This is a genomic window from Pseudomonas sp. MYb541, from assembly GCF_037479595.1.
Taxonomy (GTDB): domain Bacteria; phylum Pseudomonadota; class Gammaproteobacteria; order Pseudomonadales; family Pseudomonadaceae; genus Aquipseudomonas; species Aquipseudomonas canadensis.
In genome coordinates this window covers 1-57,671 of record NZ_JBBGYS010000008.1, presented here as the reverse complement: position 1 = coordinate 57,671, position 57,671 = coordinate 1, and the positions used below count along the sequence as shown (strand labels likewise).

General features: G+C 59.7%; 47 protein-coding genes, 8 tRNA genes and 1 pseudogene (1 of these 56 running past the window's edge). 36 read left to right on the top strand and 20 right to left on the bottom strand.

Annotation, left to right across the window (positions count from 1 at the left end):
• The 6 genes from WH299_RS07055 to WH299_RS07030 form a co-directional block, all read left to right on the top strand.
• Positions 1-1,144 carry the 3' portion of an AMP-binding protein gene (locus tag WH299_RS07055; protein WP_339549927.1) on the top strand. 506 nt of this gene lie to the left of the window's left edge, so only the last 1,144 of its 1,650 coding nucleotides appear in the window; its start codon lies off the left edge, out of view; its stop codon occupies positions 1,142-1,144.
• 31 nt (positions 1,145-1,175) lie between these two features.
• Positions 1,176-1,619, top strand: coding sequence for a hotdog fold thioesterase (locus WH299_RS07050; protein WP_122725304.1), 444 nt, complete (start codon positions 1,176-1,178; stop codon positions 1,617-1,619).
• A 97-nt stretch (positions 1,620-1,716) separates the two neighbouring features.
• Complete coding sequence (locus WH299_RS07045) at positions 1,717-2,520, top strand: alpha/beta fold hydrolase (RefSeq protein ID WP_068932545.1); 804 nt, start codon at positions 1,717-1,719, stop codon at positions 2,518-2,520.
• A complete protein-coding gene (locus WH299_RS07040) occupies positions 2,517-3,371 on the top strand; it encodes an alpha/beta hydrolase (RefSeq protein ID WP_339549926.1) in 855 nt (284 codons plus the stop codon). The genes WH299_RS07045 and WH299_RS07040 overlap by 4 nt, the downstream gene beginning before the upstream one ends.
• A gap of 102 nt (positions 3,372-3,473) precedes the next feature.
• On the top strand, positions 3,474-4,292 hold the full coding sequence (locus WH299_RS07035) for a DUF4892 domain-containing protein (protein WP_339549925.1): 819 nt from the start codon (positions 3,474-3,476) through the stop codon (positions 4,290-4,292).
• A gap of 72 nt (positions 4,293-4,364) precedes the next feature.
• The gene (locus WH299_RS07030) at positions 4,365-5,426 is read left to right on the top strand and encodes an AI-2E family transporter (RefSeq protein ID WP_016979537.1); all 1,062 of its coding nucleotides are present in this window, start codon (positions 4,365-4,367) and stop codon (positions 5,424-5,426) included.
• Here WH299_RS07030 and WH299_RS07025 read toward each other — a convergent pair.
• Positions 5,423-6,457: a sensor histidine kinase gene (locus WH299_RS07025; RefSeq protein WP_339549923.1), complete on the bottom strand. Its 1,035-nt coding sequence runs from the start codon at positions 6,455-6,457 to the stop codon at positions 5,423-5,425. The two genes, WH299_RS07030 and WH299_RS07025, sit on opposite strands and share 4 nt — an antisense overlap.
• Positions 6,457-7,221 (bottom strand): response regulator, encoded by a 765-nt coding sequence (locus WH299_RS07020; protein WP_122686770.1) that lies wholly within the window; start codon positions 7,219-7,221, stop codon positions 6,457-6,459. Before WH299_RS07020 ends, WH299_RS07025 begins: the two co-directional genes overlap by 1 nt.
• A gap of 260 nt (positions 7,222-7,481) precedes the next feature.
• On the opposite strand from WH299_RS07020, the gene pyrF reads away from it, so the two are divergent.
• Positions 7,482-8,180 carry an orotidine-5'-phosphate decarboxylase gene (gene pyrF / locus WH299_RS07015; protein WP_010211681.1) on the top strand — a complete coding sequence of 233 codons (699 nt, stop codon included), beginning with the start codon at positions 7,482-7,484 and terminating at the stop codon, positions 8,178-8,180.
• 106 nt (positions 8,181-8,286) lie between these two features.
• Here the strand turns inward: pyrF and WH299_RS07010 are convergent, their stop codons facing one another.
• Positions 8,287-9,294, bottom strand: coding sequence for an NADP-dependent oxidoreductase (locus tag WH299_RS07010; protein WP_028615738.1), 1,008 nt, complete (start codon positions 9,292-9,294; stop codon positions 8,287-8,289).
• Positions 9,295-9,523: 229 nt separating this feature from the next.
• Between WH299_RS07010 and WH299_RS07005 the strand changes: the two genes are divergently transcribed.
• From WH299_RS07005 to WH299_RS29625, 4 genes and pseudogenes are all read left to right on the top strand, one after another.
• Positions 9,524-10,285, top strand: a complete 762-nt coding sequence (locus WH299_RS07005) for an SDR family oxidoreductase (protein ID WP_339498783.1) — start codon at positions 9,524-9,526, stop codon at positions 10,283-10,285.
• A gap of 203 nt (positions 10,286-10,488) precedes the next feature.
• The gene (locus tag WH299_RS07000) at positions 10,489-11,901 is read left to right on the top strand and encodes an aminotransferase-like domain-containing protein (RefSeq protein ID WP_126571009.1); all 1,413 of its coding nucleotides are present in this window, start codon (positions 10,489-10,491) and stop codon (positions 11,899-11,901) included.
• A gap of 114 nt (positions 11,902-12,015) precedes the next feature.
• Positions 12,016-13,125, top strand: a pseudogene (locus tag WH299_RS29630) (HAMP domain-containing protein); the annotation flags it as partial.
• Entirely contained in the window at positions 13,102-13,983 is an 882-nt protein-coding gene (locus WH299_RS29625; RefSeq protein ID WP_445262702.1) for a methyl-accepting chemotaxis protein, read from the top strand. The pseudogene WH299_RS29630 and the gene WH299_RS29625, both read left to right, overlap by 24 nt.
• A 36-nt stretch (positions 13,984-14,019) precedes the next feature.
• Here WH299_RS29625 and WH299_RS06990 read toward each other — a convergent pair whose 3' ends face one another.
• The gene (locus tag WH299_RS06990; RefSeq protein WP_122725322.1) at positions 14,020-14,832 is read right to left on the bottom strand and encodes an alpha/beta fold hydrolase; all 813 of its coding nucleotides are present in this window, start codon (positions 14,830-14,832) and stop codon (positions 14,020-14,022) included.
• 274 nt (positions 14,833-15,106) lie between these two features.
• Positions 15,107-15,877 carry a hypothetical protein gene (locus WH299_RS06985; protein ID WP_028615743.1) on the bottom strand — a complete coding sequence of 257 codons (771 nt, stop codon included), beginning with the start codon at positions 15,875-15,877 and terminating at the stop codon, positions 15,107-15,109.
• A gap of 360 nt (positions 15,878-16,237) precedes the next feature.
• Here WH299_RS06985 and WH299_RS06980 point away from each other — a divergent pair.
• The 9 genes from WH299_RS06980 (at position 16,238) to WH299_RS06940 (ending at position 26,042) form a co-directional block, all read left to right on the top strand.
• Positions 16,238-16,313: transfer RNA gene (locus tag WH299_RS06980), tRNA-Glu, on the top strand.
• Positions 16,314-16,317: 4 nt separating this feature from the next.
• Positions 16,318-16,393 (top strand) — tRNA-Gly (locus WH299_RS06975).
• 104 nt (positions 16,394-16,497) lie between these two features.
• Positions 16,498-16,573, top strand: a tRNA-Glu gene (locus WH299_RS06970).
• Between the two features lie 4 nt (positions 16,574-16,577).
• A tRNA-Gly gene (locus WH299_RS06965) sits at positions 16,578-16,653 on the top strand.
• A gap of 103 nt (positions 16,654-16,756) precedes the next feature.
• Positions 16,757-16,832 (top strand) — tRNA-Glu (locus WH299_RS06960).
• Positions 16,833-16,835: 3 nt separating this feature from the next.
• Positions 16,836-16,911, top strand: a tRNA-Gly gene (locus tag WH299_RS06955).
• Between the two features lie 397 nt (positions 16,912-17,308).
• The gene (locus WH299_RS06950; RefSeq protein WP_339549919.1) at positions 17,309-19,303 is read left to right on the top strand and encodes a M3 family metallopeptidase; all 1,995 of its coding nucleotides are present in this window, start codon (positions 17,309-17,311) and stop codon (positions 19,301-19,303) included.
• Between the two features lie 43 nt (positions 19,304-19,346).
• Entirely contained in the window at positions 19,347-20,897 is a 1,551-nt protein-coding gene (locus tag WH299_RS06945) for a trypsin-like serine peptidase (protein WP_339549918.1), read from the top strand.
• A gap of 9 nt (positions 20,898-20,906) precedes the next feature.
• On the top strand, positions 20,907-26,042 hold the full coding sequence (locus WH299_RS06940) for a hypothetical protein (protein ID WP_339549917.1): 5,136 nt from the start codon (positions 20,907-20,909) through the stop codon (positions 26,040-26,042).
• Between the two features lie 68 nt (positions 26,043-26,110).
• On the opposite strand, the gene WH299_RS06935 is transcribed toward WH299_RS06940, so the two are convergent.
• Entirely contained in the window at positions 26,111-26,908 is a 798-nt protein-coding gene (locus WH299_RS06935; protein WP_339549916.1) for a response regulator transcription factor, read from the bottom strand.
• A gap of 138 nt (positions 26,909-27,046) precedes the next feature.
• On the opposite strand from WH299_RS06935, the gene WH299_RS06930 reads away from it, so the two are divergent.
• Both WH299_RS06930 and WH299_RS06925 read left to right on the top strand, forming a co-directional pair.
• Positions 27,047-28,150, top strand: coding sequence for a polyamine ABC transporter substrate-binding protein (locus tag WH299_RS06930; RefSeq protein ID WP_339549915.1), 1,104 nt, complete (start codon positions 27,047-27,049; stop codon positions 28,148-28,150).
• Positions 28,151-28,209: 59 nt separating this feature from the next.
• Positions 28,210-28,461: a hypothetical protein gene (locus WH299_RS06925; protein WP_016979527.1), complete on the top strand. Its 252-nt coding sequence runs from the start codon at positions 28,210-28,212 to the stop codon at positions 28,459-28,461.
• Positions 28,462-28,472: 11 nt separating this feature from the next.
• Here the strand turns inward: WH299_RS06925 and pdxR are convergent, their stop codons facing one another.
• On the bottom strand, positions 28,473-29,978 hold the full coding sequence (pdxR, locus tag WH299_RS06920) for a MocR-like pyridoxine biosynthesis transcription factor PdxR (RefSeq protein ID WP_339549914.1): 1,506 nt from the start codon (positions 29,976-29,978) through the stop codon (positions 28,473-28,475).
• A 77-nt stretch (positions 29,979-30,055) separates the two neighbouring features.
• Here pdxR and WH299_RS06915 point away from each other — a divergent pair, with 77 nt between their 5' ends.
• Positions 30,056-31,717 (top strand): M24 family metallopeptidase, encoded by a 1,662-nt coding sequence (locus WH299_RS06915; RefSeq protein ID WP_323625011.1) that lies wholly within the window; start codon positions 30,056-30,058, stop codon positions 31,715-31,717.
• 31 nt (positions 31,718-31,748) lie between these two features.
• Here WH299_RS06915 and WH299_RS06910 read toward each other — a convergent pair whose 3' ends face one another.
• From WH299_RS06910 to WH299_RS06885, 6 genes are all read right to left on the bottom strand, one after another.
• On the bottom strand, positions 31,749-33,488 hold the full coding sequence (locus WH299_RS06910) for a dipeptidase (RefSeq protein ID WP_126571439.1): 1,740 nt from the start codon (positions 33,486-33,488) through the stop codon (positions 31,749-31,751).
• Positions 33,489-33,583: 95 nt separating this feature from the next.
• Positions 33,584-34,801, bottom strand: coding sequence for a phospholipase D-like domain-containing protein (locus WH299_RS06905; RefSeq protein ID WP_339549912.1), 1,218 nt, complete (start codon positions 34,799-34,801; stop codon positions 33,584-33,586).
• A 52-nt stretch (positions 34,802-34,853) separates the two neighbouring features.
• Positions 34,854-35,501 carry a MotA/TolQ/ExbB proton channel family protein gene (locus WH299_RS06900; protein ID WP_122725351.1) on the bottom strand — a complete coding sequence of 216 codons (648 nt, stop codon included), beginning with the start codon at positions 35,499-35,501 and terminating at the stop codon, positions 34,854-34,856.
• A 17-nt stretch (positions 35,502-35,518) separates the two neighbouring features.
• A complete protein-coding gene (locus WH299_RS06895) occupies positions 35,519-37,801 on the bottom strand; it encodes a TonB-dependent receptor (protein ID WP_028615753.1) in 2,283 nt (760 codons plus the stop codon).
• A gap of 24 nt (positions 37,802-37,825) precedes the next feature.
• Positions 37,826-38,554, bottom strand: coding sequence for an energy transducer TonB family protein (locus tag WH299_RS06890; protein ID WP_028615754.1), 729 nt, complete (start codon positions 38,552-38,554; stop codon positions 37,826-37,828).
• A gap of 2 nt (positions 38,555-38,556) precedes the next feature.
• Positions 38,557-38,964, bottom strand: coding sequence for an ExbD/TolR family protein (locus WH299_RS06885; RefSeq protein ID WP_005786670.1), 408 nt, complete (start codon positions 38,962-38,964; stop codon positions 38,557-38,559).
• Between the two features lie 190 nt (positions 38,965-39,154).
• On the opposite strand from WH299_RS06885, the gene WH299_RS06880 reads away from it, so the two are divergent.
• Together WH299_RS06880 and WH299_RS06875 are read left to right on the top strand one after the other, a co-directional pair.
• Positions 39,155-39,709 (top strand): GNAT family N-acetyltransferase, encoded by a 555-nt coding sequence (locus WH299_RS06880; RefSeq protein ID WP_122725356.1) that lies wholly within the window; start codon positions 39,155-39,157, stop codon positions 39,707-39,709.
• The gene (locus tag WH299_RS06875; RefSeq protein WP_339549910.1) at positions 39,706-41,280 is read left to right on the top strand and encodes an alkaline phosphatase D family protein; all 1,575 of its coding nucleotides are present in this window, start codon (positions 39,706-39,708) and stop codon (positions 41,278-41,280) included. The genes WH299_RS06880 and WH299_RS06875 overlap by 4 nt, the downstream gene beginning before the upstream one ends.
• Here the strand turns inward: WH299_RS06875 and WH299_RS06870 are convergent.
• Positions 41,277-41,903 carry an alanyl-tRNA editing protein gene (locus WH299_RS06870; RefSeq protein WP_122725361.1) on the bottom strand — a complete coding sequence of 209 codons (627 nt, stop codon included), beginning with the start codon at positions 41,901-41,903 and terminating at the stop codon, positions 41,277-41,279. The genes WH299_RS06875 and WH299_RS06870 overlap by 4 nt on opposite strands.
• Before the next feature lie 89 nt (positions 41,904-41,992).
• Here WH299_RS06870 and WH299_RS06865 point away from each other — a divergent pair, with 89 nt between their 5' ends.
• A complete protein-coding gene (locus tag WH299_RS06865; RefSeq protein WP_123477056.1) occupies positions 41,993-42,925 on the top strand; it encodes a LysR family transcriptional regulator in 933 nt (310 codons plus the stop codon).
• Between the two features lie 70 nt (positions 42,926-42,995).
• Here WH299_RS06865 and WH299_RS06860 read toward each other — a convergent pair whose 3' ends face one another.
• Entirely contained in the window at positions 42,996-43,403 is a 408-nt protein-coding gene (locus WH299_RS06860; RefSeq protein WP_122725365.1) for a PA2817 family protein, read from the bottom strand.
• Between the two features lie 75 nt (positions 43,404-43,478).
• Positions 43,479-45,926 carry an acyl-CoA dehydrogenase gene (locus WH299_RS06855; RefSeq protein WP_123476223.1) on the bottom strand — a complete coding sequence of 816 codons (2,448 nt, stop codon included), beginning with the start codon at positions 45,924-45,926 and terminating at the stop codon, positions 43,479-43,481.
• 158 nt (positions 45,927-46,084) lie between these two features.
• Here WH299_RS06855 and WH299_RS06850 point away from each other — a divergent pair, with 158 nt between their 5' ends.
• The 4 genes from WH299_RS06850 to WH299_RS06835 all read left to right on the top strand — a co-directional run bounded on the left by WH299_RS06850 (position 46,085) and on the right by WH299_RS06835 (position 49,261).
• A complete protein-coding gene (locus WH299_RS06850) occupies positions 46,085-46,744 on the top strand; it encodes a transglutaminase-like domain-containing protein (RefSeq protein WP_339549908.1) in 660 nt (219 codons plus the stop codon).
• Between the two features lie 56 nt (positions 46,745-46,800).
• Entirely contained in the window at positions 46,801-47,418 is a 618-nt protein-coding gene (locus tag WH299_RS06845; protein ID WP_123476219.1) for a glutathione S-transferase family protein, read from the top strand.
• A gap of 134 nt (positions 47,419-47,552) precedes the next feature.
• Complete coding sequence (locus tag WH299_RS06840) at positions 47,553-48,485, top strand: ABC transporter ATP-binding protein (protein WP_105698834.1); 933 nt, start codon at positions 47,553-47,555, stop codon at positions 48,483-48,485.
• Positions 48,482-49,261 carry an ABC transporter permease gene (locus WH299_RS06835; RefSeq protein ID WP_012723134.1) on the top strand — a complete coding sequence of 260 codons (780 nt, stop codon included), beginning with the start codon at positions 48,482-48,484 and terminating at the stop codon, positions 49,259-49,261. The genes WH299_RS06840 and WH299_RS06835 overlap by 4 nt, the downstream gene beginning before the upstream one ends.
• A gap of 128 nt (positions 49,262-49,389) precedes the next feature.
• On the opposite strand, the gene WH299_RS06830 is transcribed toward WH299_RS06835, so the two are convergent.
• Positions 49,390-49,935: a TetR/AcrR family transcriptional regulator gene (locus WH299_RS06830; protein WP_123476215.1), complete on the bottom strand. Its 546-nt coding sequence runs from the start codon at positions 49,933-49,935 to the stop codon at positions 49,390-49,392.
• 91 nt (positions 49,936-50,026) lie between these two features.
• Here WH299_RS06830 and WH299_RS06825 point away from each other — a divergent pair, with 91 nt between their 5' ends.
• The 4 genes from WH299_RS06825 to WH299_RS06810 all read left to right on the top strand — a co-directional run bounded on the left by WH299_RS06825 (position 50,027) and on the right by WH299_RS06810 (position 54,769).
• Positions 50,027-51,220 (top strand): MFS transporter, encoded by a 1,194-nt coding sequence (locus WH299_RS06825; RefSeq protein WP_323624991.1) that lies wholly within the window; start codon positions 50,027-50,029, stop codon positions 51,218-51,220.
• A gap of 45 nt (positions 51,221-51,265) precedes the next feature.
• Positions 51,266-51,577: a cupin domain-containing protein gene (locus WH299_RS06820; RefSeq protein WP_016979506.1), complete on the top strand. Its 312-nt coding sequence runs from the start codon at positions 51,266-51,268 to the stop codon at positions 51,575-51,577.
• 107 nt (positions 51,578-51,684) lie between these two features.
• A complete protein-coding gene (locus tag WH299_RS06815; protein ID WP_339498741.1) occupies positions 51,685-52,833 on the top strand; it encodes a TDT family transporter in 1,149 nt (382 codons plus the stop codon).
• Positions 52,834-52,900: 67 nt separating this feature from the next.
• On the top strand, positions 52,901-54,769 hold the full coding sequence (locus WH299_RS06810) for an MFS transporter (RefSeq protein WP_339549907.1): 1,869 nt from the start codon (positions 52,901-52,903) through the stop codon (positions 54,767-54,769).
• 102 nt (positions 54,770-54,871) lie between these two features.
• On the opposite strand, the gene sugE is transcribed toward WH299_RS06810, so the two are convergent.
• From sugE to rdgC, 3 genes are all read right to left on the bottom strand, one after another.
• Positions 54,872-55,186, bottom strand: a complete 315-nt coding sequence (gene sugE / locus WH299_RS06805) for a quaternary ammonium compound efflux SMR transporter SugE (protein ID WP_010211634.1) — start codon at positions 55,184-55,186, stop codon at positions 54,872-54,874.
• 105 nt (positions 55,187-55,291) lie between these two features.
• A complete protein-coding gene (locus tag WH299_RS06800; protein WP_122725387.1) occupies positions 55,292-56,257 on the bottom strand; it encodes a bile acid:sodium symporter family protein in 966 nt (321 codons plus the stop codon).
• Positions 56,258-56,397: 140 nt separating this feature from the next.
• On the bottom strand, positions 56,398-57,318 hold the full coding sequence (rdgC, locus tag WH299_RS06795; RefSeq protein ID WP_010211632.1) for a recombination-associated protein RdgC: 921 nt from the start codon (positions 57,316-57,318) through the stop codon (positions 56,398-56,400).
• A 159-nt stretch (positions 57,319-57,477) separates the two neighbouring features.
• Here rdgC and WH299_RS06790 point away from each other — a divergent pair.
• Positions 57,478-57,553 (top strand) — tRNA-Val (locus tag WH299_RS06790).
• 19 nt (positions 57,554-57,572) lie between these two features.
• A tRNA-Asp gene (locus WH299_RS06785) sits at positions 57,573-57,649 on the top strand.
• Positions 57,650-57,671 lie beyond the last annotated feature (22 nt).

Here is a 57,671-nt window from a genome sequence, read left to right as displayed (position 1 = left end):
CACCATCATTTATACCTCCGGCACTACCGGCCTGCCCAAGGGCGTGATGCACAGCTTCGGCGCGTTGGGGTTTGCCGCCACCCGTGGTACGGAGTTGTTTGGCTTGGGCGAGGGCGACCGGTTGTTGTCCTACCTGCCGCTGTGCCATGTGGCGGAGCGGATGTTTGTCGAGATGGCCTCGATCTACACCGGGCAAACGGTGTTTTTCGCCGAAAGCCTGGAGACGTTTCTGACGGACCTGCGTAGGGCACGTCCGACCGCACTGTTTGGCGTGCCGCGTATCTGGACCAAATTCCAGATGGGCGTCTACGCCAAGATTCCCGCAAAGCGCCTGGACACCTTGTTGCGCCTGCCCTTCATCGGTAAGCGTGTGGGCCACAAGGTGCTCGCCGGCCTGGGCCTGGACGCGTTGCGTATCGCGCTTTCGGGAGCGGCGCCTGTGCCTGAGGCGTTGCTGCGCTGGTATCAACGCCTGGGCCTGGATGTGCTTGAGGTGTATGGCATGACCGAGAGTTGCGGCTACTCCCATGTCTGCCGCCCCGGCCAGCAGACCCTCGGTTGGATCGGCTTGCCGTGCCCCGGGGTGGAAGTGCGTATCGACCCGACAGGCGAAGTCCAGGTCCGCAGCGGCGCGACCATGCTCGGCTACTACAAGGACCCGCAGAAAACCGCCGAAACCATCACTGCCGAGGGTTTTCTGCGCACGGGCGACAAAGGCGAGCAGGACGCCGAGGGGCGTTTACGCCTGACCGGACGGCTCAAGGAAATCTTCAAGACCAGCAAAGGCAAATACGTGGCGCCGGCGCCGATTGAAAACCGCTTGGCCGAGCATCCGCGTATCGAGCAGGTGTGCGTGGTGGGTGATGGACTGATCGCGCCGATAGGCTTATGCGTGTTATCGGCAGTGAGTGAGGATTTGCCAACCCTGCGTGCCAGCCTGGAGCGCTGGCTGGAACAGGTCAACCAGGCGCTGGATAAGCATGAGCGCCTACGCCAATTGGTGGTGGTCAAAGACAGTTGGGCGGTAGAGAACGGCTTCCTGACGCCGACCTTGAAGATCAAGCGCAACGTGATCGAATCGAGTTACGGCGAATATTTCCAGACATGGAGCGAGCGTTCCGAAACCGTTCTGTGGCAGGATTAGGGCCGTAATAAAACCAATAAGGACACTCTCCATGAGCCTGTGGCGCACCCAACCGAACATCGACCAACTCAACGCAATCCAGAAAAACACCATCGGTGAACTGCTGGACATCCGTTTTGAAAGCTTCGACGACGAATCCCTGACCGCGAGCATGGTGGTCGACCATCGCACCCATCAGCCCTACGGCTTGCTGCATGGCGGCGCCTCGGTGGTGTTGGCCGAGAGCGTTGGCTCCATGGCGGCCTATCTGTGTATCGACCCGAGCAAGTTTTATTGCGTGGGCCTGGAGGTCAACGCCAACCACCTGCGCGGTGTGCGCAGCGGGCGGGTGACAGCGGTGGCCAGGGCCGTCCATATTGGCCGCACTACCCAGGTCTGGGACATCCGCCTGACCAACGATGAGGGCAAGGCCAGTTGCGTGTCGCGCCTGACCATGGCCGTGGTGCCGCTGGGCGAGAACCCGCCGGCACGATAGGCGTGGCGTGAGTGTCATCATTCCTGGCAGTTACAGTCATTGCTGTGCCGGCCGGGCATGGTGACAATCAATCTCTGTTTTTGTAGATGGATCCGGTATGTCGCAGCACGTGTTTTTTGCCCACGCCAATGGCTTCCCCTCGGCCACCTACGGTAAGTTGTTCGCCGCCCTGGCTCCGGAGTACGCGGTGGCTCATCTGCCACAGCACGGTCACGACCCCCGGTTTCCGGTGGACGATAACTGGCAGAACCTGGTGGACGAGCTGATCCACCACCTGGAGCAGCAACCGGAACCGGTGTGGGGCGTGGGCCATTCCCTCGGCGGCGTGTTGCACCTGCACGCGGCCATGCGCTGCCCGCAGTTGTACCGTGGCGTGGTCATGCTGGACTCGCCAGTGCTGACCCGCGCCGACCGTTGGGTGATTCGCGCGGCCAAACGCTTCGGGTTTATCGACCGGCTGACCCCGGCCGGGCGCACCTTGGGCCGTCGAGAAGAATTCAGCGACCTGGACGCGGCGCGCAGCTATTTCTCCGGCAAAACCCTGTTCCGTGGCTTCGACCCCGAATGCTTTGACGCCTACCTGCAACACGGCCTGCTGCAAGTGGGCGATCGCCTGCGGCTGCGTTTCGATCCGGCCACCGAAATCAGCATCTACCGTGGCGTGCCCCACACCAGCCCCGGCCAAGTGCGCCAGTTGAAGGTGCCACTGGCGGTGGTGCGCGGCCGGCAGAGCAGGGTGGTGATGCGTCACCACGCCAGCGGCGTCGGGCGCCTGCCCATGGGCGAAATGCTCACCATGCCCGGCGGCCACATGTTTCCTCTTGAACGGCCCCAAGACACCGCGACGCTGATCAAGAACCTGTTCTCCCGCTGGGAATCCCGCGAGCGCAACTGCGCATGAGCACCCCGGTTGAAGAAGTGCGCCTGAGCCTGCCCCATATCGAACTGGCGGCCCATTTGTTCGGGCCCGAGGACGGTTTGCCGGTGATCGCCCTTCATGGCTGGCTGGACAACGCCAACAGCTTTGCGCGGCTGGCGCCAAAACTCCAGGGGTTGCGCATCGTTGCGCTGGATATGGCTGGTCACGGGCATTCGGCGCATCGTCCTACCGGTGCCGGTTATGCCTTGTGGGATTACGTCTTTGACGTGCTGCAAGTCGCTGAACAACTGGGCTGGAAACGTTTTGCATTACTTGGCCATTCCCTCGGCGCCATCGTGTCCTTGGTGTTGGCCGGCGCGTTGCCGGAGCGTGTGACGCACCTGGGATTGATCGACGGTGTGATCCCGCCGACCGCCAGCGGTGAGAATGCCGCCGAGCGGCTGGGCATGGCCTTGCAGGCGCAATTGAACCTGCAGGACAAGCGCAAGCCGGTCTATAGCACCCTGGATCGCGCGGTCGAGGCACGCATGAAAGGCGTGGTGGCTGTCAGTCGCGAAGCCGCCGAACTGCTGGCGCAGCGCGGTTTGATGCCGGTGCCGGGTGGTTACACTTGGCGTAGCGACAGCCGTCTGACCCTGGCCTCACCGTTTCGCCTGACTGAGGAACAGGCGATGGCTTTCGTGCGACGCGTGAGTTGCCCTACCCAGTTGGTGGTCGCTGCCGACGGCATGCTGGCGAAACATTCCGAATTGCTTTCCCAGTTACCCTTTACCGTAACCACGCTGCCAGGCGGCCACCATTTACACCTGAATGATGAGTCCGGCGCGGTCCTTGTTGCAGACTGTTTCAATCGGTTCTTCTCTGCGCCTTGACTTGGGGCGGTCAACTGCCGAGGCTGGGCGGATTGAAAGGGAGTCAACCATGAACAAACTCAACACCGCTGCGACCTCCGATGGCCAGGGCTCGTTGATCTTATGAGCGTGCGTAAAGGATGTATCCGTATCCTGGGCTTGAGCCTTTTGAGCCCACTGGTATTCGCCGCCGACGTACCAGGCAGCCAGGACCTGCCCACCGTGGCCCGTCAGGTCGACTCGCAAATCGTCGACTACCGTCCCGCCGAAGAAAAAGAACGTATCTACCCCATGGGCGCGATCCGCAAGATCAGCGGCCAACTGCGTTACGAAGGCCAGGCCATCGCCCGCGGCCAGACCACCGCCATCACCTATGAACTGCCCGCCGAACACAGCTCCAGCGCCGCGTTCACGGCCACGCGTGAAGCCTTGCAGGAGAAGGGCGCGCAGTTATTGTTCTGGTGCCAGGCACGGGATTGCGGTGAAAGCAGCCTGTGGGCCAATGAAGTGTTCGGCAACGCCAAGCTGGTCGGCGCCGACGGCCAGCAGGAATACCTGCTGCTGCGCCTCGCGGCGCCGCAGGAAAACTCCCTGGTGGCGCTGTACGGCATCACCCGTGGCAACCGCCGCGCCTATTTGCATGTGGAGCAATTGGATGCCAGCGCGCCGCTGGCCGAGCTGCTACCCACCTCGGCGACCCTGCTGCGTGAATTGAAAAGCACCGGCGAACTGGATTTCCCTGCATTGGGCGGCGACCCTGACGACACCTGGCTGACCCTGATTTCCCGTGGCCTGAACCTGGATGCCACGTTGCGCGTCAACCTGACTGGCCCGACCGCCGAAGCCTGGCGCCAGGCGCTGGTCGACAAAGGCGTGCGCGCTGCACGCATGGAAACCGGCACGGGTGACGCCAAGGGCCTGCACCTGCATCTGATACGCTAGGCGTAACAGGGCGAACGGACCCATGCCGTTCGCCTAAGCTGTCTTCCTACAGTCTTCCTTTCGAGATCCTACATGCTCAATAACGATCGCCTACTGGTGCAAATCCTGCTGCTGGTGCTGTTCGGTGCCAGCTTCTGGGTGATGGCGCCGTTCTGGTCGGCGCTGTTCTGGGGCGCGGTGCTGGCGTTTGCCAGTTGGCCGCTGATGGTCCTGCTGACCCGCTGGCTGGGTGGCCGGGAATCCTTGGCTGCCGGCATCCTGACGTTGGGTTGGATGCTGCTGGTGGCGCTGCCGCTGGTGTGGCTGGGTTTCAACCTTGCGGACCATGTGCGCGATGCAACCGCATTGATCAAGGATATTCAGGTCGATGGTTTGCCGGAAGCGCCTACCTGGCTCGGCTCGATCCCCTTTGTCGGCGAGCGGCTGGTGGGCATGTGGGACAGCATTGATCAGCAGGGTGCAGCGTTGATGGTCAGCATCAAGCCGTACCTGGGGCAGGTCGGCAATTGGTTGCTGGCGCGCAGTGCGCAAATCGGTGGTGGGATTCTGGAACTGACCCTGAGCCTGGTATTCGTGTTCTTTTTCTATCGGGACGGGCCGCGCCTGGCGATGTTCGTCCACCGTCTGCTGGAACGCTTGATCGGCGATCGCGCCGGCTACTACATCGAACTGGTGGCCGGCACGGTGCAACGGGTGGTCAATGGCGTGATCGGCACCGCCGCCGCGCAAGCCCTGCTGGCATTGATCGGCTTCTGGATCGCCGGCGTGCCGGGTGCATTGGTGCTGGGCATCGTCACCTTCCTGCTCAGCCTGATCCCCATGGGCCCGCCGCTGGTGTGGATCCCGGCCACGGCCTGGCTGGCCTGGAAGGGCGACTACACCTACGCGGTGTTCCTTGGCGTATGGGGCACGTTCATCATCAGCGGCGTGGACAACGTGCTCAAACCCTACCTGATCAGCCGTGGCGGCAACCTGCCGCTGGTGATCGTGCTGCTTGGGGTGTTTGGCGGCTTGATCGCCTTTGGGTTCATCGGCCTGTTTATCGGCCCGACCCTGCTGGCGGTGGCCTACAGCCTATTGATGGATTGGAGCGCGACCCAGGCCCAGGGGCGACGGGAAGACAAACCGCTTTAAGCCCTGGGCAACCACATCACGGCGGTCAAGCCACCGCCGGGGGTTTCTTCCAGGTGCAGCCGACCGCCGAGGCGTTCGGCCGCTTCCTTGGAAATCGTCATGCCCAGGCCGACCCCGCCAGAGTTGCGATTGCGTGAGCCTTCCAGCCGATAGAACGGCTCGAACACCGCCTCACGCTTGTCGACGGCGATGCCGGGGCCGTGGTCGATCACGCGGATCACCAAGGCCTCGCGGCTGTCCGTCAGCTCGATGCGCGCCGTACCGGCATAGCGCAGGGCATTGTCGATCAGGTTGTTGAGGCACGAACGCAAGGCCATCGGCTGCACCTGCAGCGGCGCGCAGGTGCCGGCGAATTGTACGTCGGAGCCTTGGTCCTGGGCGTTTTCGCTCATGGACTCGACCAACGCTTGCACGTCCAGCCAGTGTCGGGTTTCGCTGGTGCGTTGTTCGTGCAGGTAGCTCAGGGTGGTGTCGAGCATGCCGATCATGTCGTCCAGGTCCTGGCGCATCTGGCCTTGCAACCGAGTGTCTTCAATCTGTTCCAGGCGCAGCTTCAAGCGTGATAGCGGCGTGCGCAGGTCATGGGAGACCGCGCCGAGCATGCGCGCGCGTTGGCTGACTTGTTCGCGGATGCGCCGTTGCATCAGGTTGAAGGTCGACGCGGCTTGCTGTGCTTCACGCGGTCCCGACTCGTCGAGGGGCGGGCTGTCGAGGTCCAGGCTCAAGCGCTCGGCAGCTTCGCTCAGGCGCTGAATCGGCCGGCTCAGCAGCTTGGCGCCGTACCAGGCGGCGATGATCAACGAGATGAACTGGAACGTCAGCGGCACCACCGGGCCGCCAAACCACGGTCGCTTGTGCTTGGGCAGGGGCTTCATCGTGCCGTCAGGCTGTTCGACAAAGGTTTCCTGGGGCGGCGGCGGGGGCGGGCCGTAATAGCGAAACCAGGAGATCGCCAGCACGTGGGCCAGCACAATCGCCACCAGCAACACGCCAAACAGTCGACCGAACAGCGTGTTGAAGGCGTTGCGCATCAACCGATATCCCGCGCATCGAACAGGTAGCCTTCGCCGCGCACGGTCTTGATCAGTTGCGGGGCCTTGGGGTCGTCCCCGAGTTTTTGCCGCAGGCGCGACACCAGCAAGTCGATGCTGCGATCAAAGGCTTCAATGGAGCGGCCACGGGCGGCATCCAGCAATTGTTCGCGGCTCAACACCCGGCGCGGGCGCTCGATGAAGACCCACAGTAGGCGGAATTCCGCGTTGGACAGCGGCACCACCAGGCCATCGTCGGCCACCAGTTGGCGCAATACGCTGTTGAGACGCCAATTGTCGAAGCGGATGTTGGCGCGCTGTTCGGTGCGGTCATCGCGCACACGGCGCAGGATGGTCTGGATCCGCGCTACCAGCTCACGCGGCTCGAACGGCTTGGACATATAGTCGTCGGCGCCCAGTTCCAGGCCGATGATGCGGTCCGTCGGCTCGCAGCGGGCGGTGAGCATCAGGATCGGAATGTCGGACTCCGCGCGCAGCCACCGGCAGAGCGAAAGGCCGTCTTCACCGGGCAGCATCAGGTCGAGCACCACCACATCGAAGGTTTCAGCCTGCATGGCCTGGCGCATGGCGGTGCCGTCGGTGACGCCGGTGGCCAGGATGCCAAAACGGGCGAGGTAGTCGATCAGCAGTTCGCGGATCGGTACATCGTCGTCAACGATCAGCGCGCGGGTGTTCCAGCGCTTGTCATCGGCGATCACTGTGCCTTTTTGCTCGTCGTTCACAGAGACGGAAGGGGTCTGCATAATGCGATCATCTGCCTGGTCGTTGCGGTCAGCATAGGCGTCCAGCCCCATGGCTGGAAGTGCTGGTCGGTGGGTCGTGCGAGCGAGGCTAGCCGTGGGGCGTGTTGGGGGCATGTCGTGAATGTATCAGCTTTGAAATAATTGCCCTTAAATGCCTGCCCGATGGCGCTTGGTCAGTATTTACCGATCATCGGATCCCGCAACGCCGCCGCTTGCGCTACAATCCGCGCCGATTTCGACTTGCCTGAGAGCCCATTCCAATGTCCGTCTGCCAGACTCCTATCATCGTCGCCCTGGATTACCCCACTCGTGACGCCGCACTGAAGCTGGCTGACCAGTTGGACCCGAAGCTTTGCCGGGTCAAGGTCGGCAAGGAACTGTTCACCAGTTGCGCCGCAGAAATCGTCGGTACCCTGCGTGATAAAGGTTTCGAGGTGTTCCTCGACCTGAAATTCCACGATATCCCGAACACCACCGCCATGGCGGTCAAGGCCGCTGCCGAAATGGGCGTGTGGATGGTCAACGTGCACTGCTCCGGTGGCCTGCGCATGATGAGTGCTTGCCGTGAGGTGCTGGAACAGCGCAGCGGTCCCAAGCCTTTGTTGATCGGCGTGACTGTGCTCACCAGCATGGAACGTGAAGACCTGGCCGGCATCGGTTTGGACATCGAGCCTCAGGAGCAGGTGCTGCGACTGGCGGCCCTGGCGCAGAAAGCCGGTCTCGACGGCCTGGTGTGCTCGGCGCTGGAAGCCCAGGCCTTGAAAACCGCGCACCCTTCGCTGCAACTGGTGACCCCGGGGATTCGTCCGGCGGGCAGCGCTCAGGATGACCAGCGCCGTATTCTGACGCCGCGACAGGCGCTGGACGCGGGTTCCGATTACCTGGTGATTGGCCGTCCGATCAGCCAGGCGGCCGATCCGGCCAAAGCGTTGGCGGCAGTGGTTGCAGAGATCGCCTGAACAACACTCCCTGTAGGAGCCGGCTTGCCGGCGATAGCGGCCTTTAGATCAATGCAAGACTCAAGGGCCTCATCGCCGGCAAGCCGGCTCCTACATAAGCTGGGGGTCAGTTGACCTTCAGTACCAACTTGCCGAAATTCTCGCCGTTGAACAGCTTCATCAATGTCTCCGGGAACGTCTCCAGCCCCTCCACGATATCTTCTTTGCTCTTGAGTTTGCCTTGGGCCATCCAGCCGGCCATTTCCTGCCCGGCAGCGGCGAAGCCTGCGGCGTGGTCCATCACTACGAACCCTTCCATGCGCGCTCGATTGACCAGCAGTGACAAGTAATTGGCCGGACCTTTCACGGCTTCCTTGTTGTTGTATTGGCTGATGGCGCCGCAGATGACCACGCGGGCTTTCAGTGCCAGGCGGCTGAGGACGGCGTCGAGAATATCGCCGCCGACGTTATCGAAATACACGTCCACGCCCTTGGGGCATTCGCGCTTGAGGGCCGCGGGCACGTCTTCGCTTTTGTAGTCGATGGCGGCGTCGAAGCCCAATTCATCTATCAGGAACTTGCACTTGTCGGCGCCGCCGGCAATGCCCACCACGCGGCAACCCTTGAGCTTGGCGATCTGCCCGGCAATGCTGCCCACGGCGCCCGCCGCGCCGGAAATCACCACGGTTTCGCCGGCCTTGGGTGCACCCGTTTCCAGCAGCGCAAAGTAGGCGGTCATGCCGGTCATGCCCAGCGCCGATAGATAGCGCGGCAAAGGCGCCAGTTTCGGATCAACCTTGTAGAAGCCACGTGGCTCGCCGAGGAAATAATCCTGCACGCCCAGGGCGCCGTTGACGTAGTCGCCGACAGAGAATTTCGGGTTGTTTGACGCAATCACCTCTCCCACACCCAGTGCGCGCATTACCTCACCGATGCCGACAGGCGGAATGTAGGACTTGCCTTCATTCATCCAGCCACGCATGGCTGGGTCGAGGGACAAGTATTCGTTGCGCACCAGCACCTGGCCCTCCTGGGGCGTGCCCACCGGGACTTCCTGATAAGTGAAGGTGTCCCGGGTGGCTGCGCCGACCGGGCGCTTGGCGAGCAGGAATTGGCGGTTGGTTTGGGCGGTCATGGCAGCGACTCTTCTGGAAATGAACCTGAAGTGATAGACCTTCAACGGGTAGGGAGCAAGGTTCACCGAGAGCGCGAATGCCGGTCGATAGGTGGTGTTGATAGTTGACCTAGGTCTCTTATCACTGTGATCCATGCAGCGCCAACCGGCGGTTTGATAGTGCTGACGCGTCCAAGGCGGCGTTGGCTAGACTCGACCCACGGCTATTTTCTCCCACAGGACATCTTCTATGAGCATGACGTTTTCCGGCCAGGTTGCCCTGGTGACCGGCGCCGCTGCCGGTATTGGCCGCGCCACCGCGCTGGCGTTCGCCGCCGAAGGCTTGAAGGTCGTGGTTGCCGACCTGGACGCGGTGGGCGGCGAAGGCACCGTCGCCCTGATCCACCAGGCGGGTGGCGAAGCGCTGTTTGTGCGTTGCAACGTCACGCTGGAGGCGGAAGTGCAGCAATTGATGGCCCAGACCATCGCCGCCTATGGTCGCCTGGACTATGCATTTAATAACGCCGGGATCGAGATCGAAAAGGGCAAGCTGGCCGACGGCAACCTGGATGAGTTCGACGCAATCATGGGCGTTAACGTCAAAGGCGTGTGGTTGTGCATGAAGCACCAGTTGCCGCTGTTGTTGGCCCAGGGCGGCGGCGCCATTGTCAACACCGCCTCGGTCGCGGGCCTGGGGGCTGCGCCGAAGATGAGCATTTATGCGGCCTCCAAACATGCGGTGATCGGCCTGACCAAATCGGCGGCCATCGAGTATGCGAAGAAGAAAATCCGCGTCAACGCAGTCTGCCCGGCGGTGATCGATACCGACATGTTCCGGCGCGCCTATGAGGCCGACCCACGCAAGGCTGAATTTGCCGCCGCCATGCACCCGGTCGGGCGCATCGGCAAGGTCGAGGAAATCGCCAGCGCGGTGCTATACCTGTGCAGTGATGGCGCCGCATTTACCACAGGCCAAGCTTTGGCGGTGGACGGTGGTGCGACCGCTATCTAGGACCTCACGCCGTCCTTCATTCGAAAAGGTTTGGGGGGCTGTGGGGCGTTTCCATAGCTGGCACCGTGCCCTGTCAGAATGTGTATCAATAGGTAAATAATTCAATAGAATCAATACTTTAATAAGACTTGGCGAGCGGTCGAAATGCGCTTCTGTGCTTAACTGTTCTGGGTTGAATATCAGTCAGTTGAAGTGAGTGGCGCATGGATTTAGGGATCGATCGACAAGCCCTTGTACCGGTGGTGCAGCAAATTATCAGCGCCGTGGCGCAATGGATTCGCATGAGTGGGGTGAGCCCCGGCACGCGCTTACCGTCCGTTCGACAGGTGGCCCTCGATAACCTGCTCAGCCAATCCAGCGTGATCGAGGCGTTCGAGCGGATGGTCGCCCAGGGATTGCTGGTTTCCAAACACGGTTCGGGTTTCAGCGTGGCCCAGCCGTCAACGTTGTATGAGGACCAGTGGTATGAAGGCGCGGAGCGGGAATGGGGCGCCTTCGTTGATAGTCCTCTGGGCGAGTTGAAGCTGGGCTGCGGTTGGTTGCCCGATGCCTGGCGTGAAAGCGATGACATCAGTTACGCGATTCGTGAAGTCACTCGAACCGACACCGCCGGCCTGTTCAATTACAGCACGCCATTGGGGTTGCCGGCGCTGCGCGAGCAACTGTTCAAGCGTCTGAGTCGAATCCACATTGCCGCCCACCAGGACCGTATCCTCATCACAGCGGGCGCGAGCCATGCCCAGGACTTGCTGATACGCACGTTGCTCAAGGCCGGCGACTGCGTGGTGGTCGAAACACCCGGGTACGGCAACCTCTATCGGCAATTAGGCTTCCACGGCGTGCAATTGCTGCAAGTGCCGCGAACCCCTGGTGGCCCTGACATTCCGGCGCTGGAAGCGCTGCTGCAGCAGCATCGGCCCAAGTGCCTGTTCATCAACAGCCTGTATCACAATCCCACCGGCTCCAGCCTGAGTCGTACCGTGGGCGAGCGTTTGCTGGCGCTGGCGCAGCGCGACAACTTCCTGATCATCGAAGAGGATGTCCTCGGCGACCTGCAGCACCCCAGTTGTACGCGCCTTTCGGCGTTACCCCATGATGATCGGGTGATCTACGTCGCCAGCTTTTCCAAGACCTTGAGCAGTGCCTTGCGCGTGGGTTACCTGAGTGCCAGCGCCGCGATCATCGCGCAGTTGGCCAGCCTCAAGACCCTGACCGGTTTTGGCACCTCACGCTTCGCCGAATCGGTGGTGGCCACGCTGCTGGCTAATGGCACTTATCGCAAATGGGTACAGCGCTTGCGCAAGCGGCTGAATACGCAAATGACGGCTACGCTGCAGGTGCTGGAGGACGAGGAGTGGGAGGTGTTCGCCGCACCTGCTGGCGGCATGTTTTTGTGGGCGCGACCAAGGGCAAGCGATCCATCGCGGTTGCAGGCGTGCGCCCGCAGACTCGGGGTTTTGTTGTCGTCGGGAGCGCTATTCAGCCCAACCAGCGAGCCCAGTGAGTGGTTGCGCATCAACGTGGCCTATGCCGATGATCAACGGGCCTTGGCGTTGTTCCGCGCCATGGGGCCCGCCAGATCGACCTCGACCATTCTGAAAACGACGGGCGTGTAGCTTTTTGCCATTATTGTGGCGCCAACGACTTGTGTTCAGTGCCTTGTGGTTGCGAATCTCGCCTGTGTAAACCGGGCTTGATGGCAACCGCCATTGCAAGAGGATTCAAGTGCAATGATTTCGGCCGTGCAACGACAATTCGCCAACCTCGGTATGGCGAAAAAACTGGGCTTGGGTTTCACCCTGGTATTGCTGCTGACGGCCTTGGTCGCGGCGATCGGTGTGTGGTCCCTGCAAACCGTTGGCCAGCGTTTCGAAGGGCTCAAGGCCATGTCGTCGCTTAACAGCGGCTTGCTCAAGGTGCGCCTGATCGAGCAGGACTACGCGTTGCACGCCGATCCCAAGGCCGTTGACGCCCTGCACGAAAGCGTCGATGCCCTGGCGGCTCTCGCGGCCAGTCTCAAGGCCCAGTCGGCGGCCAACGTGCCGGTGATGACTGATGTCGAACAGGCCTTGGCTGCCTACCGCAAGGCGTTCGATGAGTTTGTCGAATTGACCCAGACCAAAGACCTGGCGTTGGAAATGGCCAGTTGGTCGGTGTCCAGCGTGGCCAACAATCTAGATGTATTGCAGGCCGGGCTGGCGGATGACGGCGCCTATGGCTTGAAGGAAAGCCAGGGCAAGGAAGGCGCTGAGTTTATCGAGCAGGCGGGGCAGGTCAGCCAGGTGTCGCGCCTGATGCTGCAAGCAATGAATGAAGCCCATGTGCGGCTCGACCAGAGCCGCAAGGCCGATCAAGACGACGCAGAGCAGGGCAAGATCGAGCAGGCTGACCAGGCTCTTGCCCAGGTCGAGCAACTGAAGACCTCAGTCAAGGACTCCGGCTACCAGACCGTGCTCAATGAAGTTTCCGGGCATATCGCCGCGTTCAGTGAAAAACTCGGCGAGTACACCGGGCTGCTGGCGCAGGAAAAGGTGGTCTACAAGCAGTTGCATGATAGGGCGGAACAGGTCGTCAGCCGGGTCAACCAGGCCTACGACGCCGAAGACCAGTCGATGCAGGCGCAGTTGAAGAAAAGCGCACTGCTGATCATCGGCTCTTCGGCCTTGGCGTTGTTGGTGGGTTTGATTGCGGCCTGGGTGATCACCCGCTTGATCGTCGCGCCGCTGCGCAGCGTGATTGCCGTGGCCCAGCAGATTGCCGCCGGCGATTTGAGCGGGCGCATGGAGGTCAGCCGTCGTGATGAAATCGGCCAGTTGATGCAGGCGATGCAACAGATGGGCAACGGCCTGAGCCAAATGGTCAGCGGCCTGCAAGCCGGTATCGAGCAACTGGCCAGTTCGGCGCATTCATTGTCCAGTGTCACCGAGCAGACCAACGTCGAGGTCAGTAGCCAGAAAGAAGAAACCGAACAGGTCGCCACGGCGATGAACCAGATGACTGCCACCGTGCACGACGTGGCTCGCAACGCCGAAGAGGCCGCGCAAGCCGCACAGACGGCAGATGATAAAGTCGACAGCGGCCAACAGGTGGTGCGCCAGAGTTTGCAGCGCATTGAATTGCTGGCCACATCCAGCACCTCTGCCAGCGCCAGCATCGAGAGCCTGAGCGCTGAAATTCAAAATATCGGCACCGTGTTGAGTGTGATCAAAAGCGTGGCCGAACAGACCAACCTGCTGGCCCTCAACGCCGCCATCGAAGCCGCCCGCGCCGGCGAGCAGGGCCGAGGTTTTGCGGTGGTCGCCGATGAAGTACGGGCCTTGGCCAAGCGTACCCAGCAATCCACCGAGGAGATCGAACGACTGGTCAGCACCTTGCGCAGCGCCGCCGAGTCATCGGTGCAGCAGATCCAGCAAAGCGGAGAGTTGGTGAAGCTGGCGGTAAGCGATGCCCTGGAAACCGAAAGTGCGTTGGGCAGCATCGCAGTGGCAGTGTCGCTGATCCAGCAGATGAACCAGCAGATTGCCGCGGCGGCCGAGGAGCAAAGTTCGGTGGCCGAAGAGATCAATCGCAGCGTCACCAGTATCCGCGCCAGTGCCGATCAGTCGGCGCTGAGCATGCAAGGCAATGCCGCGTCGAGCATTCAACTGGCGCAGTTAGGCGCGGAACTCAAGGGCATGGTGGGGCACTTCCGCCTGTGATCGCCGCGCGTTGGCAGCGACCACAGGGGAGGGCGGTCAGGCGTTGTTGGCGAGGAAGGTCAGCAGGGCTTCGTTGACGAAGTCCGGGTTTTCCCTGGCGCTGATATGGCCGGCTTCGGGAATCAGGATCAGGCTGCAACCGATCAGGTTCGCCATCTCCTCGGACTCGGCGGGAGGGCGCGGTTTGTCCTGCTCGCCGCACATCAGCAACGTGGTGTCGGCGTCCAGGCGCGGCAGTTGCTCCAGTACGTCTTCGCGACTGAAGATCAATCGACCCAAGGGCACGATGCTCTGCAACAGACGTTCTTTCGAGTAACCCTGCAGTTGCCGGCGGAAATCCTGGTACAGCGCTGATTCGCGGTCGATACCCGGACGGAAGAATATCGGCGCGACCACATCCAGCAACGGCTCGGGGATGGCACCGGCGTCTTCAATCATCTTGAACAGCGAGAAGTAATACTGGCGCGTGGCCTCGGGCTCGGCGCCCAGGTAGGTGTCCATCAGCACCAGGCTGTTGATCCGCTCGGGCGCCTGCAGTGCCAGGCGTGCACCCCACATCCCGCCGACCGAGAGCCCCACCAGGTTGATCGCTGGGATATCCAGTTGGTCGAGCAGGGCCAGGGTCTGGCGCGCGAGGTCGTTCAGGGAATGGGTTTGCGCGGGCAATGCACCGGATTCACCATGGCCCCACAGCTCGGGCACGATCACACGGTATTGTTGCGACAGCGCTTCGATCTGCGGCGCCCACATGTCGGCGTCCCACAGGTAGCTTGAACCCAGCAGTACGACCGGGCCGGTGCCCTGGTCCAGGTAGTGCAGCGGTTGTCCATCAATGACGGCGACAGGCATAACAGGCCTCTGACTTCACGGAGTAAGGGGCACTTTTTTACGCTAGTCGGGGGCGGGGGGATAGATGCAAAGTGATGGCATCTTGTGAAGCGGTAGGTTGTTTGTACAGACCTGGTCTTGTAGTGAGCGGGCTTGCCCCGCGCTGGGCTGCGTAGCGGCCCCAATAAAAACCCCTCGTTCTGGCAGACAGATCGGGGGGTTAGGTTTTAGGGCCGCTGCGCAGCCCAGCGCGGGGCAAGCCCGCTCACCACAGGCCCGCCCAACTACCGCGCAATCAGTCGTAGATGACTTTCTTCTTCCACTCGGCGTCGGCATCCACCACTTTGAGGCCTTCGGTCAGTTCGTTGACCTCGTCTTCGGCGGGCTTGCTGTTGGTCAGCACCGTGGAGTTGGCGCGGGCAAGCTGGGCTTCCAGCTGTTGCAGCTGCGCGCTGTAGATCACCGGCTCCGGCTGTTTACGCAGGTATTGCACGCCACGCTCGAACGCCAGGCGTGCCTGGCCCGGCTGGCCTTGTTGCAGGGCGTGCTGGCCAAGGTTGTTGAAGAACTCGATGTGCAGCAACACCAGGATATGGCGGATTTCCCGGATCCAGTGCTTGGCCTCGTTGGCCGGCAGGAAACCGTCCTGGGCGGCGCGGGTGACCTGGCCGTGCAGGGCTTCGAGCAGGAAGCGCACATCCTTTGCCTTGGCTTCGGTCTGGATCGGCGCGGGCGGGTTGTTCACCGGGATTGATTCGCCTTGGGCCACCAGCGTATTCAGCTCGGCGATGCGAGCCTTGAGCGGTGCGCTGCCTTTGTTGAGGTTCAACAGGCGCTGGTTGACGTTGAGTTCCAGGCGGGTCATCAACAGTTTGAGCGCCGGGGTCATCAACTGGCCGGGGAAGGTCTCGGTGATTTCACCGCAGCGACGCAGGCGATCATTAAGCTCGATCTCGGTGCGCTTCTTTTCCAGCTTGTTGTTTTCCACCACGTGGTTCATGTAGCCAATGGCGATCAGTATTACGATCCCGGCTATTACCAGCAGGGTGATCATGAGTGGTGTCACCGGTGTGACCTCTTTATAGGGTTTACAGTGGAGTGTAGTGACTGGGCCATCCGGCGGATAGGACTGATCGACCAGTTGCCCGGGTAGTTTGCTTCTATATAGATAGGCGCTCCCTGCATGGATGCACATTGCCATCATTTGCTGGAGCGAACTATAGCGTCTTGTCGGGCGCCAGAATATAGGCGTCAAAGCCCGGACACGCACAATTCGCCCTCAGGCCCTGAAAGCAGGTCGAAGTCATTGATTTTAATAAATTTATCCTTGGGGGTTGACGACCTTTCAATCCATCCATAGAATGCGCGCCACTTAACGCGTAAAGCACACAGCGAAACGCAGCTAAGTAGTGAATGTTGTACGTGTGTCCCCTTCGTCTAGTGGCCTAGGACACCGCCCTTTCACGGCGGTAACAGGGGTTCGAGTCCCCTAGGGGACGCCAATATGCGGGAATAGCTCAGTTGGTAGAGCACGACCTTGCCAAGGTCGGGGTCGCGAGTTCGAGTCTCGTTTCCCGCTCCAAGTTTAAGCAGTGTGGCTCTCGGGCGGCACTGAGTGAAACCAGGGCATGATCTTCGGATCTAACCTCTGGACACTGAAATACACACCATGTGTTTCAGTTGTGTGTCCCCTTCGTCTAGTGGCCTAGGACACCGCCCTTTCACGGCGGTAACAGGGGTTCGAGTCCCCTAGGGGACGCCAATATGCGGGAATAGCTCAGTTGGTAGAGCACGACCTTGCCAAGGTCGGGGTCGCGAGTTCGAGTCTCGTTTCCCGCTCCAATTTAAGCAGTGTGGCCTTCGGGCGGCACTGAGTGAAACCAGGGCATGATCTTCGGATCTAACCTCTGGACACTGAAACACACACCATGTGTTTCAGTTGTGTGTCCCCTTCGTCTAGTGGCCTAGGACACCGCCCTTTCACGGCGGTAACAGGGGTTCGAGTCCCCTAGGGGACGCCATTTGCGGGAATAGCTCAGTTGGTAGAGCACGACCTTGCCAAGGTCGGGGTCGCGAGTTCGAGTCTCGTTTCCCGCTCCAAATATCGATCTACAGAGTTCCATGGAAGTCTGTAAGTCATTGAAAATAGACGCTTAGGCGTCTTTTTTCGTTCCGGTGCGATCAGCCGAAAACCATCGGTATCCTGACGTTTTCAGTCCAGAAATTAGTCCATGAAATCCGAATGGTCGCGGTAGCGTTTGTCGCTGGAGAGACGCGTTTGCGGGTACGGGCATCTATCCCTGAATCCTATTCAGGAACTCGTACTATGGCACCTTCCGCGCGCAGCGGTTCGCCAGTTCAAGGCGATCTGCAAACACTAAACCCTCGGTGATATTGGTCGACAGCTCGGCATTTCCCCCACGCATATATAGCGTCCCACGGACACTTGATCCTCCTAGACTGGTTTTTTTCACCGCCCCGTCTCAAGGAGAAGCCAATGCCCGAGAACAATCCACTTTTGCAGCGTTATGACTTACCACCATTCTCTGCCATACGAGCAGAGCATTTGATACCGGCTGTCCAGGCGATCATTGCTGAAAGTCGTGTCATGACCACAGAGATCATTGCCAGCCAGAAACCCTTCCCAGCATGGGACGATCTCGTGCTCGCCATAGATGAGTTGGAAGCACGCCTGGATGGCACCCTCACTATCCTCCAGCTACTGGGTTCCACCCGCATAGCGCCAGCCTGGCAGGAAGCAATTTCGCGCTGTCAGGAGCTGGCAGAGCAGTACAAGAGTGAGCAGGCACAGAACAGCGAGCTGTATCAGCTGTATCGGCGGCTCGCCGACAGCCCGATTGCTGCGCTGTTCAATGAAGAGCGTAAACGTGCACTGTATAAAATCTTGCGCAAGTACCACTTGGCCGGCCTTGATCTGTCGTCCGAGCAGCAGTTGCAACTGACAAACCTGAACATGGAAATCAGCATGTTTCAGTTCGAGTTTCTGGCACGGGTGGAGGATTCGAACACGGCATGGAGCAAGCACATCGAAGACAGATCGTTGTTGATCGGTTTGCCGAACGCTGTGCAGGCACGCATGGAGGCCGCAGCTCAAGCCGCAGGTTTGACGGGTTGGTTGCTGACCCTTTCAACTCAATCCTATCGCGACATTGTGACCTATGCGGACAATCGGGACCTGCGTCGGGAAATGATGGCTGCTTACTACAGCCGTGCGTCAGGCACAGGTCCTGATGACCTGATTACCAACAACGAACGGGTGTTGACGGTACTGCTTGATGATCGCCATAAAAAAGCGCAGCTCTTGGGTTATTCCAACTTTGCCCAACTGGCGGTGGCGGATCAGATGGCGGACACGACCGAGCAGGTCGTCGACTTTTTACATCACCAGATCGAGTTGTCGCGAAGCCTGTTTGCCCAAGATGCGGAGCAGGTTGAGAGCTTTGCTGCGCAGCATGGAATTACGGATGTGAAGCCTTGGGACATTCATTATGTCGCTGAAAAAATTCGCCAGGACGTGGCAGGCATTTCCCAAGAGGCATTTCGCAATTACTTCCCCTTGGAGACGGTGTTGCAACGATTGTGCGCCTTCACAAAAACGCTGTTCGGTGTTGATCTGATCGAACACGCGGCTGCCGATACCTGGCATGAGGATGTGCGGGTATTTGAACTCAGAGAGTATGCGGAGCCGATCGGATATTTGTTCATTAACCCCTATCGCCGACAAGAAGCAGCGGGATTTGGTGATGCTTTAGGCTTACGTAACCGGCGGATCACCGCCGAAGGCAGGCCACGAAGCCCCTTGGCGGTGCTAAACAGCCGGTTGCAGCCCCCCACCGAGACCCAACCCTGCTTGCTTGATCATTTGCAACTAAGGGTCTTGTTGCACGAGTTTGGTCATTGTCTGCAGCATCTGTTAACCGCCGCACCGTATCGGGCGATATCAGGCATCGGTCAATTGAGCCATGACTCTTCGGAGTTCGTCAGCCAGGTTCTGGAACAGTTTTGCTTCAAACAGTCGTTCCTGATTTGGCTATCAGGGCATTTCCAGACTGGACAACCCCTGCCTGACGATATCGCCTATAGGGTGAAGCGATTTGTCCATACTCAAACCAGTTGGGAAACGGCCTCTCTCTTGCTCTCCGGGCTCGTCGACTTCGAGTTGCACCGGACTTACGGCGACGGTCGAACACCTCATGATGTCTTCACCAGTGTCAATGCAGAAGTCGGGCTCTTGCAGTGGCCTGGTGATACCCGTCCAGTCAACAGTTTCGAACCGTTGGTGAGTGACTATGGGGCCAGAACTTATTCGTACAAGTGGTCGGGTGTACTCGCCAGGCAGGCGTTTGAACGTTTTGAGCGCGAGGGGCTGTTCAATCCTGCTACCGGCAAGGCATTCCGTGATGCATTCATCACCCTGGGTGATACCCGGCCACTGATGACGTCACTTGAGCTTTTTCTCGGTCGCTCATAGAGCTAGTCCAGTCTGTCCCATCAATTGGACGTGTCGAGTCAATTTGGCATTCACCACTGCTGCCATTCTCCGAGACCCTATTATGTTATATCGGCATTTCATCCCCTTTTTATTACTTGCTTTGTATTGTGTTACCGGTCAAATCCATGCCAGAGATTTGACTGAAGGAATGACTGATCAAACCTCATCCATGGTATTGCATAACCACGACCAGCGTTACTCGCTATGGTCTGGCATCGGTCATTTGAAAAACGCCATCGGCCAAACCTGCAATGCGATATTACTGGATACCCGAAACCGTCAGGATAATGCTGTCGGCCCAGCCTATGTGCTGACCAGTGGGCACTGCGTGTTCTTCAGCTACGGCACGGCATATATCAACCAAACCATTAAAGCGAGTATCACCTTCAGATACTTCCACGATACACCTGCACAGCACCGGACTTTCCGGGTTAAAGCTGCCCACTGGAGCAGCATGGTCGGCACCGATTTGGCGGTTCTTGAACTTGATACGTCACTGACCACACTCATCTCAGAGGGAATCATGCCACTCAAGCTCGCGACTCATCGCCATTCAGGCGAGCGTGAAGTGATCAATGTGGGATCCCCGACTGGGTTTCGACAGAACGGGCTGCGCATGAGCGTCTGCAAAGAAACGGGGGTAGACAGTTTTGTCGAGCATCCTGGCGTATTTCCTGGCGCGATAAAAAACCGTTGTCGAGGTCTTCAGTCCGGAAGTTCCGGAAGTCCGATGTTGGATCGCAGTACCAATGAAGTGACCGGTATTGTCAGCAAAGTAGCAGCGGTCATTAAAAACGACATCCTTAACAACTGCCAAAACAACTCGGCGTGCGAAGCGGCCAAGTTCAACTACAGCTATCCAGCCAACGACCTGCATCATTGTTTTGTTGATGGTCAATTCTTGAACAATACGGTGGATTGTCAGCTGAAAGCCGTCGAGGTCATCATTGAAGAACCGTGGAAACTGAATCCTTATGTGCATATGCAGCAGGACGTGCTTGGACGAAACGTCCGGCCCACCTGGAATATCAGATTCTCGCTCCAAAATGCTTACTATCGATTCAAGGCAGTACATGACGTTAAGGAATGTAGGTTTCCCAACGATTATCACAGCGCGATAGCGTCAACCGATGGCTATATCAATCAAGAGATCGGGCCGGCGCTAGGGGCTCATGTGCTGTGCATTATAGGGATAGACAGCCAGAACGAAGCCCTGACGCCTGCCTTGCTCCACAATGTATTCACGCACTCCGTGTTCTTGACCGCTGCAGCGCCTACACCGCGGATCAACCTGAGCTACAGCATCGATTGGGACAACCAATACACAGATTTCACTCACCACTACTTCTATATGGACGCTTCGAATGGCGCTTCTTGCCAAGACATCGACGATGTCCGCTACATACTTTTCACCGGCAGTACGACCTATCAGGTATCTGAGCTTCCCATCACGTTGTGCAGCTATGCACGCAACCTTGCGGGCCAACCATCGGCCGTACGTACGGGTGTAATCGAAAGATCAATGCTTTTCCCGCCCATACAAGCGGCGAAGCCATCGCCACGACGGCAATAAGGTCTCATCATGGAAGATAACCCTCCCTATTTTTTCACCGAAATACTTGCAACCAGAGATCAACTGACGGCGCGCCAACGCGCACGCGGCTTCACCCTTGAGGACCTGGACTGGTTCGATTCGGTGCACTTTGCCACCCATGCCGCACGCATGGCGCGCCAGCCTCCCATGCAGGTTGAGACCCTTCACCTGACCCTGCTCGGCAAGCCGTCCGTCGAACTCGCCGGTGCGTTCATGATGAGACCTGCGCCCGGTGGTGGCGCGTTCCTCTACACACCGTGCCGGGGCCTGGAAAGATTCGATAGCGTTGCCAGCGTAAAATCGACAATGAGTACATGGTTGGAGGTATCCGAACAACGAGAAGCGTTGTTTCGTTACCTGTCTCTCTCTCAGCGAGCGGCGTTGAGCACCAACCAAATACTCACGCTCACCACTGTATCCGTAGCCGGCGCCGTTTTTGAAGAGCAACAGCGCACACTTCAAAATAACCTGCGCAACAATGCTCAGGGCATGCTTGAGGAGCTGTACTCAACGCCAAGTTTGACGTCAATGCTGGAACAGGCGATCAATACGGCGCTGGCTGCACGCTTTCCGGGCTTGAATCAGCGCGATACACGCGTGAGCTGCCACATAGCCGAGACATCCCAAACCACAACTCGCTCATTGAGCGAAACCGTGCTTGCCTACTTCGTCGACAACAGTTGGCCTGCAGGCGAAACCCGGCAATACAGTAACCTTGGCAGAGCCCCCGACCCTCAGCAGTCAAACCGTGCGGCGGACGATCAGTTGCATTGGGAGAGGTCTGTACAAACGCTGGCCCAAGGGTTGATGGAGCAAATAAAAGCCCAGCTTTCACTATTTTGGGAGGCGGCGAGCCGAGCAGGGCCCTCGCGACTGGATTACTTTGCGGCGGCCATGAGCGACAGGTTCCGGGTCAGCCTGCTTGATCAGCAGCAACAGGCGAATATTTCCACGGACCAAAGTCTTGAAATCCAGACACTCCTGCTGACCTCCGATGCACTCTCTTCTGACAGTGCCAGCGCCTTGCGCGTCGAAAAAGTACTGTTGGGCGAATCAAATGTCTCCTTTGTTGAACTGGCCGGCGCCCTCATGATCCGTCCAATAGAAAGCGAGGCAGATGCACAGGCCATTCTTTATACCCCCAGTGAAGGCGTACTGGCGGACTCTGATGTGGAAGAGTTGAAAACGCGTCTTCAGGAGAGAGTGAACTCACCGAAGCAGCCTGACGACTGGAAGAGCTACCTGTCTCGACCGCAACGTTATTTCGATGTCAGCTTCAGTACCTCAACGGTCATTACAAGCCCTCTCACAGGAGCGGTGTTCCCGGGCCTGATGCGCACGGTCATCGAAAAACAGGCTCAGAACCTGGAATTTGGCCTGGAAATGTACCGTCAGAGCAAAGGCACCATGGACATCGACGCGCTGATTGACCATCTGCTTGATGTTCGCGCGATGATTGATCCAGCGTTACGGGGATTGGATGCCAAAGGACGTTGGAGTACTCAGTTGGCGGCGTCCTGGTACCCCTCTGCTGATTTTCCGCAAGAAGCGCAGTCAGCCCTGCAAACGGTTCGCACTGAACTGCGAGAACTCGAAAGTCTGCATACCGAACTGGAGGGCAAACTGGCAACTCGCCCGACTCTCTACCGTTCCGCCATCGCACAACTCAATTCTGAACTCTCCAGCACAGAAGAAGCCGTTCTCTATGCCGCGAATATTTTTATAAATACCTACAGCAGTCCTCCCGGTGATACCGAACGTCGTACACCGGTATCGTCGGTCAATATGGTCGACCATTTTCTGGCACGGTTCTGCGGGGAGTCAGGGCCCCTCACGCCTTCGCCCAACAGCGGATTCTTTGCAATAGCCTCCGAGGGTGTTGCTAAAAAGGTGCCCGATCTGGAATTACCCGCCTTCAACACAATCATCGAAACCTCGCTGAAAGGCTTTGAAGGCCACCTGCGTCTGGTGGACCAACGGTTTCCCGACCTGCGGCTTCTGCTCGAGAGGGCGATGACCGTTGGATTGAAGGCGGAAGCAAAGCTCAGGGTCCTGGACAATTCACTACGGCCCAGCGACCGGGCAATCATCCTGACGGTCCTCGACAGTTACAAACGTGATACGCGACGCAGCATGAACGCTTTCCGGCCCGATGCCTTGTCACTGACGCTGACGACTGCCGAGCGGGACGTCAGCGCCGCATTGAGCAACTGTTTTGTGCTAACCGAACGAGGGGGGCAAGATCCCGAATATTCCGGCAAAACCATTCTTTGGAGCCCAGCGCTGGGGTTGGAGGTTTTCAGTTCATTGGCCGCCCTCAGAACCACGTTGAACCAGCGCTTGCTTGAGCCCGAAGAACGCATTGCACTGCTGGAAAACCTCCCTCGGTCCGAACGTCTCCTGCATCAGGTCTATACCGTTGGGTCTTTCGAGTTGATCGAAGACGGCTTGGTCGCCTACCTGCACCAGCACTACGAGCAGCAAAGAAAATCCGAGATCACTCACCTGCTTAGCCCGAAGCTACCCGCCCAATACCTGCAGGACATTTGGCAGGTCCAAATAACGCAGACACTCGCACCGACTAACGTGGAGCGCTCTACGGCCATCGCCCAGGCACTGATCCTGCGGCACTCATTACCTGAATGGGTGGCCAACGCTCCCATCGCGGACCAGCAACTACAGGTTGAACTGCTCGAGCAGTATCGAAACAGCGTGGAAGCGGACAAAGACTACCTTCATGGTATCGACTCACTGGCCGATTTCACGCGCAACAAACTGTCAACGTTGTTACGCACGCTCGACAACCAGAGCCGCGTCACCCCCGATCAGATTGAAGTCACCGTCCCTGCACACAGGAACGCTGTCGACAAGACGTTGACCCTGGTCGATTACGCGACGAGCCATCGAGATGAATGGGGAACTAAAACCCCGCGCTTTACTTCGACGGGGTCAGCGTTGCTCTCCAGCCAGATGGACGCAAAAACCCTTACCACACACATCCAGGCGCTGAACGTCAGTGGCACCTATCAAGACTATCTACGAGGGCTCTTCGCGGCTGCTAATCCCGACCTGCTTGAGCGTCAACAGCGGTTCGCCCGGCAATTACCCTGGCAACTGATGCAACATGCACATGCCCAATTCCTGGCAAAGCAAATGACTGCAACAGCGTTCGGTTATATCCAGCAGATCATGGACATGCCGGATTCGATTGCCCGTGCTGCCGTTATAGGTGCCAATGCCACCATCCGCCCGCTTGAACTGCTGACCTCCATAGGCGCCACAGCGGTCAAAGTCGTGGGCATTTACGTGATCAGCTCTGCATCAGATCAGGGGCCTCACGTTCTCTATGCGCCTTACAGTCAAGGTCACTGCCTTAAGGAATATCCCGACGAAGCGAGTTTACTGACAGAACTCTGGTCACTTGGCCCGCTACAAAGTTGGGTGCTCAGGTTGCTTCCGCAGGCAGCAGAATCGGCAATCACGACGTTTTTCAACCCGAACAATGCCTCCAGAAGCTCGTTGCAACTGGCCTCAAATCCCATCGTCGGGTGCTTGTTCAAACAGCTATTTGCGGACAACTTCGAGCTGTTGTTGAAATTGTTGGGATGCCATTCCATCTCCAACGCCGCTGCCTATTGGAACCTGGCGAAGAGCGTTTTCTCGAGCGGTATATACCAAGGCATTCCGTTTCTGGCCGCAAAGCTGGAATACCCGTGGCTCGTCTGGCAGAGCTACAAACTGTTCAAGACTTCTGCCGACGCGTTGCAAGATCATCATTGGCGCACAGCAATCTCGCAGTTCGTGAGTGGCGTTGCGCAGATGGCATTGCTTCGCCAGTCAATGCCAGAAATTTCAGAGCAGACGTTACCTGTGCAACCTGATGCCATCGCGTCCGAAGCCGTTGCAACATGGCCAGCCATCGACATCACCGCGCCTGAAAGAACCCGGTTGCAACCCCATGAAGTAACCGATCTCGCGCTACAGGAGATGACCAGCGTTGGCGATCTTGGGCTCTACCAATCAGCTCAGAAACGCCACTATGCGCCCGTCGAAGGCAAAGTCTTTCAAGTCAAACAACAGGGTGAGCACTGGCGTATTTTCAGTTCCCTGGGAGATGGACCTCTGATACGAAAAAACACCCGCCAACAATGGATGCTCAGTAGCCAAGTTCCGTTACTGCATGCTCGACGAGCACTCGCTAAACTGAGCAATCAATTTTATTCATGCCCGGTAGCTCGTGAAGGTATGAATATCGAAGCATCCGGTATGAAAGCCATCCGAACCCTCTATCCCAAACGGGGTTTGATGATCACTGAAGCATTGGCCCTGGCGACCTATTATACAAAAAACGCGCAGGAGAACTTACGTCTGGTTGCCGCTACCCTACAAGCCTCCACTCCCACGCTCGCAGTTATCAAGGAGACCTTCGATTTACAAGTCGTAGAAGCGGAACATATCGAGAAAATACAGTCAGTGGTTGACAAGGTATTCAACGCTCTCACAGCCCCTTCACTCAATACCTTGAACTCAGAACGCTTCGTTGTTGGGGTTTCGCGCGGCACCTCGCCCCCTGGTAATGCGGCTGTCATGGCGTTTGTCGTGGTTCCGGACGCAGACCAGGTCATTTATTTAACCCAGGCGTTTTTCAAGCCTACGTTGGAGTACAAGCCGTTTCTAACCAAGCCGTTTTATGTCAACGTCCATGCCCGTGCTATCGCTCTCATTCATGAACTCTCTCATCATGTGTGCGCAACGGAGGACATTGCCCGCCTGGATGCCTGTCATCCATTTCTCGATCTTATCAGGAATGACACTCCGTATAACCGGGCCTTCAAAACACGCCTGAAACAGCGCCAGACTGAACGCCTGCGTCTCTTTACGCCGTTCACGGAACTGTTCCAGATCGTGAAGAATGTAGATCCACAAGGCAGCCTTTTACAGCATATTTTGTCGGTTACCGGGGGAGATGGACTCGACGATGCACGGCGAATATTTCGGAGTGACCCTCTCAAGAGAATGGATACGATTTTGAGCAACGCTGACTCCGTGGCGCTGCTGATCAGTCGACTTGGACGTCAGCTTGACCTCTCTCCCAGCGCAGGGGGGCGTCCGTCTACCGCGTAGATGATGCGTCTATGAAGAAAGGACCCGTGCGGCGAACCGCATTCTAGTCTTGAAGGTCCTATCGTTCGTCACGGGGCGGGTCCGGCAACGCCCTCCTGCCCAGGCAGGAAAAACCGTGCAAACAACTCGGACTGAGACTTGATGCTCAGCTTGTTGTAAAGGTTGCGACGGTGAACTTTGATGGTCTCGGTCGACAGGTTCAGCTTGCCGGCGATCTCTTTGTTGGAAAAACCGCTCAACAGCAGCCGGAGCACATCTTTTTCGCGCACTGTGATTTGTGCGCCAAGTTGCATGATCGCCTCAGACCACGGTGGCGGCTCGGCTTGGCTTTTTTCCGCATCACTCTCAAAGCACATGCGTTGATGCATCAATGCCATCACCCAGGGCTTGATCATGTCCAGCGTCGTGATCTGCTGCGGGCTGTATCGCACGTTGCTGCCAAATGACATGCACAGCGTCCTGTCAGCGTCGAGCTGTACGTTGTATTGCACCTCGTCCACGCTGACGTACTGGGCGAAATACTGGTGGTAATACTCGGTGGTCAGGAAGTGCTCCGGCGCGATGTCGGACAGATGGAAAAAACCACTCTGTGGGTTCTCCCGGTTGGCGATGTAAAACGGGTCCAGCAGGTACAGCCCTTTTACATAGCGCTGGGTCAGGGCGTCCACTTCGTCTGCATCGGCGACTTCGGTCAGGCTGATGACCTGCACCTGTTGGTCGCTGAAGATCAGCACAACCCAATTGTCGATCTGGACATATTCCTTTACCACGCGAACCAGCGAGCTCCAGAACGCCGGGCGGTTCAGCTGCATGATCAGCGTCCCGGCCGACCGATGCCAGGCCAGGTTGTGAAGGTCGAGCGACATTTACTACCCCTTTAGGGTTAGGTATTCATGGGGCTGGGCTAAGTACTTCTGGGTATTTACTAATCGGGCGTGCCGAGTATATTCACCCTCCAGTGGATGCAGGCCATGATGGCCTGTCGTTTTGACAAGGATAGCGAGATGAGTCAACCCCAATTGCGCGCCATTTTTATGGCTGCGCTGGTGTCTGTGTGTGTCAGTGCGCCGGTCTCGGCGGCCGAACCCCGGGTCAATCTGTATAACTGGTTCGGGCTGATCGCGCCGGAAACGCCCAAGGAATTTGAACAGAAAACCGGTACCCGGATGCACCTGGATGCCTTCGACAGTGCCGAGATCATGCAGAGCAAGGTCATGGCCGGGCGCACCGGGTATGACGTTGTCGTCGCCACCTCGAATGTCTTGCCCAGCCTGATCCAGGCCGGTGTGCTTGCGCCGCTGGACCGTTCCCAACTGAGTAATTTCTCGCACATCGATCCCGAAATGCTGGCGCTGCTGTCCGCCAACGATCCGGGTAACCGGTATGCCGTGCCGTATTTGTGGGGCACCACCGGCATTGGTTATGACGTGGATAAGGTCAAGGCCGCCCTGGGTGACAATGCCCCTGTGGACAGCTGGGACCTGATCTTCAAGGAAGAGAACATCAGCAAGCTCCAATCGTGTGGCGTGGCGATGCTCGACTCGCCGAGCGAAATCATTTCGATCGCCTTGCATTACCTCGGGCTGCCGAGCAACAGCCAGAACCATGAGGATTACCAGAAAGCCCAGGCGCTGCTGTTGAAGATCCGTCCTTACGTCCTCTACTTCGACTCTTCCAGGACCGACGCCGATTTTGCCGACGGCAATATTTGCGTGGTGGTGGGTTGGGCGAGCGGAGCGCTGACGGCGCAAGCCATCAATGAGAAAAACAACACCGGCCGCAAGATTGCCTACAGCCTGCCGCGTGAAGGCGGGCTGGTGTGGTCGGAAAATTTTGTGCTGCTCAAGGATGCGCCGCATGCCAAGCAGGGTCTGGCGTTCATCAACTACATGCTCGACCCGCAAGTGATTGCCAAGAGTTCCAACCACACGCTGTACCCCAACGCCAACAAGGATGCCACCGAGTTGGTCGAGCAGAAGTTGCGCGACAACCCCTGGATTTACCCGTCCAAAGAGACGATCGCCACCTTGGTTCCCCTGGAACCGTTGCCCTTGAAATTGGAGCGAATCCGCACGCGGGTGTGGACCAAGGTGAAGAGCGGGACCTGATCGGGTGAATGAATAGGCGGTCCGGGCTGCAGCAGACGTGTCAGTGAAGGAGAACCATCATGGGCCAAGCCGAATATCAGCGCGACGTGAAGTCGGACGATGACAAGGCGTACAAGGACATCGAGGAACAGATCGGCCACTGTACGCCCGAACAAGCCTGGGCCATGTATTACGTCTCCACGGGCATGGTGCGTGAGTACATTACGCGGGCGGTGATGGAGCATATCGGCCGGGGCAACCGGGCGCTGCTGCTGGAGTTCCCGGAGCTTGCCCGGACCGAGGAGCGATCACGCTTCCTGCTGCCGCTCTAACCGAATGCCGATCAGTGATGATCGGCATTTTTATGTGCGCGCGGGCTTGCCGCTTTAGCCAGGCGTAATGTGGCCTCGCGGATCTCTTCCTGGTTCAGCGAGGCGAAACCCAGGCGCAACGCATTTTCTGCTTGGTCCATCGGCGAGAACTGCCGGCCGCTGCGTACGACCAACCCGTGGTCAAGGGCCGCGCTTACTATCTGGTCAACATCGATTGCATCGTCGAAACGCACCCACAGCGCCAGGCCGCCTTCGGGCTCGCGCACCTGGATCCGATCACCGAACGCCGCCTGCAGGCAGTCTTGCAAGGTCTCACGGCGGGCGCGGTATTCCTTTGATACCCGGCGCAGGTGCTTCTTGAGTTCGCCATCGTTGATCAAGTCGGCAAGCATCTTCTGCGCGACCGCATCGGCATCGCCCAGCATCAGTGCGGCATTGCTATGCAGGGCTTCGACCACCTGCGTGGGAGCCACCACATAACTGCAGCGAAACGTCGAGCCGAGGACCTTGGACAACGAACCGACATAGATCACATGTCGCTGCGCGCGATCGCTGGCCAGGGGCAGGTAGGGGCGCCCGCTGAAGTGAAATTCGTGGTCGTAATCTTCTTCGATGATGCAGAAGTCATGCAGCGCCGCCAATGCCAGCAACTGTTGCCGCCGCGCCGCGTGCAGGCTCACGGTGGTGGGGAACTGGTGGTGTGGCGTGAGGTAGATCATCCGCACCTTGTACTCGCGACACAGGCGATCGATCTGGTCCGTGCGACAGCCTTCTTCGTCGATGTCCACCGTGACCAGTTGCGCACCCAACCTGCGGAAAATTTCCCATGCTGGCGGGTAACTCAGGCGCTCCACCAGCACCACGTCGCCGGGTTTGAGCAACAGGCTGGCGGTCAGGTACAGCGACATCTGGGTGCCTTGGGTCAGGCAGATGTTTTCGGCGCTGACCGTCAACCCACGGTTGTTGCGCAGCATCTCGGCCAGCGCGCAGCGCAGATGATAGCCGGTGCCCTCGCTGCCGTAGCGCAGGGTGTTGGACGCAAAGCTGTTACGCAGGGCATTGCGGTAGTAGCGGTGCAACACGGCTTGGGGCAGCAGGCGGTGGTCGCTGGTGCCGTTGTCGAAAAACAGCGCGTCATGCCGGTGATTCAGCGCTGTCACCTGAGCGTTCTGGGCGAAATAGGGCGCGGTTGTCTGCGCCAGGATGGGCGGCGCGAAGGGCGCCTGCGCGCGGCTCGGCAGTTGCTTGGCCGTCAACTGCGCATTGACGAAGGTCCCGCGCCGCGGCTCGCTGACCAGCCAGCCCTTGGTCATGGCCTCTTCGTAGGCCAGGATCACGGTCTTGCGGTTGACGTCGAGCAACTGCGCCATCTCCCGGGTGCCCGGCAGCAAGGTGCCGGGCGGCAATCGACCTTCAACGATCGCGGTCACCAAGCCTTCGGCAATCTTGCGGTAAGACGCCTGGCTTGCACTGTCGTCCAGCTTGAGCAGCGGGCGCCATTTTCGCATCTGGACCATCTAAAGTATCCGAAACTGGAGGTTTTAATGGGCCTAGTCTAGCGCAACAATCACGGCTCACTCACCCCGAGGTTGTTATGAATACACGTCATGTCATCGAACTGTCCCCCTCGGGGAAAACCTTTGAGGCCGGTGATGAACTGTTGCTGGATGCAATGCTCGCCAACGGCTTGTCGGTGCCGTTTTCTTGCCGACGCGGTGCCTGTGGCTCCTGCAAGGTGGTGGTCGCAGAAGGCGCGTACCGGGCCAAACACTTGGCGCCGGATGCTCCCGCGCCGTGTTATCCGTTGGCAGCCAACGAGATGTTGTTGTGCCAGAGCCACGCCTGCGGCGACATGCGCCTGGAAATCCCCGGCTGGTCGCTGGACACACCCACGCTGGTGGTCGAGGCACAGGTCGTGAGCAAACGCGCACTGAGCCCCGACATCATTGAGTTGGTGGTGATGCCGGACAGACCGCTGGCGGTGCGGGCGGGCCAGTACCTCAAGTTCCGCCTGGTCGACGGCGACTCGCGGTGTTTCTCGATCGCCAACCTGCCGGCCGAAGATGACGGGCGCCTGGTCTTTCAGATTCGCCAGGTGAGGGGCGGGCTGTTTTCCGAGACCCTGCTGGCCCACCTTGAAGCCGGCGATCTGTTGCAACTGGAAGGACCGTTTGGCGCCTGTACCTGGCAGGACAATGACAATGCGCCCGTCGTCTTGTTCGCCACGGGCACCGGCTACGCGGGTATCAAGCCCATCCTGCTGACGGCGTTCACGCGCGATGTGGATGTGACCTTGTACTGGGGCGGCGGGCAGCCAGCCGATTTCTATGACCGCGCGTTCCTGGATCAATCGGTCAATGATCACCCACGTTTTCACTGGCACCCGGTGTTGGCTTCCCAAGGGCGAGTGCAAGAAGTTGCCTTGAACCATGGGCATGACTGGGAAGCTGCCCAGGTGTATGCCTGCGGTAATGGCGCAATGATCAGCCAGGTGCGCACGGAGTGTCTGCACGCCGGCTTGCCCGGCCATCGATTCGTCGCGGAGGCCTTTGTGCCCAGTGGCCGGTCGAGTGCCGGCACGACGCACAAGGCGCTGCACCCGATCTGGGAGAAAGTCGGCCCACGTTATTCACTGGACGGCATGCTGGCCGCGCGCGATCAGTCAATCCGTGCCTTGGCGGCCATTGCCAGCCGACTGCAGGTGGGCATGACCACCGGCGAAGCCCTCGACATGGCCGCCGACCAACTGCAAGCCATGGGCGCTTCCCACACCTGGCACCCGACCTATATCCGCTTTGGCGACGACACCGTACGCCCACCCCGCGAAGGCATTGACCGCCAGCGCAGGCTGCGCGCCACCGATATCGTCGTGGTGGATTTGGGCCCGGTGTGGGACGGTTACGAAGGCGACTACGGCGATACCTTTGTGTTCGGTGACGCGCCGCTGCACCTGGCGTGCAGGACCGCACTGCATGAGGTGTTCGACGAAACCCGCGACGCCTGGTTGCGAGGCTTAACCGGTCGCGAACTGTATGACTTTGCCGAACAGAGCGCGGTGTCAAAAGGCTGGAGGCTGGCACGTAATCTCGCGGGCCATCGCCTCGCGGATTTCCCCCACGCGCTGTTCGAGAACAAGGAGCTGGCTGATCTGGAGATCCCGCCGAGTGAAATGGCCTGGGTCCTGGAAATCCAGCTGTGCCATCCCACGGAACCGGTCGGTGGTTTTTTCGAGGATATGTTGATGTTGCAGGCCTGAAGAGCCCGCCGTTGCGGCGGGCTGCTTTTTATCAGAGCTTCGGCAGTTGGCCGATACGGCCCATCATTTCGGTGACGATTTGCAGGTCCAGCAGGAACTGGTCAACCGTCTTGAACTCGTTGTCGGTGTGCCCTGTGTACTTCACTTCCGGGCGCGCCAGGCCGAATTGCACGCCGTTGGGCAGTTCATGCACGGAGGTTGCGCCGGCCGAGGTGCCGAACTTGTGCTCCATACCCAGATTTTCACTGGCCACGGCCAGTAGGGCTTTCACCCATTCACCTTCCGGGTTGCGGTACATCGGCTCGGCCACCGAGTAGGTGAAGCCCACCTTGACCTTGGTTTTTTTGTCCCAGGCGCTCAATTTTTCGGCGATCTCGGCTTTGAGTTTTTCCGGTGACTTGCCCTTCGGCACGCGCAGGTTCACTGCCAGTTTGAAGGCCTTGTCATCCAGGCCGACAAAGGTCAACGAAGTAGTCAGCGGCCCCATGAAATCATCAGAGAAGCCCACACCCAACTTGCCGCCCAGGTAATCCAGGCCCCAGTTGTCGGACGCATAACGTGCAGCATCCGTGATGTGGTTGTGCTTGAGGGCGATCTTGCCATCGACGCTATGGATCAGCTCCAGCATGCGCGCCACCGGGTTGACCCCGGACTCCGGCTCGGACGAGTGTGCGGACACGCCGGTGACGGTCAGCTTGACGTCTTTGCCGTCGACCTTGGCGGCCACTTCAAAATCGCCACCGTTGTTCTTGGCGTATTCAGTACCGGCCTTTTGCAGACTGGCAGCCAGCTCGGCAGGCTTGTCGCTCACGAACGTCGCCACCGAGGCTGACGGAATCTGGTTGGTCGCCATGCCGCCGGTCATCGAAATGATTTCCGCGCCTTTACCTTCACCCTTGCGGCGCGGGAAGGTGGCCATCACCGTGCCGTAGCCTTTCTCGGCGATCACCACCGGGTAGCCGCCATCCAGCGCCAGGTTGTATTGCGGTGTCGGGTTCTTTTCGAAGTAATACGGAATTGCGTCGCCGGAGGTTTCTTCGGTGGTGTCCACCAGCAGCTTGAAATTGCGTGCCAGCGGCAGTTTCTCTTCCTTGATCACCTTCATGGCATACATCGCCACTACGATGCCGTTCTTGTCATCCTCGGTGCCACGGCCGTACATGCGGTCACCGATCAGCGTGACCTTGAACGGGTCGAGCTTGGTGCCGTCTTTCAACACCCAGTTTTCCGGTGTCACTGGCACCACGTCGGCGTGGGCGTGGATACCCACCACTTCATCACCGCTGCCTTCCAGGGAAATTTCGTACACACGGTTGTCGATATTGCGGAAGGTCAGGTTAAAGGCCTTGGCCAGTGCCTCGATCTTGCCGGCGATCTTGATGAATTCCGGGTTCTTGTACTGCGGCAGGCCGTCCACGTTAAAGGTCGGGATTTCCACCAGTTCGCGCAGGGTTTCGGTGGCGGCCTTGCCGTACTTCACTCGGGTGTAGATACCGAGCAGGCGATTGATCTCGTTCTGCTGATCCGCGCTCAAGGTTTTGTTATCAAGAAACGCACTGATTGCCGGGCCTACATCGCTGGTCTTGCCCAGATCGCCCTTGGCCAGGGCGCCGAGGAAACCACGGAAATCGGTGACGGACGTCTCGTCGAAATGCTTCAGAATCGCTGTGCTTTGGTCCGGGGTGATGTTGGCGAAAGCGGGGCTGGAGATGGCCGAAAGGCTCGCCGCGAACAGGGTGGCAGCCGCCAATTGCTTGAGTGGAAAGTGCATGAAGGGACGCATTCCTTTGCAGGTAGTGAGTAGGACGTTTCTGATCAATCTGTCAGAAACATTTCCACACACTACCACTACTCAGGTGCCTCTGGTCAATGCTGGCCAGGGTGGGGCTCGGGGTACTCCTCGGTCACGTTCAAGGCTCTAGCGTAGGGTCCGTCCCACAATTGCTCATGCAATGCCCCGACACGCTTGGCCATCGCTTCGCTGCGCATCACCACTTCCAGATTGCGCGAATTATCCAGATACCCGCCCAGCCAGTTGCTGGTGCCGATCCAGGCAACCTGTCCGTCGATCTCCATGGTCTTGCTGTGGATTACCCGCGCATACGGGATAAAACCTTGCTTGGCCTCGGGGAGGGTGACGATTTTGATTTGCACGTTGGGCAGCACCGCCAAGCTTTTGAGGTAGGGCAGTTCCAGCTTGTCGGTATTCCAGTTGGACACCATCAGCTTGATCGACACCCCACGTGCCGCCGCCGCACGGACGGCATTGTCGATCACCGCGTAGTACGGGCGGGTCTTGTCCGGTCCGTAGGACAGTGGTGCGTAGTCCAGCAGTTGCACGCGCACTTCGTGTTTCGCTTCGCTCAGTAAACGCGGCAGTTCCAGCTGTGAATCGCCTACGCCCGGTGGGTTGTAGCGTTGCGGGCTGGCGACCAGGTAGTTACCGGTGCGCGGTGGTGCGTTGCTCACGGCAGGCAGCGGCACCGGTTGGTTGTCGGCCAAGGCCTGCTGGGCTTTCCAGTCCTGTTCGAAGATCGCCTGCACCTGGCTCACCACGGTTGGGTCGGTGATACGCAGCCCGGTTTCGTGGATATGTTCCAGCGAGCGCCAATCGAAATTCTGGCTGCCGACAAACGCCTGCTTGCCATCCACCACCAGGTATTTGGCGTGGATGATCCCACCGCTCACGCGCGCGTAGGGCAGCACACGAAAGGTCAGGTTGGGGATCGCGCGCAGGCGTTCCAGGGTGGCCGTTTCCGACAATTTGATGCCTTTTTCTTCCAGCAAAAAGCGAATCTTCACACCGCGTTTGCCGGCGGCTTCCAGGCGTTCGATCACACGGTCCATCACGGAGCCTGGGTGATCGGCGGCGTAGAACTGGCCAATGTCGATACTGTTTTTTGCGCCGTCAAACAGCTCGCTCCACACTGGGCCGGGCTGGCGCAAGTCGTCGGTGCCGAGGGCGGTGTCCACCGGCACGGTATGCACCAATTCAAAGCCCGGAATCGAAAAGTCCGCCTGGGCCAGCGGACTCATGAGCAAGCCTGCCAGGCCAGCGATGCGCAATTTCAAGGAAACGGACATAGGGATTCCCATCACAAAAGAAAGCGGGCGCATTGCGCGCCCGCTGTTGCGTTCAGGCCGTGCGGCTGTGCAGCGGCGTCGGCACCAGGTGCGGTACTTCACTCTGCACGCGGGCGCCGGTGGCGGCGCGGATCAGCAGGATTTTCAGCTGATCGTTGATGCGCTCCAGGCTGTCCTGGAAGAAGTTATGGAACACCACGCAGAACAGCGCGATGGCGATGCCCAGGCCGGTGGCGAACAAGGCCGTGCCGATACCACCGGAAATCTGCCCTGGGTCGGACACGCCCGCCGTGGCCAGCGCCTTGAAGGTGTCGATGATGCCGAGGATGGTGCCCAGCAAGCCCAACAGCGGCGCGGCGGTGGTGATGGTTTCGATGATCCATAGGCTGCGGGCCAGTGGTGCACGGGTGGTCAGGTACTGGGTTTCGATGACGTCATCCAGGTCCTTGCGCGAACCTTGTGAGGCTTTCTGCGCCAGCACCGGCAACACCATGCTCAGCGGCAGGCTGTCACGGCGGGTCAGGCTCTGCGGCAGGTCGCGTTCGCTGTGCACATTGGCGCCCAGTACCTCGGTCAGCGCGCGGGCTTGGCGGCGTACGTAGGCGAAGTAAATCCCGCGTTCGATGGTGATAAAGATCGCGATGGCCATCGCGGCATACATCACATAAAAGGTGATGTCGTGGAGCAGGTTCATGTCCATGTTCAGTTACCTCGCAATTAGAAGTTGGCTTCCAGGGAGACCGTCACGGTGCGTTCCAGGCCTACGATGTAGGCCGGGTCGCCGTCGCGGAAACCGCTGTAGCTGGCCGCGTTGGTCTTGGTGGTGTACACGCCGTCCAGGTACTTCTTGTCGAACAGGTTGTCGACGTTCAGGCGCAGGGTGGCGTCCTTGACCACCTTCTTGTCCACCGGCAGGTAGATACCCGCGCCGGCGTTGAACACGGTGCGCCCGGAGATGGCTTCGTCGTTGGTCAGGTCGCCGTAGAGCTTGCTGGTGTACTTGCCGCCGAAGGTGCCGTAGAAGCGGCCGTCGTCGTAGCCGATGTTGGCGGCCAGCATGTTTTTCGGCACGTTGGCGAACTGCTTGCCGCTGGTGGGCAACAGGATGGCTTTGCCGGCGTTGTACACGGTCAGGTCGTCTTGCTGCTCGGCCTTGGTGTAGGTGTAGGAGGTGTAGTAGTTGAAGTGATTGGGCAGCAGGCCGCTCCACTCCAGCTCCAGGCCGCTGTTGTTGACGGAGCCGGCGTTGATGTCGGCGAAGTCGCCGTTGATGTCGCGCGACGACACCTGGCGATCCTTGAACTGCATGTAGAACAAGGTGGCGGCCACAGTCATGTCTTCATCGGTGTAGCGCCAGCCCAACTCGTGGTTCCAGCTGGTTTCAGGCTTGGAGTCGATGGAGCCGACACCCTTGTCGTACAGCACATAGTTCTGCGGGATGCGCATGTTGCGCGACAGGCTGTAGAACAACTGATCGCGTTCATCCAGCTGGTATTTCAGGCCGGCGTTGGGCAGCAGTTTGTTGTAGGTCTGGTTACGTTTTTCCGGCTGCTCGGTGAGGCTGCCGTGGTTGGTGCCGTCACGCTTGACGTTCATGTAGGCCAGGCCGGCGATCAGGGTCCAGTCCGAGTTGATGTACCAGGTGTCCTGGGCCCAGACCTTTTGCGCCGGAGTGATGGTGAAGCGGTCGCGACCCTGGATGGTGTTGCCATTGGCATCGACCACGGCCTCGTTGGAGTCCGGCCAGGTGTCGACCGGCTTGCCACTGGCCTTGAGCGGAATGAACGGCTGGGTCTGGCTTTGACGTGCGCGCTCGTACCAGTAGCCGACTTGCAGGCTGTGATCGCCCAGGTCCCAGTTCAGTTTGGTGGTGATGCCCGGACGCCAGGTCTGGGTGCGCGAAGGGCGGTAGTACACGCCGTTGTTCGGGGTGCCGTCGGCGTTGTATTGGGCACCGGTCGGCAGGTTGCCCAGGTCGAACACGCCGCCTTGATTGGAACCGCGGTTTAGCGCATAGCTGGACGAACCGACGCCGCTGCCGTTACCCCAGTAGTAATACGGGATCACCGACAGCGCGAGGTTGTCCGCCAGTTTGAACTGGGTGTTGAGCACGGCGGTGAATGTCTGGAACGGGTTCTGCGCCAGGGCGTAGTAGCTGTTGTACTTGCCGTTGCTGCCCACGGTAGGCGTGGCCGGGTAGGGGTCGTACTTGCGGCCGTTCTGCTGGTACTGGGCCTTGGTCAGTTGGCTGTAGCTGTTGTTGTCCTGCTCGTGGTACTTGAGGATCAGGTTGGCGGTGTTGCCATCGCCGGCGTCGAAGAAGCTGTTCCACTCGACTTTGTCCGCGCGCACGGCGCCCGAACCGCGCCACATCTGGCCTTCGGTGTGGGACGCCGACAACCAGTTGCTCAGGCCATTGATCTCGCCGGTGTTGAGGCGGGCAAAGGTCTTGCGCGTGGCGTTGCTGCCCATCACCTGTTTGACGAACGCCCCGGTTTCCTTGGTCGGGCGAATGGTCACGATGCCGATGTTGCCGCCACTGGAACCGATGTGCGGGCCGTCGGCCTCCGAAGAACCTTGGGTGACGAAGATCTGCTCGATGTTTTCCGGGTCGCCCAGCAGGTTGGAGTACAGCGCGTAGTTGCCGGAGTCGTTGATCGGCATGCCGTCCACCGACATCCCCACCTGGTCGGAGTTGAGCCCGCGCATGGTGAAGCGAAAGCCGGACAGGCCGGTGTTGTCTTCGCTGGAGATGTTCAAGCCCGGCGTGTACTTGAGCTTGTCCACGGCGTTGCCGGTGGCGGTCTGTTTATCCAGCGCTTCCTTGGTCACGGTGGAGCGGCCCTTGATGCTTTCTTCCTGCACCATGTAGCCGCCACCTGCCGTGGCCTTGCCCTGAACCCCAATCGTCCCGACGTCGCTGTTGCTGGTGTCGGCCATGACCATTCCATGGCCCATGCTTGCGGCAACGAGTGCCAGATGAATCCGTGTGAACCTCATCTCTGTCGTCCTGGTGTCGGGTGCTTATTGCACGCTGTAGTTGAAGGTGGCGGTGAAGCGCTGCTCATTGCGGCCCCCGAAGGCTTGCTCGGGGAACGGCTTGACTTGCTTGATACGACGCAAGCTGTTGGTAGCGGCCCGGTTGAGCAACATGCTTGACGCCTGGGTCTGCAAACCGGAGTCGAGAACCCGACCCTGGCGGTCTACCAGCAACCAGACCACCACTTCGCCGGTGGGGCGTTCGAGGGAGGCCTGGCGTCCGGTGGGGTACTGCTTGTAAGTGTCCAACTCGTTGCGCAAACCCTTGAGGTAACCGCCTTCCAGCGCTTGGCCATCGACCTTCGGTGGTGCGGGCGGCGCGGGTGTCGGCGCGGCCTGGGCCACGGGCGCCGGTGCCGGTTTGGCGGCGACCGGTGGTGGTGTCGGGGCGGGCGTTGGCTTGGCGACCACTGGCTTGGGCACAGGTTTTGGCTTGGGCTCAGGCTTGGGTTTCGGCAACGGTTTAGGTGGCGGCGGTGGTGGGGCGGGCTCGGCCTCTTCATCCTCGATCACCGGCGGTGGCGGCTCTTGTTCCACCACCGGCTCGGGGATCACTTCCGGCTCTGGCTCGACCAGCGCCAACTCGACCGCCGACTCGTCATACACCGGCTCGACCTTCAAGGTCTGGGACTGGATACCCAGTGCAATCAGCACCAGGGCGATCAGGGCCGGGACACTGCCCAGCAGCTGACGCGCACGAAACAAGACGTACATGATCAGGACTTACGCGTGGCAATGGACACGGAGGTAAAGCCACCCAGACGCAGGGTGTCCATCACCTCCACCAGGCGCGAAACCTCCACGCCTTTGTCGCTGTTCACGATGATGGTCGACTTGGTGTCAGGCTTTTCGGCCGCCTTTAGCGCCGGCACCAGCGCATCGACTGTGAGGTCCTTGCCATCCAGTTGCAGTTGGCCTTCCAGGCCCAGGGTGAGGATGAATTTGTTCTGTGGTTTGAGCTGCTGTGAACTGCTGGCGCTGGGCAGTTGCGTCTTCATGCCGAGGGCCGGAATCACGTTCAGGCTCACGAGTACGAAAAACACCAGGAGGAACATCATCACGTCGATCATCGGGATCAGTTCGATGTGCGCCTTGCGTTTTTTCGGTTCGTCCCAGGTTCTCATTCCGTTACCCCGTTATTGAATTAGGGGCGACACGCTAACAACCAAAAATGACCGATTGGTTAACTTTAATTGACGTTTTGAGGGCTCTAGGACAAGTCTTTCAGGCGATTCTCAAGACATTTTTGTGACGTAACAGAATTGACATGCAGCCGGGGCATTCTCAGAAACTTTACATCGAGGGCCCCTGGAAATGAGCCGTGAACTGCCACAGATATCCACCCCGCGACTGTTAATGCGCGCACTGGAAAACCACCAGGCCGAGACGCTATGTACCCTCGCCAACGGCCCGAAAATCGCCGACAACACGGCGAGTATTCCATCGCCCTACACCCTCGAAACAGCGCAGGATTTTATCGAGGGCATGCAGGCAAAATTTCGCTCTGATGGGTTGTTGAGCCTTGGGGTGCATGTACGCGACACCGGTGAATTGATCGGTATCGCCAGCCTGCGCATCAATGCGAAACATCACTATGGGCATCTTGGCGGCTGGGCGGCGGCGGACGCGCGCAACCTGGGTTATGCGACCGAAGCGGCCACCGCGCTGATGGACTACGGGTTTGCCGAATTGGGCCTGCATCGCGTGGGCAGCCAGTGTTTTAGTCGCAACAAAGAGTCGGCGCGAGTCATGGAGAAAATCGGCCTGCAGTACGAAGGCTGCATGCGCGGGGCATTTCTCAAGAACGGCGTGCATGAAGACATGTTGGTGTTCGCCACCGTGCGTGAGGAGTGGGAGTTTCGGCCGTGAGTGGCGAGGTAGATCATGGCCGACGCCGGGTGCTTGCCGGGCTGGCTGTCGCCACCACGTTTTCGATCCTCAGTCCGTTTGCGCGCAGTGCCGGCGTGGATTATCCGTTCACCCTCGGCGTGGCTTCCGGTGACCCGTTACCCGATGGGTTTGTGATCTGGACGCGCCTGGCGCCGTTGTTCAATGCCGTGGATGGCCGGGGTGGCTTGGGCCGTTCCGTGCCCGTGCGTTGGCGGGTCGCCAGCGACGCCGCGATGACCCGCGTGGTGCGCCAAGGCGAAGTCATGGCCAGCGAGCGCTGGGGGCATTCGGTGCATGTAGAAGTCGCGGGGCTCGAGGCGGGCAGACCGTACTGGTATCAGTTCGAAGGGCTGGGTGCGCAAAGCCCAGTGGGGCAGTCGCGCACAGCACCGGCCGTGCATGCCATGGCGTCGGCGCGTCTGGGGTTTGTCTCGTGTTCCCATTGGGAGCGCGGCTATTTCAGTGCCTATCGCCATTTGGCAGAGGAACAGCCCGACCTGGTGTTCTTTCTCGGCGACTACATCTACGACAGTTCCTACGCGGCGGATTCGGGCAAGATCATCCGCCCTCACGGCAGCGGTAATGCGGTGAGCCTGAGCGACTATCGCAACCGCTACGCCCTGTACAAAACCGATCCGGATCTACAGGCCTTGCACGCCGCTGCACCGAGCGTGGCGACCTGGGACGATCACGAAGTACAGAACGACTACGCCAACCGCTGGTCCCAGGACCCGAAGATTCCGGTCGGGCAATTCCTGCAGCAGCGTGCGGCAGCCTACCAGGCTTACTACGAGCATATGCCGCTGCGTGCCAGCAGCTTGCCGAAGGGGCCGGACATGCGCATTTATCGGCGCCTGGACTACGGCCGACTGGCCCGTTTCCACGTGCTGGACGGCCGGCAATACCGTTCCGAACAACCGTGCATTCCGGCCAATGGCAGCCACCAGGGGCATATCGCCGATAACCTCTGTCACGACTTGCGCGACCCTGGCCGCACCATGCTTGGTTGGCAGCAAGAAGCCTGGCTGGACCAGGGGTTTGCCCAGTCGAAGGCGCAGTGGAACATCATCGCTCAGGACCTGCTGGTGGCGCCGCTGACCCAGCGTGATCTGACCAACCACAAGCCGGGGCGTTGGACCGACGGCTGGGATGGCTATATGGCAAATCGCAGACGGATGCTGGCGTCCATCGAGCGTAACCGGGTCAGCAACCCGGTGTTCTGGGGGGGTGATATCCATTCGTTCTGGGTGACGGACTTGCATGCCGATGGCAATAACCCGGACTCGCGGGTGGTGGCCACGGAATTTGTCGGTACGTCGGTGACCTCCGATGGGCCGCCCTTTGATGCGTTCAGCAAGCTGCTGCCGCTCAACCCGCATGTGAAGTTTTTCGATAGCCGCCAGCGGGGGTATGTGTCGGTGGAGGTGGGGGAGGGCAGGATGCTCACGAACCTGCGCGTGATTACCGACCCCCGCGACCCGATGGCCACCGTGTCGACCCTCAAGTCGTTTGTGGTGGAACCGGGGCGGGCGGGGGCGAGTGAGGTTTAATCGAGTTCGTAGCGCACGGACAGCGCGCCCTTTTTCTCTGACAAGGCCAGGATGGTCACTTGGCCCAACTCGCTCAGTGCCTGTACATGAGTGCCGCCGCAGGCGTACGCGGGCAATTCGCCAAAGCCGACTTCGCGGGTGCCGTCTTCCAGGTTCATGTGCCGTGGGTAATCCGCAGCGATCCATTGGTTGACCTGTTGCTGGATCGCCTCGGCGTCCATGGCTTGCGCCGCTTCGCCACGGATGAAGGTGATCTTGCCTTCGCCGGGCCAGTGATGGGCCTTGATCGGCATCCAACCCAAGGTCTCGCCCACGTTGCCGATCAAGTGCCCGGCGGAATGCAGCCGGGTGTTCAACATACGGCGCTGTTCATCGACCCTTGCGGTGATCGGACCCGGTTCCAATGGCCGGTCGACGTAGTGCACCACGCGGTCGGCTTCCTGGGTGACGCGCAGCACAGTGGCTTCACCGAGCCAGCCGGTATCGAAAGGTTGCCCACCGCCCTGTGGGTGAAAAATCGTCGACTGCAGGATCACTGCAAATTGCTCCTCGTGGGGTGTGCAGCTCAATACTTCCAGCTCGGCAGTCAGGTGATCGTGGGTAAAAAACAGGCGCTCGGTCATCATCTACATCCGCATCAGGGTTCTGCGAGCAGTATAAATAGTGCGTGGATAGGTGATAATCCGCTCAATTATCAATGGACCTGTGCACCATGAGCATCAATCTTCCTTTGCCGCTGCTGGGCGAAATGGCGATTTTCGTCAAAGTGGTGGAAACCGGCAGTTTCTCCGAAGCCGCCCGGCAACTGGGGGCTTCGCCTTCCTCGGTGAGCCGCAGTATCTCGCGCCTGGAGAAGGCCCTGGCGACGCGCTTGCTGCAACGCACCACACGCAAATTGCGCTTGAGCGAAGGCGGGGAAGAGGTATTCAAGCGCTGCCAGGAGATGGTCAGCGCGGCGCGTTCGGTGATGGAGATCAGCGGCCAGTTCACCCATGAAGCCGAAGGGCTGGTGCGGGTCAGCGTACCCAAGGCGGTGGGGCGGTTTGTGGTGCACCCGCATATGCCGGAATTCCTGCGGCGTTACCCCAAGGTGGATGTGCAGTTGATCCTGGAGGATCGCCAAGTGGACATGATCGATGACAATGTCGACCTGAGTATCCGCATCACTGACAGCCCGCCACCGGGGTTGGTGGGCCGGCAGTTACTGCCCATCGAGCATCTGTTGTGTGCGACGCCGCAGTACTTGGCCGAACACGGGACGCCGGAGCATCCCCATGATCTGCTGGCGCACAGTTGCATCTACCTCGGGGAGACACCCGGAGACTCGCGCTGGAAATTCCGCCAGGCCGGCAAGGCGGTGACGGTAGCCGTGCGTGGGCGTTATGCCGCGAACCATACCGGGGTTCGGCTGGATGCGGTGTTGCAGCATGTGGGGATTGGCAGCTTGCCGTATTTTACGGCGCGCCATGCGTTGGAGGAGGGGCGGTTGGTGCAGGTGTTACCGGCGTGGGACTTCATTGCGTCCTACCATGGCGAGGCGTGGTTGCTGCATTCGCCCACGCGGTACTTGCCGCCGAAGTTGCGGGTGTTTATTGATTATCTGGTGGCGTGCATGGCGAAGGAGCCGACGTTGCGCCGACGGTAGGAATGCGGTCAAAACTGTGGGAGCGGGCTTGCTCGCTCCCACATTTAGTGCTGTGCAGGCCGGAAAAAAATCAGTGCTTGCTCTGGTCAACCGGCATGGACAGCAGCTGCTTTTCCTGGTTCCAGTCGAACGGTTCGTCGTTCTGTTCGGCTTCGAAGCGACGCTCTTCCAGGGCCTGGTACAGGTCCAGTTCTTCGTCGGGCATGAAGTGCAGGCAGTCACCGCCAAAGAACCACAGCAGGTCGCGCGGCACCAGGTGGGCGATTTGCGGGTAGCGCAGGATGACCTGGCTCATCAGGTCCTGGCCCAGGTACTGGCTTTCGATCGGGTCGATCGGCAGCAGGGCGCGCAATTCGTCGAAACGCTCCAGGAACAGTGAATGGCTTTCCTCGGGCACCTGTTCGGCTTCGCCGACGGCAACCAGGATGCTGCGCAGGTGGTCGAGCAAGACGAGATGATCGGCAACGACGTTGGACACGAGATAAGTCCTCTAAAGCAAAAACGGGCGCGAGAGTATATGCCTCTCGCGCCCGTTTTTATATGACCGCTCGACTCAGCGGACCTTACCCTCAGCCTGGGTCAGCTCTTCCTTGCTGAAATCATCCACGTCGATCACCTTGCGCCGTGCCGCTTCGGCATCACGCAGGGTTTGTGCTTCGGCCGGTTGCAACACGCCTGCGTGCAGTGCCGCATCGATGGCGTGCTCGCCGGCAGTCGGCTTGACCTGGCCGCTCTTGAGCGCGGTGTGCAGTTTTTTCTGCAGCGGATGGCTGGCGCCAAGCAGGTCGTAGGCATGTTGCAAGGCGCCCACCGGATCTTCCGCCGATTGCGGGCGGTAGCAGCCGGCCAGCAACTCTTCCAGGGTCGGGTCACCCTTGGCGCGGCCGATCACCGCCGCCACTTCGGCATCCAGTTTGTCGGAAGGCCCGGTATGACGACGCCCGAATGGGAACACGATCACCCGCAGCAGGCAGCCCAGTACCTTGTTCGGGAAGTTGCTCAGCAGTTCATCCAGCGCACGCTCCGATTCACCAAGGCTTTCTTCCATGGCCCAGGCGAACAGCGGTTCCAGGTGGTCCGGCGAATCCAGGTCGTGGTAACGCTTGAGGGCGGCCGACGCCAGGTACATATGGCTCAGCACATCACCCAGGCGTGCCGACAGGCGTTCACGACGCTTCAGCTCGCCACCCAGCAGCATCATGCTCAGGTCGGCCAGCAGCGCGAACGCGGCAGCCTGGCGGTTGAGTGCGCGGAAGTAACCCTGGCTCAAACGGTTGCCCGGGGCCTTTTCGAAATGCCCCACGCCGAGGTTCAGCACCAAGGTGCTGGCGGCGTTGCTCACGGCGAAACCGATATGTTGCATCAGCAGCCCGTCAAACTCCTTCAACGCCTGGTCATGGTCTTCGCGACCGGCCAGGGCCATTTCCTTGAGCACGAACGGATGGCAACGAATCGCGCCCTGGCCGAAGATCATCAGGTTGCGCGACAGGATGTTCGCGCCTTCTACGGTGATGAAGATCGGCGCACCTTGCCAGTTGCGACCCAAGTAGTTGTTCGGGCCCATGATGATGCCCTTGCCGCCGTGGACGTCCATGGCGTGGCTGATGCACTCGCGGCCACGCTCGGTGAGGTGGTACTTGAGAATGGCCGACAGTACCGAGGGTTTTTCCCCCAGGTCCACGGCGTTGGCGGTGAGCATGCGTGCGCTGTCCATCAGCCAGGCGTTGCCGCCGATACGCGCCAGGGCTTCCTGGATACCTTCGAATGCCGACAGCGGCACATTGAACTGCTCGCGCACCTGGGCGTATTGGCCGGTCACCAGGCTGGTGAACTTGGCCGCGCCAGTGCCCACCGCAGGCAGGGAGATCGAACGGCCCACGGAGAGGCAGTTCATCAACATCATCCAGCCCTTGCCGAGCATTTCCTGGCCGCCGATCAGGAACTCAAGCGGGATGAACACATCCTTGCCGGAGTTGGGGCCGTTCATGAAGGCGGCGCCCAGGGGCAGGTGGCGACGGCCGATTTCCACGCCGGGGGTGTCGGTGGGGATCAGCGCCAGGCTGATGCCCAGGTCTTCCTCTTCACCCAGCAGATGGTCCGGGTCGTGTGCCTTGAAGGCCAAGCCGAGCAGGGTCGCGACCGGGCCGAGGGTGATGTAGCGTTTTTCCCAGTTCAGGCGCAGGCCAAGGGTTTCCTTGCCTTCCCATTCACCTTTGCAGATCACGCCGGTGTCGGGCATGGCGCCTGCGTCGGAGCCGGCCAGTGGGCCCGTCAATGCGAAGCAGGGGATGTCATCGCCACGGGCCAGGCGCGGCAGGTAGTGGTTGCGCTGTTCTTCGGTGCCGTAGTGCAGCAGCAGTTCGGCCGGGCCGAGGGAATTGGGCACCATCACGGTGGACGCCAGGTCGCCGCTGCGGGTAGCGAGTTTCATCGCGACCTGGGAGTGGGCATAGGCAGAGAAGCCCTTGCCGCCATATTCCTTGGGAATGATCAGGGCGAAGAAGCCGTGGGTCTTGATGTGTTCCCAGGCGGCGGGCGGCAGGTCCATGGCCTGGCCGATTTCCCAGTCGCTGACCATGGCACAGAGTTCTTCAGTGGGGCCGTCGATAAACGCTTGTTCTTCTTCGGTCAGTTGCGCTTTGGGATAAGCCAGCAACTTGTCCCAGTCCGGGCGACCGCTGAACAGTTCGCCGTCCCACCAAACGGTACCGGCGTCGATCGCGTCGCGCTCGGTCTCGGACATCGGCGGCAGGACTTTCTGGAACCAACTGAACAGTGGCTTGGTGAAGTATTGGCGGCGCAGGTCGGGCAGCAGCAGGGGCGCGGCCACCACGGCGATCAGCACCCAGAAGACCAGCAGCAGCCAACCCGGTGCGTGGCTCCAGGCGCCCATCGCCAGCAGGTAGACGGCGACCACGCCCAGGGCGGGCAGGGGCGCGACGCGGCGGTGTGCGAGGTAGGCAATGCCGACCACCAGAACCAGTATCCACAACAACAGCATATTCAATCCTCCGTGAAACCAGGGGCGAAACCACCAGGGAGCTTAGTCGGCATCCGAACAAGCGGGGTGATCAGGGTGTAACGAGATTTGGCCGATTCGTCGTTATCTCCCCGGCAGGCCTGTGGTTAGACTCCAGGCTTCCTTCGGAGATAAAACTCATGGATACCTACCTGAGTCCCAGCCGCTTCATCGATAGTGACCACCCTGCGGTGGTGGAGTTCGCCGAAAAACACCGTGGAACCCGTGCGAACTTAAGTGACCAGGCAGTCAGCCTCTACTACGCCGTGCGTGAGGCGATTCGCTATAACCCCTACACCTTCAGTCGCGACCCAGACACATTAAGTGCCAGCTTCGCCTTGGCCACCGGCGAAAGCTATTGCGTGCCCAAGGCCACCTTGCTCGCCGCCTGTGCGCGCCACTGCGGCATTCCGGCGCGCATCGGCCTGGCGGATGTACGCAATCATCTGTCGACGCCGCGCCTGATCGCCTTACTCAAGAGTGATGTGTTCGCCATGCACGGTTATACCGAGCTTTACCTCAACGATCGCTGGGTCAAGGCCACGCCTGCGTTCAACCAGCAATTGTGTGATTTATTCGATGTGCCGCCGCTGGACTTCGATGGCATCCACGACAGCGTTTTCCACGCGTTCAATCGCCAAGGCCAACGTTCGATGGAATATGTGGTAGACCACGGGCAATTTTCTGACGTGCCCGAGGCCTTTTTCTTCGCCCATATTCAGCAGTGTTACCCCCACCTGTTTGCCGAGGATTTGCCGCCGTTACTCGGCGACATGCAGAGCGATTTAAGCCGCGCGTGAACCGGCGTATGCTGCTGCGTTCATCAAGCCATGTTCATCAACGATAAGGCGCGGTCATGCTGAAAATCTGGGGTCGTAAAAATTCATCAAACGTCAGGAAGGCACTGTGGTGCGCCGAGGAACTCGGCCTGGACTATGAGGCAATTGATGCGGGCGGGGCTTTTGGTGTGGTCGACACGCCGCAATATCGGGCATTGAACCCCAACGGCCGGGTGCCGATGATCGAAGACGGCGATTTCGTGCTGTGGGAGTCCAATACCATCGTGCGCTACCTCTGCGCCAAGCAGGCGTCCAGCTGGTATCCGACAGAGGTGAAAGCCCGTGCCAACGCGGAAAAGTGGATGGACTGGACCACGTCGACCTTCGCCGAACCGTTCAAGATTGTGTTCTGGGGCGTGCTGCGCACCCCGGCGGAAAAACAGAACTGGGACAACATCCATGCCGGTCGCCAGGCCTGTATCGATGTGCTCAAAACCGTTGATGAAGCGCTGGCTACACAGCCGTATCTGTCGGGCAACGAGATCGGCATGGGCGATATCCCCCTGGGCAGCTTTATCTACGCCTGGTTCGAAATGCCCATCGAACGGCCTGCGATGCCCAATCTAGAGGCCTGGTATGCGCGCCTGCAACAACGTCCGGCCTACCGCAAAGCGGTCATGACTGCGTTGACTTAATACCCACTATTAATACGGGTGACTGTACTTGTGCGGCGCGGGCAAGCACCATGCTTGTCATGCGCCGCCGTTGAACTACCTGGGCTGCGCCCTCATCTACTCTTTCTATTCCCTTCTTTGGTGCGTATTCCGATATGAGTTCCGCTCTGTCCATCCGGCAGCTAACCAAAACCTACGGCAACGGTTTCCAGGCCCTGAGTGGTATCGATCTGGACGTCGCCGAAGGTGACTTCTTCGCCTTGCTCGGCCCTAACGGCGCCGGCAAATCCACCACCATTGGTATCCTCTCCACCCTGGTCAACAAGACCAGTGGCACGGTGAATATCTTCGGCCACGACCTGGACAAATCCCCGGCGGCGCTCAAGCGCTCCATCGGCGTGGTGCCCCAGGAATTCAACTTCAACCAGTTTGAAAAGACCTTCGACATCGTCGTGACCCAGGCGGGCTACTACGGCATCCCGGCGAAAGTCGCCAAGGAACGCGCCGAGCAGTACCTGACCCAACTGGGCCTTTGGGACAAACGCGACGTGCCTTCGCGTTCGCTGTCCGGCGGCATGAAACGCCGCCTGATGATCGCCCGCGCACTGGTGCATGAGCCGCGCCTGCTGATCCTCGACGAGCCCACTGCCGGCGTGGATATCGAGCTGCGTCGCTCGATGTGGACCTTTCTCACCGAGCTGAACCAGAAGGGCATCACCATCATCCTCACCACCCATTACCTGGAAGAGGCTGAGCAGCTGTGCCGCAACATCGGCATCATCGACCACGGCACCATCGTCGAGAACACCAGCATGCGTAACCTGCTGGGTCAGTTGCATGTGGAAACCTTTTTGCTCGACCTGAAAAACAACCTGTCGGCGCCGCCGCAACTGCTCGGCTACCCGAGCCGCCTGGTGGACAGCCATACCCTGGAAGTGCAGGTGGACAAGGCCATGGGCATCACCGCGTTGTTCACGCAGTTGGCGACCCAGAACATCGAAGTGCTGAGTTTACGTAACAAAACCAATCGCCTTGAGGAGTTGTTCGTGTCCCTGGTGGAGAAAAATCTGGCGAAGGTGGCGGTATGAGTTCCGAACTGCAACCTAACCTCGTCGCGCTGCAAACCATCGTCTATCGCGAAGTGAAGCGTTTTACCCGGATCTGGCCGCAGACCCTGCTGCCGCCGGCAATCACCATGGTCCTGTACTTCGTGATCTTCGGTAACCTGATCGGTCGGCAGATCGGTGACATGGGTGGCTTCACCTACATGGAGTACATCGTGCCGGGCTTGATCATGATGTCGGTGATCACCAACTCCTACGGCAACGTGGTCTCCAGTTTCTTCGGCAGCAAATTCCAACGCTCCATCGAAGAACTGATGGTGTCGCCAGTGTCGCCCCACACCATCCTGATCGGCTACACCCTGGGCGGTGTGCTGCGTGGCTTGATGGTGGGCGTGATCGTGACCCTGCTGTCGCTGTTCTTCACCCACCTGCAGGTGCATCACCTGGGGGTGACCATTTTGGTAGTGGTGCTGACGGCGACGATCTTCTCGCTGCTGGGCTTCATCAACGCCGTATTTGCGCGCAACTTCGATGATATTTCGATCATCCCGACCTTCGTGCTGACGCCGCTGACCTACCTGGGCGGGGTGTTCTACTCCATTACCCTGCTGCCGCCGTTCTGGCAGACCGTGTCGCTGGCCAACCCGGTGCTGCACATGGTCAACGCCTTCCGCTACGGCATCCTGGGGGTGTCGGACATCAAGATCAGCGTGGCGATCACCTTCATGCTGGTGGCGACCGTGGTGCTGTACATCGGCTGTGCGAAGCTGCTGGTGAGTGGGCGCGGAATGCGCACGTAAGCGCTGACCTTAAACGCGGTCAAAATTGTGGGAGGGGGCTTGCCCCCGATGACGGTGGGTCAGTGAATACAGGTACTGGCTGACAATCCGCTATCGGGGGCAAGCCCCCTCCCACATTTATTTAGCCGTTAGGCTTTCAGAGCCAGATCAATCAGTTCATGCAGCTCTTCAACCGGCAACGGTGCGCTGGAAAACAGGCTGCGATACACCGTGGGTGCCGCGATCAGGTTCAGCAGGCGATCCAGGCTTGGCAACACGTCGACGCTGCCCTGATAGCGGTCAAGGACGACCTGTAACTGGCCCATCAAAATCTGGCTGCAATAGTCCCTGGGATGACTGCACTGCACGTCGCGCATCATGTTGCGGCCCAGGTCGGAGCTCATTTCATCCAGGTACTGTTCGCCCCAGGCGCGCAAGTCACCGCGCAGGCTGCCGGTGTTGGCCGGCTCGCTGTCCGGGCGCAGGCGCTCCAACGCCACATCGGCGAGCAGGGCGGCGAGGTCGCCCCAGCGCCGGTAAATGGTGGAGGGCGTGACGCCCGCACGCGCAGCAATCATCGGCACGGTCACGCTGGAGCGCTCATGGGCTTCCAGCAGTTCGCGCGCGGCGTTATGCACTGATTCTTGGACCCGGGCACTGCGGCCTCCCGGGCGAAGGCCTTCTTTAATCGCCATGCCTAAAACCTTAACACAAAGAATTTGCTTTAAGCGCTTTCCAGTAGCACACTCGGCAAAAGCAAAATATTAGCTTTAGCGGAGCGTGCCCATGTCCAATATTCCTTCACACCGTGCCAACCTGGCCTTCCTGGTGATTACGGTGTTGACCTTTCTCGCCGCGTCGAGCGCACCGACGCCGTTGTATCAGGTGTATCAGGACAACCTGCATTTTTCGGCGGCGATGCTGACGGTGATCTTCGGCGTGTATGCCGTGAGCTTGCTGGCGGCGTTGCTCACGGTCGGTTCGCTGTCGGATCACTTGGGGCGCAAGCCAGTAATCTTTACGGCATTGCTGCTGAACAGTATGGCGATGCTGCTGTTTATCAACGCCGACAGCACCGCTTACCTGATCGCCGCCCGCGCGCTGCAAGGTTTTGCGACCGGCATGGCAACGGCGGTGCTGAGCGCGACGCTGCTCGATACCGACCGCTTGCGTGGCCCCATGCTCAATAGCCTGGCGCCGCTGTTGGGCATGGCCAGTGGTGGCCTGGGCAGTGGCTTGTTGGTGGAGTACGCGCCTCGGCCAACCCAGCTGATTTATCTGACGATGCTCGCCTTGATGCTGGGCCAGGCGCTGTACGTGTGGCGCTTGCCGGAGACGGTCAGTCGGATTCCGGGTGCGTTGAAATCCCTGGCGCCGACCCTGCATGTACCCGAACAGGCACGCCGTGCCTTGTGGCTGGCGATGCCGCTGAATGTGGCGGTGTGGGCGCTCGGTGGGTTCTTTTCGTCCCTGGCACCTTCGCTGGTGCGGGCGGCAACCGGTTCGACCTCGCACTTGATCGGCGGTGGGCTGGTGGCCGTGGTTACCTTGAGCGGTGCGGTGATGATCTACAGCCTGCGGGATCGCCCGGCGGACAAGGTCATGCGCCTGTCGGCCGTGCTGTTGGCGGTGGGCGTGGCCTTGCTGCTGGTGGCGGTGCAGAGCGCCAGCCTGCCGCTGTTCTTTGCCGCCAGTGTGATCGCAGGCTTTGGTTTTGGCGGTGGGTTCATGGGCAGTGTCCGCAGCATCGTCGGGCTGGCGTTGCCCCATGAGCGGGCCGGATTGATGTCGGCTTTCTACGTGCTGAGCTACCTGGCGTTCTGCCTGCCGGCGCTGCTGGCGGGTAACTTGAGCCATGTGTATGGCCTGATCGTGACCACGGATGGCTACGGCGCGGTGCTGATCGTGCTGGCCCTGGGTGCCCTGGTCGGTCTGCTGATGCAGGATTCGGCGCGGGCCAGGGCGACGACGGGCGGCTGATGGGTAATAATCGGCACCTCGTATCCGCCTGACCGAGAGGCAAGCATGAAGATCATCCGCAGCAAGGACTTCACCGGCAGCCGGGCCTGGGAGGCGCTGGATATCGCCAACATGAACGGCATCACCACGCGCCTGCACTGGACCGACCAACCCTACCGCTGGCACGTCAATGACGGTGAAGAAGTGTTCGTGGTGCTCGACGGTCGGGTGCAGATGCACTATCGCGACAATGGCTTCGAACAGGTGGCGGAACTGGGCGTCGGCGACATCTTCTACGCCAGCGTCGGCACCGAGCACGTGGCTCACCCTCAGGGCCCGGCGCGCATTCTGGTGATCGAAAGCGAAGGCAGCGTTTGACGCTATATTTGTAAAACAGATAACAGATAGAGATATTACCCGTTATATAGATATTCGATCAGGTTCTATCATGTTCTCAACCTCATGCGAGGAAGAGGATTGCCATCATGACCTGCACGAATACCATCAGCTACAAACCCTTCAGTCACTTGACCCGTCCACGGGAAGTGATCCGCCAGTTCACCCCCAACTGGTTTGCCGCCACCATGGGCACCGGCGTGCTGGCGTTGGCCCTGGCGCAACTGCCGGTCAATTTGCCCGGCGTGCACGAGATTGCCGAAGTCCTGTGGTTTTTCACCATCGGCCTGTTTGTGCTGTTCAGCGTGTTGTACGCGGCCCGTTGGGTGATGTTTTTCCATGAGGCGCGGCGGATTTTCGGGCACTCCACGGTGTCGATGTTCTTCGGCACGATTCCCATGGGGCTCGCGACCATTCTCAATGGCCTGCTGTTGTTCGGCCTGCCGCGTTGGGGCAGCGACGTGATCCCCCTGGCTGAAGCGCTGTGGTGGCTGGATGTCGCTATGGCCTTGGCCTGCGGCGTGTTGATCCCGTTCATGATGTTCACCCGCCAGGAACACAGCATCGACCAGATGACCGCCGTCTGGCTGCTGCCTGTGGTGGCCGCCGAAGTCGCTGCCGCCAGCGGTGGTTTGCTGGCACCGCACCTGGCGGACGCCCATTCGCAACTGGTGATGCTGGTGACCAGCTACGTGCTGTGGGCGTTTTCCCTGCCGGTGGCGTTCAGCATTCTCACTATCCTGATGCTGCGCATGGCCCTGCATAAACTGCCTCATGCCAATATGGCCGCGTCGAGCTGGCTGGCGTTGGGTCCCATTGGCACTGGGGCGCTGGGCATGCTGCTGCTGGGGGGCGATGCGCCGACGATTTTCGCGGCCAATGGCTTGCCGGGTGTCGGTGAAATGGCCAACGGCCTCGGCCTTGTAGCGGGCATTACGTTGTGGGGGTTCGGCCTGTGGTGGATGTTGATCGCAGTGTTGATCACCCTGCGTTACCTGCGCGCCGGTATCCCGTTCAACCTCGGCTGGTGGGGTTTTACCTTTCCTCTGGGTGTGTACGCTCTGGCAACGCTTAAGCTGGCGAGCCTGTTGCACCTGGGTTTCTTCAGTGTTTTCGGCAGTGTGTTGGTGGCGGCATTGGCGCTGATGTGGCTGATCGTGGCCAAGCGCACCGTGCAGGGGGCCTATAAAGGTGAGCTTTTTGTTTCGCCTTGCATTGCAGGACTAGCGAATAAGTAAGCCGGATTAGGTAAAGTCGTGGCCTGAATGCTTTTACAAAAAAACAGGCCACGCAGGAACACGGACGATGAGCCACCCCTCGCAATTCACTTTGCTGCGCACACGGCGTTTCCTGCCGTTTTTCATCACCCAGTTGCTGGGCGCGTTCAATGACAACATCTTCAAGCAATCGCTGATCCTCGCCATTCTCTACAAGCTCACCATTGACGGTGACCGCTCCATTTGGGTCAACCTCTGCGCCTTGCTGTTTATCCTGCCGTTCTTCCTGTTTTCGGCCCTGGCCGGGCAGTTTGGCGAGAAATTCAACAAGGATGCGTTGATCCGCGCGATCAAGATCGGCGAGATCGTGATCATGGCCGTGGGCGCGACGGGCTTCCTCACCAACCACCTGGAGTTGATGCTGCTGGCGCTGTTTGCCATGGGCACCCATTCGGCACTGTTCGGGCCGGTGAAGTATTCGATCATGCCCCAGGCCCTACACGAAGATGAGCTGGTAGGCGGCAACGGCCTGGTGGAGATGGGCACGTTCCTGGCGATCCTGGCCGGGACCATTGGCGCCGGGATCATGATGTCGTCCACCCATTACGCGCCGGTGGTGTCCGTGGCGATCGGCGGCGTGGCGGTGCTGGGTTACCTGGCCAGCCGTAGCATTCCACGGGCGGCGGCGTCGACCCCTGGGTTGCGCCTGAACTGGAACATCTTCAGCGAATCCTGGGCCACCTTGCGTTTGGGCCTGGGGCAGACGCCTGCCGTTTCGCGTTCCATCGTCGGTAACTCCTGGTTCTGGTTTGTCGGCGCGATCTATCTGACGCAGATCCCTGCCTACGCCAAGGAATGGTTGTACGGCGACGAAACTGTGGTGACGCTGATCCTCACCGTGTTCTCGGTGGGTATCGCACTGGGCTCGATGCTCTGCGAAAAACTCTCCGGGCGTAAGGTGGAAATCGGCCTGGTGCCGTTCGGCTCATTCGGCCTGACCGTGTTTGGCCTGCTGCTGTGGTGGCACTCCGGCGGCTTCCCGCAGAACGTGCAGGCCAACGACTGGCTCGCCGTGCTCAGCTATGGCCAGGCGTGGTGGGTGCTGTTCGATATCCTTGGCCTGGGTGTATTCGGCGGCTTCTACATCGTGCCGCTGTATGCATTGATCCAGTCGCGTACCGCCGAGAACGAACGCGCGCGCGTGATCGCCGCGAACAACATTCTCAACGCGCTGTTCATGGTGGTCTCGGCCATCGTCTCGATCCTGCTGCTCAGTGTGGCCAAGCTGTCGATCCCCGAGTTGTTCCTGGTGGTGTCGCTGCTTAACATCGCGGTCAACACCTACATCTTCAAGATCGTCCCCGAGTTCACCATGCGTTTCATGATCTGGCTGCTCAGCCATTCCATGTACCGCGTGGAGCATCGCAACCTGGAGGCAATCCCGGACGAAGGCGCGGCGTTGCTGGTGTGCAACCACGTGTCGTTCGTCGATGCGCTGTTGATCGGCGGCGCGGTGCGTCGGCCGATTCGCTTTGTCACGTACTACAAGATCTACCGTTTGCCGGTGCTGAACTTTATCTTCCGTACCGCCGGGGCGATTCCGATTGCCGGGCGTCACGAAGATATCCAGATCTACGAAAAGGCCTTCACACGGATTGCGCAGTACCTGAAGGACGGCGAGTTGGTGTGCATTTTCCCCGAAGGCAAGCTGACCGCCGATGGCGAGATGAGTGAGTTTCGTGGTGGCGTGACGCGGATTCTGGAAGAGACGGCGGTGCCGGTGATTCCGATGGCGTTGCAGGGGTTGTGGGGGAGTTTCTTCAGTCGGGATCCGAAGAAGGGCTTCTTCCATCGCATCTGGTCGCGGGTGGTGTTGGTGGCGGGTGAGCCGGTGGCGGGGCCGACGCCTGCGAGGTTGCAGGAGGTGGTAGGCGGGTTGCGGGGGAATGTCAGGTAGTTTTGGTTTTGGCGGTATCGGCCTCATCGGGGGCAAGCCCCCTCCCACACTTGGAATGCATTCCAATGTGGGAGGGGGCTTACCCCCGATGAGGGTAGTGGCTCAGGTGCTGATTTTCAGGCCGATCAACCCGCAAATAATCAGCGCCACACTGGCCAATCGGAACAACGCCATGGACTCCCCAAACAGGATGATCCCGGCAATCACGGTGCCCACGGCGCCCACGCCGGTCCAGATGGCATAGGCCGTGCCCAGCGGCAGTTCCTTCATGGCCAGCCCCAGCAGGCCGAGGCTGACGGCCATGGCGGCAATCGTCAAAGCCGTGGGCAGCGGCTTGCTGAAACCGTCGGTGTACTTCAGGCCGACGGCCCAGCCAACTTCAAACAGACCTGCGAAAAACAGAATGATCCAGGACATGATGACCTCCTAACGTTAGGTGGGGTCGTCCCCGGATTAGGCGCTTGCAGCGTCGCGGGGTCGTCCCCGCGAAGCTCGGTAGAGTGCCGAAAAGTGCTCGGCTGATCAAGTTTGCGGGGTGTTCTCCAGCACGCGGCGGTCTTCCTTTTCGCTCATGCGGCGGAAGTAGGTCGACAGCAACGCCCCGGAAATATTGTGCCAGACGCTGAACAGCGCACTCGGCACCGCCGCCAACGGCGAAAAGTGCGCGCTGGCCAAGGCGGCGCCCAGCCCGGAGTTCTGCATGCCCACTTCCAGCGCCAGTGACTTGCGCTGTGCCAACGGCAACTTGAACACGCGGCCGGTGAAGTAACCCAGTAGGTAACCAAAGCTGTTATGCAGCATCACCACCGCCATGATCAACAGGCCCGACTCGGCAATCTTCGCCTGGCTCGCCGCCACCACCGCCGCGACGATGATCACGATGCTCACCACTGACACCAGTGGCAAAACATCCACCGCATGGCGAACCCGCTCACCGAGTACACGTTGCGCCAGTACGCCGAGCACGATCGGCAGCAGCACCACTTGCAGGATTGACCAGAACAGCTCCATGAACGACACCGGCAGCCAGGCCGACGCCAGCAGCCAGATCAGCGCCGGGGTGAGCAGCGGGGCGAGGAGGGTGGTGACAGCGGCGATGGCCACCGACAACGCCAGGTCGCCACGGGCCAACCAGGTCATCACGTTGGACGAGGTGCCGCTTGGGCAGCAACCGACCAGGATCACACCGACGGCGATTTCCGGCGGCAGGTGGAAAGCCTGGCACAGCAACCAGGCCACGCCCGGCATGATCACAAAGTGCGCGACCACGCCCAGGGCCACACGCCAGGGGTGGCGAGCGACTTCGGCGAAGTCATCAATCTTGAGGGTCAGCCCCATGCCGAACATCACCAGGCCCAGCAACGGGACGATGGCGCTTTTCAGGCCGATGAACCAGTTGGGTTCGAGGAAGGCGACGACGGCGAAGATCAATACCCAGTAGGCGAAGGTATTGCCGACGAAGCGGCTCAAGGCGGCGAGTGCGCGCATGGGGATGTCCTTTGTTGTTGGATTCGATCAAATGTGGGAGGGGGCTTGCCCCCGATTGCAGTCTGTCAGTCAGAGGTGTTTTAACTGACAGAACGCTATCGGGGGCAAGCCCCCCTCCCACATTTTATTCTTTGTATGGCTTAGATGCCCTGCGGGGTCTCTTCACCACCCAGTGCTTCAACCAGCGCCGGGATGAAATCGCCGAACGTCAGCATCATCAGGGTAAAGCTCGCATCCAGTTGACCCAGGGCCTCGTCGCCGCCGTCCTGTTCCGCCTGGTCTTGCAGCAGGTCTTCGAACTTCAGGCGCTTGACGGTCATTTTGTCGTCGAGCATGAAGGACAGCTTGTCCTGCCAGGCCAGTGACAGTTGGGTCACGACTTTGCCGGTGGTCAGGTGCAGTTGGATCTCTTCGCCGGTCAGGTCCTGGCGCTTGCAGCGCACGATGCCGCCGTCTTCGTGGGTGTCGCGCAGTTCGCATTCGTCGAGGACGAAGAAGTCATCGGCCGGCTTCTGGGTGGTGACCCAGTCGGTCATGATTGCGGTTGGCGCGGTTTTCACCGTGAGCGGGCGAACTGGCAGGGTGCCGATCACTTCACGCAGGGTCGACAGCAGGTCTTCAGCGCGTTTCGGGCTTGCCGAGTTGACCAGGATCAGGCCCTGTTTCGGCGCGATGGCGGCGAAGGTGGAGGAGCGACGGATAAAGGCGCGTGGCAGGAAGGCCTGGATGATTTCATCCTTGATCTGATCGCGTTCCTTTTTATAGACCTTGCGCATCTGCTCGGCCTCGATTTCTTCGACTTTCTCTTTCAGTGCGTCACGCACCACGCTGCCCGGCAGGATGCGTTCTTCCTTGCGCGCAGCGATCAGCAGGAAATCACCGCTGACGTGAACCAGTGGAGCGTCTTCACCTTTACCAAAAGGCGCGACGAAACCATAAGTAGTCAATTCCTGGCTCGCGCAAGGGCGCGCCAGTTTGGTGGCCATGGCCGCTTCCAACGCCTCGGCATCAACAGGCAGATCTTGGGTCAGGCGATAGATAAGCAGGTTCTTGAACCACATGGGGTGAGTCTCTCCTTTATACAAAGGGGGGCATTATTCTCTTGATAACGTCCCAGGCCAACCCTGCCTAAGCCATTGGAAGCTATCAAAAAAAAGATTTCAGAAAGTGCTTGCCAGACTTAAGGTCGCTCCGTAGAATGCGCGCCACACCGAAACGAAGGGTGATTAGCTCAGCTGGGAGAGCGTCTGCCTTACAAGCAGAATGTCGGCGGTTCGATCCCGTCATCACCCACCATTCGCTTCATGTGTTACGCGCAGCGGTAGTTCAGTCGGTTAGAATACCGGCCTGTCACGCCGGGGGTCGCGGGTTCGAGTCCCGTCCGCTGCGCCATATTCGGTAACCTGGAACACTG

Bases quoted from the DNA above. Each gene is read 5' to 3' on its own strand.
- WH299_RS07010 (WP_028615738.1), bottom strand. From the start codon at position 9,294: ATGACCGCCCAAACCAACCGCCAATTCCTGCTCGCCAAGCGCCCGGTC.
- WH299_RS07035 (WP_339549925.1), top strand. From the start codon at position 3,474: ATGAGCGTGCGTAAAGGATGTATCCGTATCCTGGGCTTGAGCCTTTTG.
- WH299_RS06845 (WP_123476219.1), top strand. From the start codon at position 46,801: ATGCTGAAAATCTGGGGTCGTAAAAATTCATCAAACGTCAGGAAGGCA.
- WH299_RS07020 (WP_122686770.1), bottom strand. From the start codon at position 7,221: ATGCAGACCCCTTCCGTCTCTGTGAACGACGAGCAAAAAGGCACAGTG.
- pdxR (WP_339549914.1), bottom strand. From the start codon at position 29,978: ATGGTCCAGATGCGAAAATGGCGCCCGCTGCTCAAGCTGGACGACAGT.
- rdgC (WP_010211632.1), bottom strand. From the start codon at position 57,318: ATGTGGTTCAAGAACCTGCTTATCTATCGCCTGACCCAAGATCTGCCT.
- WH299_RS06880 (WP_122725356.1), top strand. From the start codon at position 39,155: ATGAGCCGTGAACTGCCACAGATATCCACCCCGCGACTGTTAATGCGC.
- WH299_RS06820 (WP_016979506.1), top strand. From the start codon at position 51,266: ATGAAGATCATCCGCAGCAAGGACTTCACCGGCAGCCGGGCCTGGGAG.
- WH299_RS06835 (WP_012723134.1), top strand. From the start codon at position 48,482: ATGAGTTCCGAACTGCAACCTAACCTCGTCGCGCTGCAAACCATCGTC.
- pyrF (WP_010211681.1), top strand. From the start codon at position 7,482: ATGTCCGTCTGCCAGACTCCTATCATCGTCGCCCTGGATTACCCCACT.
- WH299_RS06915 (WP_323625011.1), top strand. From the start codon at position 30,056: ATGAATACACGTCATGTCATCGAACTGTCCCCCTCGGGGAAAACCTTT.
- WH299_RS06930 (WP_339549915.1), top strand. From the start codon at position 27,047: ATGAGTCAACCCCAATTGCGCGCCATTTTTATGGCTGCGCTGGTGTCT.
- WH299_RS07045 (WP_068932545.1), top strand. From the start codon at position 1,717: ATGTCGCAGCACGTGTTTTTTGCCCACGCCAATGGCTTCCCCTCGGCC.
- WH299_RS06885 (WP_005786670.1), bottom strand. From the start codon at position 38,964: ATGAGAACCTGGGACGAACCGAAAAAACGCAAGGCGCACATCGAACTG.
- WH299_RS06890 (WP_028615754.1), bottom strand. From the start codon at position 38,554: ATGTACGTCTTGTTTCGTGCGCGTCAGCTGCTGGGCAGTGTCCCGGCC.
- WH299_RS06925 (WP_016979527.1), top strand. From the start codon at position 28,210: ATGGGCCAAGCCGAATATCAGCGCGACGTGAAGTCGGACGATGACAAG.
- WH299_RS07050 (WP_122725304.1), top strand. From the start codon at position 1,176: ATGAGCCTGTGGCGCACCCAACCGAACATCGACCAACTCAACGCAATC.
- WH299_RS06895 (WP_028615753.1), bottom strand. From the start codon at position 37,801: ATGAGGTTCACACGGATTCATCTGGCACTCGTTGCCGCAAGCATGGGC.
- WH299_RS06905 (WP_339549912.1), bottom strand. From the start codon at position 34,801: ATGTCCGTTTCCTTGAAATTGCGCATCGCTGGCCTGGCAGGCTTGCTC.
- WH299_RS06810 (WP_339549907.1), top strand. From the start codon at position 52,901: ATGAGCCACCCCTCGCAATTCACTTTGCTGCGCACACGGCGTTTCCTG.
- WH299_RS06830 (WP_123476215.1), bottom strand. From the start codon at position 49,935: ATGGCGATTAAAGAAGGCCTTCGCCCGGGAGGCCGCAGTGCCCGGGTC.
- WH299_RS06990 (WP_122725322.1), bottom strand. From the start codon at position 14,832: ATGCCTGTCGCCGTCATTGATGGACAACCGCTGCACTACCTGGACCAG.
- WH299_RS06800 (WP_122725387.1), bottom strand. From the start codon at position 56,257: ATGCGCGCACTCGCCGCCTTGAGCCGCTTCGTCGGCAATACCTTCGCC.
- WH299_RS06900 (WP_122725351.1), bottom strand. From the start codon at position 35,501: ATGGACATGAACCTGCTCCACGACATCACCTTTTATGTGATGTATGCC.
- WH299_RS06840 (WP_105698834.1), top strand. From the start codon at position 47,553: ATGAGTTCCGCTCTGTCCATCCGGCAGCTAACCAAAACCTACGGCAAC.
- WH299_RS06950 (WP_339549919.1), top strand. From the start codon at position 17,309: ATGCCCGAGAACAATCCACTTTTGCAGCGTTATGACTTACCACCATTC.
- WH299_RS06850 (WP_339549908.1), top strand. From the start codon at position 46,085: ATGGATACCTACCTGAGTCCCAGCCGCTTCATCGATAGTGACCACCCT.
- WH299_RS06815 (WP_339498741.1), top strand. From the start codon at position 51,685: ATGACCTGCACGAATACCATCAGCTACAAACCCTTCAGTCACTTGACC.
- WH299_RS06865 (WP_123477056.1), top strand. From the start codon at position 41,993: ATGAGCATCAATCTTCCTTTGCCGCTGCTGGGCGAAATGGCGATTTTC.
- WH299_RS06940 (WP_339549917.1), top strand. From the start codon at position 20,907: ATGGAAGATAACCCTCCCTATTTTTTCACCGAAATACTTGCAACCAGA.
- WH299_RS06825 (WP_323624991.1), top strand. From the start codon at position 50,027: ATGTCCAATATTCCTTCACACCGTGCCAACCTGGCCTTCCTGGTGATT.
- WH299_RS07025 (WP_339549923.1), bottom strand. From the start codon at position 6,457: ATGCGCAACGCCTTCAACACGCTGTTCGGTCGACTGTTTGGCGTGTTG.
- sugE (WP_010211634.1), bottom strand. From the start codon at position 55,186: ATGTCCTGGATCATTCTGTTTTTCGCAGGTCTGTTTGAAGTTGGCTGG.
- WH299_RS06910 (WP_126571439.1), bottom strand. From the start codon at position 33,488: ATGCACTTTCCACTCAAGCAATTGGCGGCTGCCACCCTGTTCGCGGCG.
- WH299_RS29625 (WP_445262702.1), top strand. From the start codon at position 13,102: ATGCAGGCGATGCAACAGATGGGCAACGGCCTGAGCCAAATGGTCAGC.
- WH299_RS07030 (WP_016979537.1), top strand. From the start codon at position 4,365: ATGCTCAATAACGATCGCCTACTGGTGCAAATCCTGCTGCTGGTGCTG.
- WH299_RS06935 (WP_339549916.1), bottom strand. From the start codon at position 26,908: ATGTCGCTCGACCTTCACAACCTGGCCTGGCATCGGTCGGCCGGGACG.
- WH299_RS07005 (WP_339498783.1), top strand. From the start codon at position 9,524: ATGAGCATGACGTTTTCCGGCCAGGTTGCCCTGGTGACCGGCGCCGCT.
- WH299_RS06870 (WP_122725361.1), bottom strand. From the start codon at position 41,903: ATGACCGAGCGCCTGTTTTTTACCCACGATCACCTGACTGCCGAGCTG.
- WH299_RS07000 (WP_126571009.1), top strand. From the start codon at position 10,489: ATGGATTTAGGGATCGATCGACAAGCCCTTGTACCGGTGGTGCAGCAA.
- WH299_RS06855 (WP_123476223.1), bottom strand. From the start codon at position 45,926: ATGCTGTTGTTGTGGATACTGGTTCTGGTGGTCGGCATTGCCTACCTC.
- WH299_RS07040 (WP_339549926.1), top strand. From the start codon at position 2,517: ATGAGCACCCCGGTTGAAGAAGTGCGCCTGAGCCTGCCCCATATCGAA.